The organism is Rhizobium sp. SU303, assembly GCF_021052345.1.
In the GTDB taxonomy this organism is placed as follows: Bacteria; Pseudomonadota; Alphaproteobacteria; order Rhizobiales; family Rhizobiaceae; genus Rhizobium; species Rhizobium laguerreae.
Genome location: NZ_CP088095.1, coordinates 111052 through 168214, shown reverse-complemented (window position 1 = coordinate 168214; position 57163 = coordinate 111052). Strand labels below are relative to the sequence as shown.

Below are 57163 nucleotides of genomic sequence, written 5' to 3'. Positions count from 1 at the left end.
CGGCGCCGTGCCCGAGGTCAATGCGGCCGTCCATTCCTATGGCGGCATCGTGCTGCATGACATTATCAACAACCGCCACGCCCATTCGGCGATCCGCAAGGGCGCCGACGGGCTGATTGCGGTCGCGGCAGGCGCCGGCGGCCATGCCGGCACGCTCTCGCCCTTTGCCCTTGTCCAGGAAATCCGCGAATGGTTCGACGGACCGCTGCTGCTGGCAGGCGCGATCGCCACCGGCGGCGCGATCCTTGCCGCAGAAGCGATGGGCGCCGACATGGCCTATATCGGCTCACCCTTCATCGCCACTGAAGAGGCGCGCGCTGCGGACGCCTACAAGCAGGCGATCGTCGAAGGGGCAGCTGGCGATATCGTCTATTCCAACTATTTCACCGGCGTGCACGGCAACTATCTCAAGCCCTCGATCGTGGCCGCCGGCATGGACCCCGACAACCTGCCGCTTGCCGATGTCTCGAAGATGGACTTCGAACAGGCTGTCGGCGGCGCCAAGGCCTGGAAGGACATATGGGGCAGCGGCCAGGGCATCAGCGCCATCAAGGCCGTCGAGCCGGTGGTAAATCTCGTCGACCGGCTGGAGGCCGAATACAGGGCAGCGCGTGCCCGGCTGGCGCTCTGAGGCGCGCCTTCCCGCCCCTCCCCTCTTTTTTGCCAAAGCCATGACAGGGTGCTTGAAATCTTCCAACAATGGCTGTATCAGCGCCATGCAAATCGCAGGCCGCATGCTTCGGCCGTGAGGGGCCGCTTTAGCTCAGGTGGTAGAGCACATCATTCGTAATGATGGGGTCGCAGGTTCGAGTCCTGCAAGCGGCACCATTTCTTTATAAGCCTCATTTAAAAATCCTTCGTTTACCTTTAGCTGCCTTTGGCCACTCGGCAGGCAAAATTTCAGTAATTAGAGCCTCTTCACTCATGGCGGCTGGACTGCCCTTCATCTACATATGCGCGACCGATATCGATCGAACGAGAGCAGGTTTGCGATTAGGAGGATCTATGAGGACATCGCTGTTAAGTATCGCGCTTTTCACATTTAGCTTGTCCGCTGCGCAGGCAGCAGACTTCCCTCTCGCCTCATGTGCTGGATGGAACGGAACGCTTGTCAGCAGGACCGGCACCGATTCAAGCACCGCAGTTATGAAAGGAAAGGTCACTCAAGCCAATTTCCGGGAATACTGCGAGCGAGACCCAGGAGGTGAGACAACAGCACATGGCGGCAAACTTACTGTAAAGCAGTGCGTGGCAACGTATACAAAAGCGAATGGGAAAGACACCTACCGCTCCACCGCCAATTGCATCGAAGGCACCCTGTCCTTCGTTCCTCCTCGTGGAGAACCGCTGCGTGTCACTTTCCCATTACCAGAGGACGCAGATGTGTCGTGCGCCTCAGGCGGCGCGAGAGTTTCATTTGATGGATGACGAATGACAGGAGGGCCGTCTCAGCACTCCGGTCAACAAAAAGTTGACTACTCGCGGGAGGGTGTTAATTATAGTTCACAGAAATACACGGTTCTCCAGACAGCCGAATTCCAGAAATGGCTGCGCAAGCTGAAGGATCGGAATGCAAGAGACCGAATTGTCACGCGCATCGTTCGTGCGGAGGCTGGCAATTTGGGTGATCACAAATTCTTCGATGGCATCGGGGAATTGAGGCTCGACTACGGTCCTGGGTACCGTTTGTATTTTGCAATGCAGGGCAGCGTTGTCGTTATTCTCCTGTGCGGGGGCGACAAGGGCAGCCAGGATCGGGACATCAAGCGAGCAATCGAAATGTCCAAGGAGATATGAGATGGCGCTTGAAATCATCCCTTTTGACGCAACCGAGTTTCTGGATACCGAAGAATCTCAGGCCCATCTCATTGAAGATGCGTTTGAAAGCGGTGATGCAGGTTATATCGCGCACGCATTGGGCGTTGTTGCGAAAGCTCGTGGTATGTCACAGGTCGCTCGGGATGCCGGCGTTACCCGTGAGGCTCTCTACAAATCGCTCAGTGAAAAAGGCGACCCAAAGCTTTCAACGCTCATCGGTGTAGCCGCAGCTCTCGGATACAAGCTGACAGCGACGCGTGTGGATGATTCAGATACACACGAGGACGCGCGTCGATCTGCTTAGCAAGCACGATCCAACCAATTCGGACGCTGCGGCCGATCTGGCCTTTAAGCAAAGTTTCGAGCCTCGACAGCCCGCTTCTATGCCCATCATGGAGATGCAGGTCCAGTAGTCCCCCCAGGCGCCATTATCTGCCCCAATCAAACGACCGTGAAAACCCCAACCCCGACAGGAACAATGCTCCCGCCCAGCAGGTTTTCTCCCGTGAGACAACAAGCATGGAGAAAATCATGTCCTGCAAGTTCATCGCGATATCACTGCTTTCGATTGGTCTGGCCGGCCCGGCGCTGGCGCAGACGGCTGGGGGCGCGGATGCCAATGGGCGGCTTTCGGTGGCGCCGATTATCGGTGGATCGGGGAGTGCGGGCGCCGGTTCCGCAGGCGCTGGGTCGGCTGGCAGTGGTTCTGTCGGCGGCGGCGCAACGGGCACGGGGTCTATTGGTACCGGCTCGACGGGCACAGGGTCTGTCGGCACCGATTCCGGCACCACCGGCAGCACGACCGGCAATGGCGGCGTCAATCTCAACAGCGGCCGCAGCACGATCAATCCCGGCGGGGTCAATCCCAATCTGCAGCAGACGCCGGGTTGCACCAGTGGAAATGCGGACACCGGCTCGCTTGGCGAGGCATGCCCGCAATGAGGATGAGGTGATTGTTCGCCTTACCTTCTGACAAAACGAAGGCCCGGAGCGGAATGGCACCGGGCCTTCGCTTTCGGCCGCCACTTCGCCGACATCACGCGAAAACAATGGCTGGCGTCAGAAACCGGTCGCGGCCTGCTTTACCGGCCGGGCTTGAGGTCGTAAAAGAGCCACATCACTCCGCAAGCGGCACATCGCCCCACATCTCAGCCAGCCTGCCAATATTTCCGGCATCTGCGGAGCGCCCAAGAGGATCGTCATGTCGAATGCAGCGCAACGCTCGAACCGCGTGCTTATCGTCGCCACCATCATGCTCGCAACCTTTATGGTGGCGATCGAGGCGACGATCGTGGCGACCGCGATGCCGCGCATCGTCGGGGAGCTCGGCGGCTTTTCCTATTACAGCTGGGTGTTTTCGGCCTTCCTGCTGGCACAGTCGACGACGACGGTCATCTACGGCAAGCTTTCCGACATTTTCGGGCGCAAGCCGGTGCTGATCGGCGGCATCCTGATCTTCCTCGTCGGCTCATTGCTCTGCGGGCTTGCCTGGTCGATGATGTCGCTGGTGCTGTTCCGGCTGCTGCAGGGGCTCGGCGCCGGCGCCATCCAGCCGGTGACGATGACGATCATCGGCGATCTCTTCAAGCTCGAGGAACGCGGCCGCGTGCAGGGCGCGATGGCGACCGTCTGGGCGACCTCGGCCGTCGTCGGGCCGCTTGCCGGCGGCATCATCGTCGACAATATCTCCTGGGCCTGGATCTTCTGGATCAACCTGCCGATCGGCGTCATCTCTGTCATCGCCTTCATGATCTTCCTGAAGGAGGACGTGGCGCACAAGCAGGCACAGATCGATTACCTCGGATCGGTGCTGTTTTCGATCTCGATCGTGGCACTTCTCGTCATGCTGACGGAAACCGATGCGAGCGCCTGGATCCTGCTTTCGCTTTTCGCCGTCTTCGTGGTCACGGGCCTGCTCTTTCTCGCCCAGGAGAAGCGGGCGCCGGAGCCGATCATCTCGATCCCGCTGTGGAGCCGAAGGCTGATTGCGACCAGCAATGCGGCGACGCTGCTGGCCGGGATGGCGCTGATCGGGCTTTCGACTATCCTGCCGCTCTATGTGCAGGGCGTGCTCGGCCGCTCGCCTCTTGTCGCCGGCTTCACGCTGACCATGCTCGTCGTCGGCTGGCCTTTGGCGGTGATGCTCTCCAGCCGTTTCTACAAGGCCTTCGGCATCCGCCGCACGCTGCGCGTCGGCAGCCTGATGTTTCCTTTCGGCGCCTGTTTCCTGCTGTTCCTGACCCCTGACAGTTCGCCGGTCGTTGCCGGCGCCGGCTCGTTCTTCATGGGCTTCGGCATGGGTCTCATCAGCCTCACCAGCATCGTCTTGGTGCAGGACAGCGTCGAATGGTCGATGCGCGGCAGCGCCACGGCCTCGATCATCTTTGCCCGCAGCCTCGGCAATACGCTCGGCGCCACCGTGCTCGGCGCCATCCTCAACGCCGGCATCAACCATTATGCGAGCGGCGAGGCGGCGGCGGGCCTGCACGAGGTGCTGAACCAGCCGACCGGGCTTTCGGCGCTCGCCGCCGATCCGGCGATCCGCTCGATCTTCAACGCGGCCTTGCACTGGAGTTTCTGGGGCGTGGTCGTCGTCGCGGTGCTGACCTTCTTCACCACCTGGCTGATCCCGGTCGGGCCAAGCCAGAAGCGCGAGGGGGCGGCTGTCGCCAGCGGGGCGGCCTCGCATTAAGCAGTTCAGCTCGTGGAAGCGCAGAAATGCTGCGTTTCCACACCGATGGATTATGTTGGGAGCGTTGTCGAACGATGAGTGTTTTCGTTTTGCTCTTGGGGTTCCCGGGCGTCGGGAAGCTGACGATCGCCAAAGAACTCGGTTCGCTTATATCCGCAAAGATCGTCGATAATCACTGGTTCAACAACCCGATCTTGCGCCTCCTCGACGAGGATCAGACCGCGCCGCTGCCAAAGGGCGTCTGGGAATATACTGGTAGGGTCCGGCAGGCCGTCCTGGACGCGATAACCGCCTATAGCGGCCCATCGGCGAATTTCATCTTCACCCATGCCGGTGTCGAAGGCGATGAGCGGAGCGCGCGGACGTACCAGCAGTTCGTCGAAGCCGCCAGACAGCGCGCCGCAGTCTTCGTGCCGGTGAGATTGCTGTGTGCCGAAGAAGAATTGGCGCGTCGCGTTTCCTCCCCCGCTCGGCGCGACCATTTGAAGACGACTGATGTCGAGACGTCGAGGAGCCGAAGCCAACAGGCCGTGGTTCTCAATCTCCCGCACAAACACGCGCTGACGTTGGATGTGACCTTCATATCGCCTTTGGAAAGTGCTGCGGCAATACGGGATCATGTTGTGACATGCCTGCCGAACGGGAGCTGATTGTGTGATTGCATGCACAAAGAGGATATTCCGAAGTGTGGTGTCGTCATCGACGCCACTCTCCCGCTCACGGTCGTCGTCGATGAGATTCTCTTGAAATGCGGAGAGGTGGACCAAGGGCAAATTAGGCTCGGCGTCGCGCGACAAATCGCTACGATTCCGATTCAAAGAATTCTGCAGCAGGCTATCGCGTGCCTGTGATGACCGTTGCCGTTGAGCGAAGGCAAACCTTGCCATCGCTGACGGATTGGAGAGCTAGCTCCAGAACCTCGCGACGGATTTTCTCCCGCGTTGCCGCATCTGCCCTGGATAGTCCAGCGACAACCGGCGCGGCGACCTCAGTCATGAAGTCCCAGTAGCGCGCCGGGGTATCGTGCACCATCATCGCCGACACCTCTTCCTCGGCGACATCGAGAAGGCCCGCCTCTCTGAAGGTCTCGATCATCATTCCTTCCCCCGCACAGCGGAACAGGCCCGGAGAGCCGGGTGGTGGCGAGGGCATTTCCACGTGGCGGGCGATCGTGCCCATGATCGTGGTCGCCCATGAATTTTTGGCAGGAGTGCTCCAGACTGCGGCGCAGACGCGCGCACCGGGCTTTGCCACGCGTGCCATCTCCTTGGCGGCGGCAGCGATATCAGGGAAGAACATAAACCCAAACCGGCACAGAACGGCGTCGAAACTGGCATCGGCAAAAGGCAACGCTCCCGCATCGCATCGGCGGGTTTCGAAGTTTTTGAGGCCACGTTTGGCCGCATTTTCTGCGGCAACAGTCAGCATATTTTCCGAGAGATCGGTGACGACAACATGGCCGTCCGGGATTGCCGCCGCCGCCGTCAGGCCGGGTTCGCCAGTGCCAGCGGCTATGTCAAGCACGCTAAAGCCGTTGGAGAGATTTGCGTGCCGTAGCATGGTGTCACCAAACGGCGCAAGCCAGCTGAGAACCAAGCTGTCCCATTTCTTCCAGCCGGCGGAAAACTTGTCCCAGGTCTCACGTTGCCGGTTACGGATATCGTCGAGATTTGCTGACATGCACCGGCTCCCCCTACGTTCAACCGGCAAAGCCGGGAACGTCACTATGCGCCGCTGATGGCGGGATTCAATGGAAATAAACGCCATTGGGCCAATCGCCAGGCATGACCCAACCTGTTGGGACGGAGTGATTGAATTGACCAAGACTATTGGAGCTTTTATACAACAGCTTTTGCGAAACTCCGGATTGGCCAAAAATAATCCTTTTGAATCAATGGGCTTCTCCTGGATGGTGTCAAATCAAGAAAGCGGAACCAGCGGATTGCCGAAGCGATACAGCCCGGCTGTATGCATCAGCCATGGAGAAACAAAATTATAAAGATCATGGTCTTGCTGCACAGCGCCGATGGCATGGCTTGGCAGTCTCCCCCTAAAGGCACCAGCCTGAAGACATTGAACGAAGCCGAAGAGCAAGGCTTCATCCTGATCCGCGGGGAATTTCAGAAACGGCAATTCCGTTTGACGGAGCTGGGCTCCAACTATGTCGAGCGCGACAAGCGGCGTCTCGAAGCGCGCAAGCTCTGAACAGATACCGCCTGCTAAGCGCGAATTGAACGCTCCAGCCGATCCGGCTGACGGTCGCAGCATTCTCGGGCGCAGCTTTAGAAGCACGACTGGGCTTATGAGAGGAAGGCTTATGCACAAAGGATCCTGCCTGTGTGGTGCGGTAACTTTCGAGATCGAAGGTGATCTGCGAGCGCCGGATGCGTGCCATTGCTCCAAATGCCGAAAACAATCCGGCCACTTTTTCGCTTCAACCGACGTGCCAAGGCGTCAGATCGCGATCCAGGGAGGTGAAAGTGTTACCTGGTATCAATCCTCAGAAAAGGTGAGACGCGGATTTTGCGGGGTCTGTGGATCATCGTTGTTTTGGGACCCACCTGATCACGACTGGATTGCTGTCGCGATGGGTGCATTTGATGGCCCGACCGAAACCAAATTGAAAATGCATATCTTTGTCGCTGACAAAGGCGACTACTACGACATCACCGACAACCTGCCCCAGAATGCGCAATAGGCAGCGGTTGCTCGCCCGCAAGCGGACTTCAATTTCCATTCCGGGGCTGCGGCGCGTTATTCGAGGTCGTGCTACCCTTCGGCGAGGAGCGGCGGTTCTCCAAGACGCGTGACAGCAAGTTGCCTTTTCTCCTGCGCGGGATGAGATCGATATCGCTGACAAGCTTTGCGCCGCCCCGGCGGCGCTCCAAGGTGATCTTGCGGCTATGGAAGGTTTCCAGCTCAGCGCGATGCGCGACGCTGATGATGGTGACATCAGGCAATTCATCGATCACCATCTGCATCATCTTGTCCTGGCTCTTCTCGTCGAGTGCCGAGGTTGCTTCATCCAGCACGATGATATCGGGTTTATGCAGCAGGAGACGGGCAAAGGCCAGCCGCTGCTTTTCGCCGCCCGACAAGGTCTGGTCCCATGGCGCGTCTTCCTCGATCTTATCTTTCAGATAATCCAGTCCCACCTTGTCGAGGGCCGACTTGATCTCATCCGGCGGCCAGTTATCGGCGGCGCCGGGATAGGCGACAGCACGGCCAAGCGTCCCCGAAGGAATATAAGATCGTTGCGGCAACATGAACAATCGCCTGTCGGCACGGAAATCGACGCTGCCGCCACCCCACGGCCAAAGGCCGGAGATGGCCCGCACCAGCGTGCTCTTGCCCGAACCGGATTCACCTGACACAAGCACCCGCTCGCCGGGCTGGATCTCGACCCGGGTTTCCTTGACCACCGCGGTGCCATCGTCAAGCGACACGGCGAGATCGTTGAGGCTGAGCATCGCCTCACTTTCGGTTTGGCCATGCTTGATGCGCCCGAGCGAGTCGCTCTGTTCTGCACGCTCCAGCCCGTCGAGCGACATCATCAGCGACGCGACGCGTCGCGCGCATGCGTTCCAATCGGCAAGACGCGGATAGTTGTCGACCAACCAGCCGAAGGCGGTCTGGACGATGGCGAAGGCTGACGCTGCCTGCATGACCTCGCCCAGCGTCATGCTGCCTTCGAGAAATTTGGGGGCGCAAAGGAGGAGCGGCACAACAGGGGCAATCAGCATCGACCCATGCGACACAAACGTCGTGCGCATATGCTGGCGGGCGAGCAAAGCCCATTGCTTCAGCACATTGCCGAAGGTCTTGTCGAGGTCGTTGCGCTCTTCCTCCTCGCCGCCGAGAAGCGCGATGCTCTCGCCGTTTTCCCGCACATGCGTCAGCGTGTAGCGAAATTCGGCCTCTACCTGGTTCTTGACCTCGGAGACCTGCACGAAATGGCGGCCGATCACCGCGATCACGCTGGAGGTGATCACGGCGTAGAGGACCGCGGTGACGACGAGAAAGCCGGGAATGGTGATGGTCCAGCCTCCGATCGGCAGCGTCAAGGCTCCGCCGATCGTCCACAGCACCACGATGAAGGTCGAGGCCGACAGGAACGCCGCGATGACACCGGCGGTAAAATCGACGGGGGCTTCGGTGGCGATCCTCAAATCCTCCGAGATGCGCGCCTCGGGGTTCTTGTGGTCGCCGCCGATGAGGTTCAGCTGATAGTATCGGCCGTTTGCCAGCCAGCGCGCGATGACTGCCGTCGCCAGCCAGGAACGCCAGCGCCGCTGGATCATCATGCGAACAGCGACCTGTGTGGTGACAAGGGCGACGGTTCCAAGCACGAGCGGCACGAACACGCCGCTGAGGTAATAGACGGTGCCGGCATCGTGCCGCTCTATGGCGTCGAAAATCGCGCGGTTCCAGCGATTGATCCCATACTGGAAGCCGACATTCATGCAGATCATGGCAAGCAGCCCGATCGACAACGGCCAGGCGAGCTTGTCACCGCCACGGCCCCAGAAACGGCGCGCGGTGATCCAGAAGCGCTTGAGCAAATACCGCTTGCGCGCATGCTCGGCCTCCTCGGGCGTCAACTCCGGATCGGGTTCAATGATATCTGGCGGCGGCACGACCTCGACAGTCGATGCCTTCTCCTGGCGCGTCTTTTCGGCACCGTGCGGTTCGTCGGTGCCGTCGACCGATGTCGGATTGAGTTTAGCGTCGGCCATAAGCGCGATAACGGCTTACACATCGAAATGTTTCATGAGGCCGGTGACGTACGTGTCATCGAAGGGCTTGTCGAGAAAATGAGGGGAAGACCGCGGCCGTGTTGTCGCTGTTACACCGTATCTGAGCCCATGACATAGCTGTCGTTCGCCGCGTTCTGGATCATTGCGATGGCGACCGGCGGCAATATGAAACTCCAGATGCCGAGCCAGGCAATCGACATCAAACCTCCCCGGCCTCTGTCGCGTGCCCGCTCGTTGAGGAGATCGCCAAGGGTCATCACAAGAACCGGCAATCCGAGCGGTACGAGGATCGCGATCAGCATGGCGGCAAGCGGCGTCAGCAGGCGCTGCGACTGCGCCGCGCCCGCCAGCTCCCCGTGTATGCGATAGACCCAGTAGGCAAGATAGATAAGGGCGGCCACAGCAATGGTGAAGACCAGAAGCGCTAAAAGCAGCGTGATGGGGGAGGAGGCGACGTCGGCATCATTTGCCTGAAACAGATGGACACCGAACGCCATCAGAAAAATCAGGATCGGCGGGGTGATCAGGATGATGGCGACCAGGTGAGGGGATCGCCGGCGCGGTGCAAGCGGCTTGTGTCGCGGACGCGGAGCTTCATCGAAGGCCAGGTTTCCGGCCGGCACCAGCAATATGACAGCGAGGAGCAGGCAGGCCAGCAAACCCGAAACGACAGGTACGGCGCCGAGATCGAGCCCGTATAACCACGAGGCGCCGATCGGAGCAATGGCTGAGAGCAGGATCGTCGTCGACATCAGCGTGAGAGCGCAGCTGAAGTCGATTTTTCCTGGTCGCCCGCCCACCAGGAATATCGCGATCGCGAGAGGGAAAACGGCCCGAACCGTGCCGAACACCACACCAAACAAAAACAGAAACACCGGCGATCCCCACAAAGCAGGCGCCGGCAGAAAAGCGATGGCGAGAATGGCACAGACGAGAAGGGGGGAAATCAAAGCCGACCGGCCATGGCGGCTCGCGACGATAAACGCCAGGAAGGCGCCGGCAACCCAGCCAAGAGTGGAGCCGGAATAGAAGATCCCGATCGTCTGAGCGCTGTTGCCCGTCATTTGCGAGATCACGGGAAAGACCGTGCTGAAACCCTGTCCACCGATTGCCAAAAGAAGCGAGGAAAAAAACACGGCCCAATAGCGATAGGTGCTGAGGAAATCGGCCAGCGTCCATTCGGCATTGCGGGAGGGGGCAGAGGTGTTTTCCATCGGTGAAACTTGCTCTCCATTGATGATCATCGCTCATCGCAGACGGTGGATGCGTCGACCATGCGCATCGAGGAGGTTATTTCAATAGCTTTGACGCGGCATCCGGATCAGCCCAGAGGTTGTGCCGACATATCGTGACGGATTTATAAATCTTGCCTTCGGGCCGAAAGGTGCCGGGTGGACGCAACAAGGGCAATCATTGCGCCTTTTCGTGTCTCATTCTGGTTGAGTTCGGGCAAGGTCGGCCGTAACGCGGCAACAGCGGACGGAAAAACGAAAAATGCCACCGGACATTTGCAGCGACGCTGCATCGGGATGGGCTAATCGTCGTTGATGTCGCCCCTCCGCTTACGCTCCTCACGCGCTCTCCGTCGCGACCTGCGGCAGGGATTGCAGGAGGGTCTGGCGGGCGGAGTGCAGATGCGCTCGGCAGGCGGTTTCGATCGCCGCCTGGTCGCCGGATTCCAAGGCTGCGATATAATTCAGATGTTCGTGGATGGCGCGCTCGTTGCGCTGGCGGGCGGCGGTTTTGTTCCACTGGTAGTGATAGTGGAAGACGATGGCGATGGCGTCGTAGAAATCGGCGATGAAGCGGTTCTTCGAGGCGCGATGGATCAGCAAGTGGAAGCGCTCGTCGAGGACGGAGAAATCCTTGAAGCGCTGGTTGATGTCGGCAAGCATGGCGTGATGTTCGTCGCGCATAGCGGCAAGATCGGCCCAGCTCTGATTATCCCTGGGAAGCCGGCCGAATTCGGCGGCGGAATGCAGTTCGAACATTTCGCGCACATCGGCCAACTCAAGCGCGAATTCGCGGGTGAAGCCTTTGAGCGTCCAGTGGCTGTTCGGGCGTTTCTCGATGAGGCCGAAGCGGGAGAAGCGGATCAGGAATTCGCGGACGCTGGTGGTGCCGGTGCCGATCTCGCGGGCAAGCTCCAATTCGTTGATCTGCATGCCGGGTGCTGCATCATCGGCAAGGATGCGCTGCATGAAGCTGCGCTCGATGATATCATGCAGGGAGTCGGTTTCTTCGGAGGGAAAGAGGTCGTGGTCTGTCGGCTGGCGCAGCACGATCTTCTGGCGCTTGTTCCAGCGGATGATGCCCTCTTCGCTGAGCCGCGTCAGGATGGCGCGCGCCGTCGAACGGCTGACGCCGAGCTGGGCGGCGATCTCCGGTTCCGAAGGCAGCGCGGTATCCGTGCGCAGGGCTACGGCATACCTGTTATAGGCTTCCTTGAAGACCGTATTCTGCCTTGCCACCAGACCCCGCTTTCCGCCCTCGTATCCACCGCCCCGCTTCAAAGCAGGACAGAACAGACCGGGGCTTGTTCAAACGACCTTTAGCTTATTTCCGGTCGCCTGCGGCTCATTGCCTCCCTCGTCCACAGGATCAATATTCCCGTTGACTTGAAAATGTTTATTGTAGATAAAAAACAAAATCAATGCGCATTCGCCGATGCAGCGAGCGTTTCCCAGGGAGAATAAATTGGACAAACTGCCTTGGATCATCCTTTCGGCCGGTGACAATGTCGCGGTCGCAACGGCGGCAATCGCGCCGGGTTCGACGGTTGCCGGCATTCAGACCCGTGAGAAGATCGACCCCGGCCACAAGGTGGCGATAGCGGATATTCCGCTCGGGTCACCCGTGGTCAAATACGGACAGGCGATCGGCCGCACGACGGCCGAGGTCAAGGCCGGCGACCATGTGCACAGCCACAACCTGCATTTCGAAAACGACCGGCTGGCGGCGACCGCCAATTCGGCGCCTGAAACGGCCACTGCCGACGACGTCGGGCGCACCTTCATGGGCTATCGCCGCGCCGACGGGCGGGCGGCGACCCGCAACTATATCGGCATCATTGCCAGCGTGAACTGTTCCACCACGGTCTGCCGGGCGATCGCCGACGAGGCGAACCGGACGATCCTGCCGCATTATGAAGGCATCGACGGTTTCGTGCCGATCGTGCACGACCAGGGCTGCGGCATGAGCTCGACCGGCGACGGCATGAACGTGCTACACCGGACGCTCGCCGGCTACACAAGGCATGTAAATTTCGGCGGCGTGCTGATGATCGGCCTCGGCTGCGAGGTCAATCAGCTGACGCTTTACGGCCAAAGCGGTGCAGGCGCCTCGAAGCGGCATTTCAACATCCAGGATGCCGGCGGTTCGCGCCGTGCTGTCGAGCGCGCCATGGGCATGCTGCGCGAAATCGCCGCCGATGTTGGCAAGGAAAAGCGCGTACCGATGTCGGTCGGGGAGATCATCATCGGGCTGCAATGCGGCGGCTCGGACGGCTTTTCCGGCATCACCGCCAATCCGGCGCTAGGGGTCGCGGCCGACCTGCTGGCGGCAGCCGGCGGCACGGCGATCCTTTCGGAGACCTCGGAAATCTATGGCGCCGAACATCTGCTGCGCAGCCGCGCCGTCAGCGACGAGGTGGCAAAGAAGCTCGACGACAAAATCGCCTGGTGGGAGCAGTACGTCGCCCTGCACGGCGCCTCGCTCGACAACAACCCCTCGCCCGGCAACAAGCGCGGCGGGCTGACGACCATTCTGGAAAAATCGCTCGGCGCCGTCGCCAAGGGCGGGCGCTCGCCGCTGACGGCGGTCTATGGTTATGCCGAGCGGGTCACGGCCCCCGGCCTCGTCTTCATGGACACGCCCGGCTACGACCCGGTCTCGGCGACCGGCCAGGTGGCGGGCGGAGCAAACATGATCGCCTTTACCACAGGCCGCGGCAGCTGCTTCGGCTGTCGGCCGGCGCCGTCGCTGAAGCTTTCCAGCAATTCGGCGCTCTATGCTTCGATGGAAGAGGATATGGACATCGATTGCGGCACGATCGCCACCGGCGACGCGACGATCAGCGGCAAGGGCCGCGAGATCTTCGATCTCATCGTCGATACCGCCTCGGGCAAGAAGACCAAGAGCGAGATCTTCGGCTACGGCGACAATGAATTCGTGCCGTGGCATCTCGGTGCGACGCTGTAATCTTTGTTTTTAGGCGATCCCGGACGGAAAACCACTTCACACTTTTCCTGGGATTGCTCCAGATAGTTCAGCTTCTTCGTGAGGAGGAATGATGAAGACGAGACGGATCGGCAAGACCAAGCTGGAGGTGACCGAAATCAGTTTCGGCGCAGCCGCTCTCGGCGGTCTCTATCGCGCCTGCCCGCGCGAGCAGGCGATGGACACGCTGCAGGCGGCCTGGGACAGCGGCATCCGCTATTTCGACGTGGCGCCCTGGTACGGGCTCGGCCTTGCCGAACGGCGGGTCGGCGATTTCCTGCGCGACCAGCCGGACGGCTCTTATGTGCTTTCCACCAAGGTCGGCCGGCTGCTTCGGCCGGTGCCGACCGGCACGGTGCCTGATTACAGCTACGTCGATCCGCTCTCCTTCGATGCCGATTACGACTATTCCTATGACGGCATCATGCGCTCGGTCGAATTCAGCTATGCGCGGCTCGGCCTCAACCGCATCGATATTCTCTATGTGCACGATCTCGGCGTCTACACGCATGGCGCGGCAAAGAATGCGGTCCACCAGAAGCAGTTTCTCGACTCCGGCGTGAAGGCGCTCGAGCAACTCAAGTCGTCTGGCGCGATCTCCGCCTTCGGCCTTGGCGTCAACGAAGTGCCGGTCTGCCTCGACGTCATGCGCCATTCCGATCTCGACTGCATTCTGCTTGCCGGCCGCTACACGCTGCTCGACCGCTCGGCCGTTGCAGAACTGCTGCCGCTTTGCCGAGAGAAAGGCACCTCGCTTGTCGTTGGTGGCGTTTTCAACTCCGGCATTCTCGCCACCGGCCCGGTTCCGGGTTCGCATTTCGACTATATGCCGGCTGATGACGACGTGCTTGCCAAGGTCGGTGCGATGGAGGCGATCGCCAAAAGCCACGGCGTGCCGCTGGCTGCTCCCGCCCTGCAGTTTCCGCTGCGCGAGACGATCGTCGCATCGGTGCTGATCGGTACAGCCAAGCCTTCGAGCCTGACGCGCAACATGGAAATCGTCGAGCCGCGGCTTGCCGACGAGATCTATGCCGAATTCGAACCCTATACGCTGGTCGCGCCGCCGCTCGGCGCCGAAGCGGTGCGAGTCTGAGGAGACATTATGCTCAAGGGTATTCATCCGCTGCTTGGCCCCGACCTGCTCCATGCGCTGAAGACCATGGGACATGGCGACGACATCGTCATATCGGACGCCAATTTTCCCTCAGGCTCAATGGGCCCGCCGGTCATTCGCGCCGACGGCGTCAGCGCCACTGACATGGCCGAGGCCATCCTGACGCATATGCCGCTCGATACATTTGTGCCGGAAGCGGCGTGGCGGATGGAAGTGGTCGGCGATCCCGATGCGGTGCCGGAGGTCTGCACCGATTTCCAGCAGATCGTTACCAAGCACGCCGGTAATTTCCGCATCGTGCCGGTGGAGCGTTTTGCTTTCTACGCGATGGCCCGCAAGGCCACCTATATCGTCGCGACGACGGAATTCCGGCTGTACGGCAACCTGATTTTGAAAAAGGGCGTCGTCCATCCGCACGAGGTCGACATGGCCTGATCCCTATTTTAGGGTATCGTGGTATTGGAATAAAATCAGTTGCTTGGCTGGAGTTTAGCGAAGAAAAAAAGCCTGTTTGGCGCTCTTGCAATTTGATTGCGCCTCGGCTAGCTTCACCTGGCAAATGTTTTTTATCGATAAAAATCGTCCGCCTGCGTTCAGCGGTCGATTTATTCGGAGGAGAACGCACCCTGAGAGGAGAACCCTTATGAGTTTCGTGAAATCCCTTCTGTCCCGCCGCGCCTTTACCGCGCTTGCGGGCGCCGCAGTTATCGCCACGGCGGTGCCGGCACCGTCGTTTGCAGCCGACGTGACGATCCCGATCATCGTCAAGGACACGACGTCCTTCTACTGGCAGATCGTTCTGGCCGGCGCCCGCAAGGCCGGCAAGGATCTCGGCGTCAACGTGCCGGAACTCGGCGCACAGGCCGAATCCGACGTCAACGGCCAGATCAGCATTCTTGAGAACGCCGTTGCCGGCAAGCCGGCGGCCATCGTCATTTCGCCGACCGAATTCAAGGCGCTCGGCAAGCCGATCGATGAAGCGGCCAAGTCGGTACCGATCATCGGCATCGACTCGGGTGCTGACTCCAAGGCGTTCAAGTCGTTCCTGACGACCGACAACGTTCAGGGCGGCCGCATCGCCGCTGACGGTCTGGCCGCCGCTATCAAGGGCGCCACCGGCAAGGAAGAGGGCGAAGTCGTCATCCTCACCAACCTTCCGGGCGTCGGCTCGCTGGAACAGCGCCGCGAAGGCTTCCTGGATCAGGTGAAGACCAAGTATCCGGGCCTGAAGGTGATCGCCGACAAGTACGGCGACGGCCAGGCAACGACCGGCCTCAACATGATGACCGACCTGATCACGGCAAATCCGAACCTCGTCGGCATCTTCGCCTCGAACCTGATCATGGCGCAGGGTGTCGGCCAGGCGATCGCCGAAAACAAGCTCGGCGACAAGATCAAGGTCATTGGCTTCGACAGCGACGACAAGACAGTCGGCTTCCTCAAGGATGGCGCGATTGCCGGCCTGGTCGTTCAGGATCCCTACCGCATGGGTTATGACGGCGTGAAGACCGCGCTTGCCGTCTCCAAGGGCGAGAAGGTCGAAGAGAATGTCGACACCGGCGCAAACCTCGTCACCAAGGCGAATATGGCCGATCCGAAGATCGACGCGCTGCTGAACCCGAAGATCAAGTAACAAAGACTGACAGGCCGCGCCGGCTTCAAAAACCGGCGCGGCCTTTTCCATCCGTGCTATGTTTTGCAGGGGATGGAGAGCAGACGCGACACAAGGAGGAGAGGTCCCATGATCGGACTGGAAGAGGTCAGTCATCGCCATGATGACAGCGCGACGCTGAAAGAAGCCAATCGAATTCCCGCCGGATCGCCTATCCTCGAACTCAAGGGCCTGCAGAAGAATTACGGTCATGTGCAGGCGCTGAAGCCAGCGACGCTGACCTTTCTTGCCGGCGAAATCCACGCCATCGTCGGCGAAAACGGCGCCGGCAAATCCACCCTCATCAAATTGCTGACCGGCGTCATTACCCGCACCGCCGGCGAAGTGCTGTGGTGCGGCCAATCGGTAGGACTGTCGACGCCGAACGAGGCGATCGCCCGCGGCATCAACGCCGTCCACCAGGAAGTCGTGCTCTGCCGGCACCTGACGGTCGCCGCCAATCTCTTCCTCGGCGACGAGGTCAACCGCTATGGCCTGATGCGCAAGAAGCAGATGGAGAAGATGGCCCAGGCCGTGCTCGACGATCTCGGCTTTGGGCTGCCAGCGGGTGCACTGCTAAGCGAGCTGACCATCGGCCAGCAGCAGCTGGTGGCAACCGCGCGCGCGGCGATGCGCGGCACGCAATTCCTGATCTTCGACGAGCCGACAGCCTATCTGACCCGCCAGGAATCGGCGCAGCTCTTCAAGCTGATCCGCCGCCTGCAGGGCGAAGGCGTCACCATCGTCTATATCAGCCACCGCATGGAGGAAGTCTTCGAGCTTGCCGACCGTGTCTCGGTGCTGCGCGACGGAACGCATGTCGGCACGCGCCTGATCGGCGAGACCAACGATGCCGAACTGATCTCGCTGATGATCAATCGCTCGATTGAACAGATCTACCACAAGGAAGAAATCGCGATCGGCGAGACGATCCTCACGGTCAACGGCCTCTCCGGCCCGGGCTTCGAAGATGTGTCGCTGAGCGTCAAGGCGGGACAGATCGTCGGCCTCTACGGCCTGATCGGCGCGGGGCGCAGCGAATTCGCGCTCGGGCTCTACGGCCGCCAGCCGACGACATCCGGCGATGTCGAATGGATGGGCAAGCGTGTCGACATCCGCAACGAACGCACCGCCATGGAGCTCGGCATTGCGCTGGCGCCGGAAAGCCGGCGCGACCAGGGGCTTTGCCTCAACCTGCCGATCGGCCTCAACATCAACCTGCCGGTGTTCGGGCGGCTGAGCCACGGGCCGGTGATCAATCACGCGCGCGAATCGGCCAATGCCGACCAGCAGATCCGCAATCTAAGCATCAAGACGCCGAGCCGGCGCGTTCCGGCCTCCAGCATGTCGGGCGGCAACCAGCAGAAGATCGTCATCGGCAAGTGGCTGAGCCATGGCGCCCGGCTTTTCATCTTCGACGAGCCGACCGTCGGCGTCGACGTCGGCACCAAGGCGGAAATCTACCGGCTGTTCGCCAAGCTTCTGAAGGACGGCGCCGGTATCATCCTGATCTCCTCCTACCTGCCCGAGGTCTACGAACTGGCCGACCGGCTGCACGTCTTCCGCGCCGGCAAAATCGTCGCGAGCCATGATTATCACGCGGCGACGCATGAAGAAGTGCTCAGCGAAGCGATCGGCGTCTGAGCCAAAAGAATAAGAGGGAGAAAATTCATGACTGTCACCCCCACCGAAATCGTCGCGCCGCCGCCGCGCCGGAAAATGAATATTCTGTTCGGCCTGACGCTGATCGGCCTGCTGATCTTCCTCTGGATCGTGCTTGGCGTTGTCACCCCGAGCTTCTGGACGCCGCTCAATATCTCGAACCTGCTGCGTCAGGGCGCGATGACGGCAATCCTGGCGCTCGGCCAGACCTTCGTCATCATCACCGCCGGCATCGACCTTTCGGTGGGCGCCATCGTCGGCTTCTGCACCGTCATCATCGCCTGGCTGCTCCAGGCGGGCGTGCCGGTCTGGGGTGCGATCGCGTTGACGCTGCTGATGGGTGTGGCGATCGGCGCCTTCCATGGCTTCGGCATCGTGCATATGGGCCTGCCGCCGTTCATCATCACGCTGGCAACCCTGACATCGCTGCGCGGCATCGGTCTGCTGATCACCAACGGCTCGACGATCAACATCACCAATGAGGGCTTCAGCAATTTCGCCCGCGCCGATTTGCTTAGTATTCCCAGCCTGTTCTGGATGGTCATCCTGGTGGCGGTCCCCTCCTTCATCTTCCTGCATCTGAGCCGCTGGGGCCGGTATCTCTTCGCGGTCGGTTCGAACGCCGAGGCGGCGCGCCTTTCCGGCGTCAACGTCAAGGGCATGATCTACCTCGCCTATATCCTGTCTGCCTCCTTCGCCGCCTTCGTCGGCGTGCTGCTCGCCTCGCGCATCGCCATCGGCAATGCGACACAGGCCGACGGCTGGGAACTGCAGGCGATCGCCTCCTCCGTCATCGGCGGCACCAGCCTGTTTGGCGCGGTCGGCTCGGTGCATGGCCCGCTGATCGGCGCCTTCATTCTCGCCACCATCAACAACGGCGCGAACCTTCTAAACGTCAACTCCTTCTGGCAGCGTATTATCACCGGTCTGCTGATCATCGTGATCGTGTTCTTCGACCAGTTGCGCCGCCGCCGGAGCAATTGAGCGACAAGAGACAGCCGGCCGAACAAGCCGGCTTCCTCCATTCCAGGAATGCGAGACCCGTCATGAAAGCAGTTCTTTGCCGGGAGCCCGGCGTGCTCGAGATCGTCGAGCGTCCTTCGCCTGCGGCTCCCGCCGCCGGCTGGGTGCGGCTTGCCGTCAGCCATGTCGGCATCTGCGGCACCGACTACCACATCTTCGAGGGCAAGCATCCCTTCCTCGAATATCCCAGGGTGATGGGGCATGAGATCTCGGCGACGGTGCTGGAAGCGGGCGACGGCGTTGTCATGGCGGTCGGCACGCCCGTCATCGTCAATCCCTATCTCTCCTGCGGACAATGTATCGCCTGCCGTCAGGGCAAGCCGAATTGCTGCACCAATATCAAGGTGCTCGGCGTCCATACGGATGGCGCCTTCTGCGAGGAGATTTCGGTTCCGGCCGAGAACCTCTATGCCGCCAAAGGTGTAAGCCTCGAGGCGGCGGCGACGACCGAGTTTCTGGCGATCGGCGCTCATGCGGTGCGTCGTTCGATGACCGGTGCGGGGGCGCGGGCGCTCGTCATCGGCGCCGGGCCGATCGGGCTCGGGGCGGCGATCTTCTCGCGCATCGCAGGACATGAGGTGACGCTGCTCGATACCAGCACCGAACGGCTGCAGATGGCCTCGGAGCGTTTTGGCTTCACCTCCGGCATCGTTGCAAACGAGGCGACAGCGGAAGCCGTCCGGGAAAAGACCAATGGCGACGGTTTCGACGTGGTCTTCGACGCGACGGGTTACGGCCCGTCGATGGAAAAGGCCTTCTCCTTCGTCGCCCATGGCGGCGCGCTGGTGCTAGTCAGCGTCGTCAAGGACGATATCCGTTTCTCCGATCCCGAATTCCACAAGCGCGAGATGATGGTGATCGGCAGCCGCAACGCCACCCGCGTCGATTTCGAGCATGTGGCGGATTCGATCGCCAAAGGGCTGGTGCCGGTGGACAAGCTCATCACCCACCGCACGACGCTTGCCGATGCGCCGCGCGATCTCGCGCGCTGGGCGCATGAGAAGAATGGGCTGATCAAGGCGGTGATCAGGGTGGGCGCTTAGGGCAATTTCGGGAACAGTCAGAAGCGGCTGAGTTCTGTTCAGGAAGCACGGCTGTCCGATGCGCGCTTGTGGCGGCCTCTCACCCTACCGGGCGTGCCATCCGAGAGCGTGAGGGGAACGGCGAGGGCGCGGCAAATCTCTTCTCCCTCGGGGAGAAGGTGCCGGCAGGCGGATGAGGGGCCACAAGGCACACCCCTCTTGTGATATCCTAACCCGCCACGCCAGCGCGGTCGAAGCCCGTATGGCTGTTGCTAAAAGACCGGCTTCGCCGGCCCCCTCATCCGCCCTACGGGCACCTTTGCCTGGGTTGAGCCGCCGGTCTCAACCCGTCCTTCGGACCCCCGCTGGGGAGAAGAGGGAGTCGAGAGGTCACGGCATGTCCCTTCGCCCCGCAAGCGGGGTGCGAGGGACGGGTCGAGACCTGTGGCTCGACCCAAGCGACAAGTTCTAACCCGCCGCCTCAATCGCCCTGCGCATCTCCCTCACAACAGCGACATCCGTCTTGTTCGTGCTTTTCGCCTCGAAGCCAAATGCGACCGCGCGCGGATCGGCGCTTTCGACCGGTGAACTGCAGGAGCCGTGGACCTCGCGGGCGCCGGTCGCCTTTAATATCTCGCCGACATTGGTGGGGCGGATGCCGCTGCCGGGCATGATGGCGATGCGGCCGGCGGCCTTTGCCGAAATGCGCTTCAGCGTGTCGAGGCCGTCTACCGCCTTCAGCGCGCAGCCTGATGTCAGGATACGTTCGCAGCCGAGCTCGACCGCCTGCTCCAGCGCCTGGTCGGCATCCGGCACCAGATCAAAAGCGCGATGCAGCGTCGAGCCGAGTCCCGCCGCATGCGCCTTCAAACGTTGGATCAGCGGCATGTCGAGCGTACCGTCCGGCCGGTTGGCGCCGATGACCACGCCGGCAAGGCCTGATGTGCGCACGGCATCGATATCGATCATCATCGCTTCCTCATCCGCCCCGTCGAAGATGAAGGGGCCGGCGTGAGGGCGGATCATCGAATAGACCGGAATGGGCGCCCGAGCGGCGATCCGCATCAGGCTCGGCAGCGGCGTCAGGCCACCGAGCTCCAGCGCCGAGCAGAGTTCGATGCGCCCGGCGCCACCCTCGATCGCGGCGGCAAGGCCTTCGGCGCTGTCGACGCACACTTCGAGCAAAATCGTCACGCTGCAGTCTCCCTGGCTCCGGCGTCCGTCGGCGTTATGGTGCGTACGACGGTTTCCGAGGTAATTCTCGCCGCCACCTCGAGGATGACAGTGCAGGCATCGGCGGCGGCTTTGCGATGGTTGAAGGCGACGTGATAGGACATCGGCAGATGCTCGTCGAGATCGACGATACGCACCTTGTCAGCAATCGGCATGGCGCTGACGCGGCCGAGGAAGGAAACGTAGCCATGATTGGCGACGAGGTCGACGATGACAGGCAGCGAATCCGCCGCGGTGATATCCTGGCCACGCAGACGCCGGTCGGGCGCGCGTTCGTAGCTGAAGGCCATGGCCGCATGGCCGAGGCCGGTGCGCGGGCTCGGCATGCAGATCGGATGGCCGGCGACGAGATCGGCAACGCTGGTTCCGGTACTATCCGGCGGCGCGATCACCACCATCTCGGTCTGCAGCAGTTCGCGATGCCGGAAGCTTTCCAGCCCGAAGACCGAATCCAGGATCGCGACATCGATGCGGCCGCTCTTCAGCGCCTCACGCAGATCGTCGGCAGTCATCGAGACCAGCGAGATCGCATTGTTGTTGCGGCGCATATTCCATTCCGACACTAGCGAGCCCAGGCAGCGCGCTACCCAGCTTTCCGATCCGGTCGGAATGATCGAGCCGATGCGCAGCGACCGGGCGGTGCGCCGATAACGCTCGTCGGCCGACGATTTGAGATCGTTCCACGCCTGGCTGATCGCCATGAAAATCTGGTAGGCGCGCCTGCCCTCTTCCGTCAGCACCGAGCCCTGCGCCTGCCGCTCGAACAGGCGATGCCTCAGAAATTTCTCAAGATTGGCAAGCTGAAGCGAAAGCTGCGGCTGACCGAGGCGAAGGCGGCGGGCGGCCCGGTTGATGCTGCCCTGGTCGGCCACTTCGAGAAAACGTTCCATCGTGACGATCTTGACGGGAATGCGGGAAGCCCAAGCCTCGTCGATCTCAGCGCTGGCGCCGCCGTGACCGACCCATTGGCCGAGCTCGCCAATCGCAGCCATGATCGGCTCCAGGCCTTCCAGCACCCTGCCGCTCGCAATCAGCGTCGCAAGCTCGCCGGAGGCGCGTTCCGTCAGCGTCATCGCTAGTTCGGTCTCAAGATTATGAATTGCCGTCGAGACGGTGGAGGGCGACAGCTGGAAGCGCCGCGCGGTCTCGCGGACCGAACCGGAGGTCAGGACATGGCTTGCGATGAACAGGGCACCAAGATGCAAACGGCCGCCTCCGGAAAGCGCTGGAAAAACCGGACGATATGATGTGTTCAGGAAAAAAGATATCCCTGCTTCCGGAGAGGCGGGCTATCGTTCGATCATAGAAAAATCCGGGCGGCGGGAATCCGCAACAGAGCCTGGGAATATCGTGGAAACACGCAAGGGGACAAAAACAAATCGCGCCGGCCTTGGAAAAGGGAATGCGTTTCCGCGCGCGGACGTGCATTCGCCGCCATAATCGTGCCGCGACCGCAAATACTGGAGGGGGCTTGCATCGATTTTTCGGGCATGAACGCTATTTCCATCACGCACGCAATTCCGGCATGATGGCGGCTTGGTCGCCTTCGCCGGCAGATTTCCTATGCGCAGGCCTCCCGCCCGGGGCTTGGGCCACTGCATAATTCCTTAAATCGGTATCGATTTAAGATAAAATTATGCAGCAATTCAAAGTGCTACAACGTCCTTGCACGTCTGAAAGACGTGCGGCGCTGTAGGTCAACGGTTTTTGAAAAAGGGGACTTTCCATGCTGAAGAAACTCGCACTTGCCGTTTCGCTCTCCGCCTTCGCGGCGGGTGCGGCCCATGCGGCCGACGTCGTCGTCTCGTCGAAGATCGACACGGAAGGCACGCTGCTCGGCAACGTCATTGCGCTCGCTCTCGAAGCGAACGGCATCAAGACGCAGGACCGCATCGCGCTTGGCGCGACACCGGTCGTGCGCAAGGCGATCACCGCAGGCGAAATCGACATCTATCCCGAATATACCGGCAATGCCGGCTTCTTCTTCAACAAGGCCGATGACGCCGCCTGGAAGAACATCGACCAGGGCTATGAGCTGGCGAAGAAGCTCGATTACGACGCCAACAAGATCGTCTGGCTGACGCCCTCGCCTGCCAACAACACCTGGGCGCTCGCCGTGCGCAGCGACGTCGCCGGTCCGAACAACTTGAAGAGCCTCACCGACTTCGGCAAATGGGTTGCCGGCGGCGGTGCCGCCAAGCTTGCCGCCTCCGCCGAATTCGTCAATTCGGCCGGCGCGCTTCCCGCCTTCCAGACGACCTACGGCTTTCAGCTGAAGCCCGACCAGATGGTCGTTCTTTCCGGCGGCGACACGGCGGCAACAATTAAGGCGGCCGCCGATCAGACGAACGGCGTCAACACCGCCATGGTCTACGGCACCGACGGCGCGATCGAAGCGGCCGAACTGACCGTTCTCGAAGACGACAAGAACGTGCAGCAGGTCTATGCCCCGACGCCGATCATCCGCGAAGAGGTTTTGAAGGCCAATCCGAAGATCGAGGAAGTGCTCTCGCCGATCTTAAAGAGCCTGACCGCCGACGAGCTGCGCAAGCTCAACGCCAAGATCCAGGTCGACGGCGAGCCGGCAAAATCCGTCGCCGAAGCCTATCTCAAGGAAAAGGGCTTCCTGAAGTAGTCATCGCTCGCTCCGCCCGATTGCGGGCGGAGCCTCCCTTCGCTGACAGGGTTGGCCAGACAGGATTGGGATTCATGGCAGAAACCTTAGCGGTCCGCAGGCTGGACCGGCTCGGCGTGGTTCTGGTGGCCGGCGGCATCGCGGCGACAGCACTGATGCCCTTCATCTACGTGAAGGCGAACCGCATCGCCGCCGGCAAGCCGATGCTGCTGATGCAGCTTCCTCCCCAACCTTCCGTCGTCATCCTGACCGTGCTTCTCCTTCTCACCGCCTTCGCCACGCTGTTCCTCACAAATGCAATAGCGCGGCTTTTCATCGCCACACTCTGCCTTGCGGCGCTGATCGTTGCGATCGGCTTCGTCTCGACGGCGGCAACGCCACCCGGCAGCACGGTGGCGCGCATGACACCCGGCGGCGGCTTCTGGGTGCTCTTTGCCGTGATCGGCCTCGTCATATCCGATGCGCTGGTGAAGATTCGGCTGGCGCCCTGGATGCGGGTCGCTGCCCTTGCAGCCTATACGGCGCTGCTCTTCATCTCGCTCTCCTCCGGCCTGCTCGACAGCCTTTCGATCATGAAGGAATTTTCGACACGGGCCCCGCAGTTCGAGACCGAAGCGATCTCGCATCTATTGCTGGCGTTCGGCTCACTTGCCATCGCCATTGTTATCGGCCTGCCGCTCGGCATCCTCTGCTTCTGGGTGCCGAAGCTGCGGGCCGTCGTACTGCAGGGGCTGAGCCTCATTCAGACGATCCCGAGTCTGGCACTCTTCGGCCTGTTGATGCTGCCGCTCGGCTACCTCGCCACCCATGTGCCGCTCGCCGCCGCGATCGGCATTCGCGGCATCGGCACGGCCCCTGCCTTGATTGCGCTGGTGCTCTATTCGCTGCTGCCGATCGTCGCCAACACCGTCGTCGGCCTGCAGGGCGTCGATCCTTCCGTGCGGGACGCTGCGGCCGGCATGGGGCTGACACGCTTACAGATCCTTGTTGGAATCGACATGCCGCTCGCCTTTCCCGTCATCCTCACCGGCATCCGCATCGTGCTGGTGCAGGCGATCGGCATGGTGACGATCGCCGCGCTGATCGGCGGCGGCGGCTTCGGCATCTTCATCTTCCAGGGGCTCGGCCAGACGGCCATGGACCTCGTCCTGCTCGGCGCCGTGCCGACCGTCTTCTTCGCCTTCTCATCGGCCGTCATCCTCGATGCGGTCATCGAAAGCATCCGGGGATCTGCCGCATGACTATGATCGAGATCAGGAACGTCACCAAGCGCTATGGCGCGGCCACCGTCGTCGACGACGTCTCGATGCGTGTCGAGAAGGGCGAGATTACCGTCATCGTCGGCACGTCTGGCTCCGGCAAATCGACGCTGATGCGGATGATCAACCGGCTGGTGCCGATCACCGAGGGCGAGATCTTCGTCGGCGGACAGAATGTAATGGACGTTCCGGTGACCGAGCTTCGCCGCAAGATCGGCTATGCCATCCAGGGGCACGGCCTCTTTCCGCACCGGACCGTGGCGCAGAATATCGCCACCGTGCCGCAGCTTCTCGATTGGGATTCCGCCCGCATCGCCAAGCGGGTCGAGGAATTGCTCGGGCTTTTCAACCTCGATCCGGCAAGCTTTGCGGACAAATATCCGCATCAGCTCTCCGGCGGCCAGCAGCAGCGCGTCGGTGTCGCCCGGGCACTGGCGGCCGAGCCGGAGCTGCTTTTGATGGACGAACCCTTCGGCGCGCTCGATCCCGTCATCCGCGGCAAGGCGCAGGACGACCTCTTGGCGATCCAGAAGCAGTTCGGCACGACGGTTATTCTCGTCACCCACGACATGGACGAGGCCTTCCATCTCGGCAACCAGATCGCGGTGATGAGCGAGGGCAGATTGCTGCAATGCTCGACGCCGGAAAAGATCCTCACCGAACCCGCCGATCCCTTCGTGCAGCAATTGACCGGCACCTCCGACCGGGCGCTGAAGCTGATGTCGCTGCTGCCGCTGAAGGAAAGCATGGAGCCGGCCAAGAATGGTCTCGCTTATGCCCTGCCGCAGTCGCTCAGCCTGCGTGATGCACTGGCCGAAATGATCTGGCAGGGGGTTGATGAGGCGGTGGTGCAGGACGGCGAAAAGGCGCCAGTTGGATCGATCTCGATGACGCGGCTTCTCGAACTGGGCCGGAAGGCATGAAGCTCGTCGTCGCCAATCTCTTCCGCCTGGCGGCGCTGGCTTTGCTGCTCATCCTGCTGTTCAGGACGGAGTGGCTTTCCTTCATGCTGGTGCCGCTGACCAGCAACAATGCGCCTGCCGTCTATACGCAGAACAGCCTTGCTTCGCTGGCTAGCGGCCATCTGCAGCTGGTGATCGGCTCGATCGTCTGCAGCGCCGTGCTTGCCGTTATCGGCGGCATCTTCGTGACGCGGGAAAGTGGGACTGACTTCCTGCCGCTGTCGCGCGCCATCGCCAATGCGGGGCAGACTTTTCCGCCGGTCGCGGTGCTGGCGCTCGCCGTTCCCGCGACCGGCTTCGGCGCCATGCCGACGTTGATCGCGCTCTTTCTCTACGGCCTGCTGCCGATCTTCGAAAACACCGTCGCCGGGCTGAAGCAGGTTTCGCCGCAGGTGCTCGATGCCGCCGACGGCATGGGCATGAACGGCACGCAGCGGCTGTGGCGCGTCGAGCTGCCGCTTGCCCTGCCGCTGATCCTCGAGGGGCTGAAGGTGGCGACCGTGATCAATATCGGCACGGCGACAATCGGCTCGACGGTTGCGGCCAAGGGCCTCGGCGAGGTCATCATCGCCGGGCTGATTTCCGACAACACCGCCTTCATCCTGCAGGGCGGACTGATCGTCGGCCTGATGGCGGTGCTGATCTATGACGCCATGGGCTTGATCGAAGGAGCGATTACCCGAAGAATCGGCTTGCGCGCGGAGTAAGAGGACGGGTACCAAGACTGCGGCGCTGTAGGGCAATGGGAGGCAGACTTGGCGAAGATGATCCACTCCATGATCCGCGTTCTCGATGAGGGGCGCTCCGTCGAATTCTACGAGAAGGCATTCGGCCTTTCGGTCGCCGACCGCGTCGATTTCGAAACCTTCACGCTGATTTACATGAGCAATGCCGAGACCGGCTTCGAGCTGGAACTGACCGTCAACAAGGGCCGGACCGCGCCCTACGATCAGGGCAATGCCTATGGCCATCTCGCCGTTTCTGTCGACGAGGTGGCGGTCGAGCGCGAGCGGCTGTCGAAGCTCGGGCTGAAGCCCGGTGAACTGGTGGAGCTCAACCGCGACGGCAAGCTCTTCGGCCTGTTCTTCTTCATCAGCGACCCCGATGGCTACAAGATCGAGGTGCTGCAGCGCCACGGCCGTTTTCTCTGAGGCATCCGACGCCGAACCACCGATACGTTCCAAGCCACAGATAATCCCACAGCTTCAAGCGGCATGCATGAGGAGCCCGCCATGATCGAAAAGACTGCGCTCAATTCCGGCTGGACGCTCTCCTGTAACGATACAGGCAGGCCCGGCCTGCCGGCTGCAATACCCGCGACGGTGCCGGGCTGCGTGCATCTCGACCTTCTCGCCAACCGGCTGATCCCCGATCCCTATATCGACGTCAACGAAATCACCAATGACTGGATCGGCAAGACCGACTGGAGCTATCGCTGCAGCTTCGAGGCGATGTCTGGCGATGGCCGGGTGCAGGAATTGGTCTTCGACGGGCTCGATACGGTCGCGGTGATATCACTCAACGGCGAAGAGATCGGCCGTACCTTCAACATGCACCGCACCTATCGTTTCGATGTTTCGGCACTGCTGAAGGCCGGCGCCAACGAACTTTCTGTCACCTTCCGCTCCGCCTACGCCTATGGCGCGGAGATGGAGAAACATTACGGCTACCGTCCCAACAACTATCCGGGACCGGGCAATCTGATGCGCAAGATGGCCTGCAATTTCGGCTGGGACTGGGGGCCGACGCTGGTGACGGCAGGCCTCTGGAAGCCGGTACGGCTGGAAAGCTGGGATCGGTCGCGGCTTGCCGAAACACGGGTATCGGCAACACGTGCCGGCGGCGACGGCCTGGTGAAGGTCCATGCCCGGCTGGCGCGGCAGGGCGACAAGACGCCGTTGAGGCTCGTTGCCGAAATCGGCGGCGTGACCACGACGGTGGCGATTGGGCCTGACGAAGACGCGGTTTCCTTCGAGCTTACCCTCCCCTCGCCGCAGCTCTGGTGGCCGCACCATCTCGGCGCGCAGCCGCTCTACCCGATGACCGTCAGGCTGATCGACGATTTCAGCGACGATCTGCTCGATGGCTTTGAAAGGGAGCTGGGTTTCCGCTCGCTGCGGCTCGATACCGCAGCCGACGAACACGGCTCGGCCTTTACCTTCGTCATCAACGACGTGCCGCTCTTCATCTGCGGGGCGAACTGGATTCCGGACGATTGTTTTCCATCGCGGGTGACGGCCGAGCATTATGCCGCGCGGATCGAGGAGGCAAAAAGCGCCAATATTCACATGCTGCGCGTCTGGGGCGGCGGCATCTTCGAGGCAGACGAGTTCTATGAGGCCTGCGACCGCGCCGGCATGCTGGTCTGGCAGGATTTCCTCTTTGCCTGCGCCGCCTATCCCGAGGAGGAGCCGCTCAGAAGCGAGGTCGAGGCGGAGGTGCGCGACAATGTCGTGCGGCTGATGTCGCATGCCTCGCTCGTCCTCTGGAACGGCAATAACGAAAACATCTGGGGCTTCGACGAATGGGGCTGGCGGCCGATCATCAAGGCAGGCGAAAGCTGGGGGCTCGGCTACTATCTCGACCTGCTGCCGAAACTCTGCGCCGAACTGGATCCGGACCGGCCCTACTATCCCGGCAGTCCCTATTCCGGCTCGATGGAGATCGAACCCAATGCCGACGCACATGGCTGCAAACATATCTGGGACGTCTGGAACGATGTCGGCTACGAGGTCTATCGCAACTATATCCCGCGCTTCTGCTCCGAATTCGGCTGGCAGGCGCCGGCCGCCTGGGCGACGATCGAAGAAAGCGTGCACGACGCGCCGCTGACGCCGCAATCGAACGGCGTCTTCCACCATCAGAAGGCAACTGATGGCAATGACAAGCTGATCCGCGGCCTGTCCGGCCATCTGCCGGAGCCAAGGACAATGGACGACTGGCACTTCGCCACCCAGCTCAATCAGGCGCGCGCCATCCGCTTCGGCGTCGAGCACATGCGCTCGCATCGCAATATCTGCAAGGGTGCGGTGGTCTGGCAGTTCAACGATTGCTGGCCGGTGACCTCGTGGGCGGCACTCGATTCGGCCGGGCGCCGCAAGCCGCTCTGGTATGCGCTGAAGGCCGCCTATGATCCGCGCCTGCTGACGATCCAGCCGCGCGGCGGCGGACTTGCGGCGGTTGCGGTCAATGAACGAACGCTGTTCTGGCGGGCGAAGATCAGCGGCAAACGCATGAAGCTCGACGGCACCGTGCTTGCCGAATTCGAATTCTGGCGGCTGCTGTGCGACCGTTTCGAGGCAAAGGAGTTTCCGTTGCCCGAGGATATCGTCACCCCCGGCTTACCGAAGGACGAACTCATCGTCGTGCAGATGCTGGACCGGCGGGCCTTCCATTATTTCGTCGAGGATATCGAGCTTACCCTGCCGGTACCGCGGCTGACGGTCGATGTCGTCGGGATCGATGGCGGGTATCAGGTCAAGGTGACGGCGCGAAATTTCCTCAAGGATCTCTGCCTGATGGCGGATCGACTGGATCCGGATGCCGTTGTCGACACGATGCTGGTGACCCTGCTGCCGGGCGAGAGCCATGTGTTTGCGGTCAGGACGGCAAGGACGATTGAAGCAGGTGACATCACCGTCGGCGCCGTGCTGCGCTCGGCCAACGATCTCGTCGCGGGGGACTAAAGAGGTCTCGCATCCCTGTGCTCGTCACAGGAATCCAGCCACCGCGCGTCCGCGCGGTGAATTGACCCGATACCTCAAGCGAAAAGTCTTCCGCGCCCAAGGACTTGGACGCACTGGATTCCTGTGACAAGCACAGGAATGAGGGTGAGCAAGCATCTGCCGGATCGAGTGCTCAATGACCTCGGGTAAGAGCGAAGCTCATCGCCAAACACCAAAAAGGCCCCGCATCCGCGGGGCCCTTCCAGCTCGGCCTATCGGACGACGTTACATCCAGTAGGGCGGCACGCCGTAGTAATCATAGACCCGGCGGCCATTGTCGTTGTACCAGGTGTCGTCATCGTCCGAATAGCTCGGGGCGCCTTCGATCTGCTCCTTGGTCAGGTCGATGCGATAGCCGTCCAGCTGGGTGTCGTAGTTCAGCTTTTCCCAGGGAAGCGGATAGTGATCGTGACCGATGCCCAGGAAGCCGCCGAAGCTCAGCACGGCATAGGCGACGCGGCCGTCGCGCTTTCCGATGATCAGGCGTTCGATCGAGCCGATATGCCTGCCATCCGGACCATAGACGCGGGTGCCCTCGACCCGGTCGCTGGCGATCAGCGAATGCGTGTCCTTGACATTGGGGTCACGGCGGGTGGCGTCAGTATCCTCGTTCAACATTGTGCACCTCCTTTTGGTGTTTCCTCATGATGGGTATGCAAGATCAACGTCATGGCGGACTCAAAGTTCCCATCCTTCCAACGGGCGAATGTTGACGTTTACGTTAAGGTTAGTATAGCTTCATTCGGCTTGAACCGTTCAGGCAATGGCATAAGCTGCTGGACTGGAAGATGGAGGACTCTTCCAGTCAATTGTGGGCCAGCCGATTACCGGCGCGGCTGGCGCGGCGGCCGCAAGGGAGAGAGGATACGATGAACAGCATTTCCGTCCATCCGAACGGAGCCAAGCCCGGCAAGCCCTGGCTTGCCGCCTATCCCGATATCGTTCCGGCAGAGATTCCGCCGCTGGAATATGCCTCGCTTACAGAACTGCTCGAAAAATCCTGCGCCCGTTACGCCGACCGGATCGCCTTTTCCAGCATGGGCAAGGGGATGCGCTACCGCGAGCTGGAGAGCCAGACGCGCAAACTCGCCGCCTGGCTGCAAAGCATCGGCCTTCAAAAGGGCGACCGCGTCGCCGTGATGATGCCGAACGTGCTGCAGAACCCGATCGCGACCTACGCCATCCTGCGCGCCGGCCTCGTGGTGGTGAACGTCAACCCGCTCTATACGCCGCGCGAGCTCGAACACCAGTTGCGGGATTCCGGCGCCAAGGCGATTTTCGTGCTGGAGAATTTTGCCCGCACGGTGGAGCAGGTCCTCAACAAGACCGATCTGCGCCACGTCGTCGTCACCTCGCTCGGGGAAATGCTGGGGCCGAAGGGGCTGATCGTCAATTTCGTCGTGCGCAAGGTGAAGAAGCTCGTTCCCTCCTGGTCGATCCCTCAGCACAAAGGCTTCGGCCAGGTGCTGCGTGAAGGTGCGGGAAAAAAGCTCCAGCCCGTCACGCTGACGGGCAGCGATATCGCCTTCCTGCAATATACCGGCGGCACGACGGGCGTTGCCAAGGGCGCGGTGCTGACGCATCAGAACCTGCTTGCCAACAAGGCGCAGCTGTCGCTCTGGCTTCGATCGGCCTTCGAGCGCAAGAAGGAGCCGGAGGTGCTGAATTTCCTCTGCGCCCTGCCGCTCTACCACATCTTCGCGCTGACGGTGAATTCGCTGATGGGCATGTCGCTTGGCGCCCACAATATCCTGATCGCCAATCCGCGCGACATTCCCGGTCTCGTCAAGGAATTCGAAAAATCGAAGGTGCATATCTTCCCCGGCCTCAACACGCTGTTCAATGCGCTGATGAACAATGCCGATTTTGCCAAGCTCGACTTCTCCTCGCTGATCATGTCGCTGGGTGGCGGCATGGCCGTCCAGCGCCCGGTCGCCGAACGCTGGCTGAAGATGACGGGCACGGCAGTGACGGAAGGCTACGGCCTTTCCGAGACATCGCCTGTTGCCACTGCCAACCGCTTCGATTCGCCTGAGTTCACCGGCACGATCGGCCTGCCGCTTCCCTCCACCGACCTCGACATCCGCGACGAGGCAGGCAATTCGCTGCCGCTCGGCGACGTCGGCGAGATCTGCATCCGCGGGCCGCAGGTGATGGCCGGCTATTGGCAGAAGCCGGAAGAGACGGCGCGGGCGATGACCGACGACGGCTACTTCCGCTCGGGCGATATGGGTTTCATGGACGAACGCGGCTACACCAAGATCGTCGACCGCAAGAAGGACATGATCCTGGTCTCGGGCTTCAATGTCTATCCGAACGAGATAGAGGAAGTCGCCGCCATGCATGCCGGCATCCTCGAAGCCGCGGCCATCGGCGTGCCGGACGGACACTCGGGCGAGGCGGTGAAGCTCTTCGTGGTCAGGAAGGATCCGAACCTGACGGAAGCCGAGGTGAAGGCCCATTGCATCGCCAACCTCACCAACTACAAACGCCCGCGCTTCATCGAATTCCGCACCGAGCTGCCGAAGTCGCCGGTCGGCAAGATTCTGCGCAAGGACCTGCGCGGCTGAATTTGACGAATTCAAAGTTTTACAGCGTCCTTTGCGCGTCTTTCGGAAGCGCGGCGCTGTCATGAGATTGACGGCCATCCGCTTGCCGCGGGTGGCTTTTTTCTATTTCGAGCCGTGGCTGAACTTGATTTGCGGGTGAGAAAGCGAATAGTTTCCGCAACCTTTCCGCCTCCAAAGGAGCCTCCCATGAACGCCATCGTCGAACAGCTGAAAAGCACCGCTGATGCCACCAAGGCAACCGATATCCGTGCCGCCTTCGCCGCCGATTCGCAGCGCTTTTCGCGCTTTTCCGTCGCGCTTGACGACCTGCTGATGGATTTTTCCAAGACGGCGGTAAATGACGACATCCTCAAGCTCCTGGTAAAGCTCGCCGAAGAAGGCGGCGTCGAGGCAAAGCGCGAGGAAATGTTCTCCGGCAAGGCGATCAACTTCACCGAGGATCGCGCCGTTCTGCATACCGCGCTGCGCAACCGTTCCAACACGCCGGTTCTGGTCGACGGCAAGGATGTCATGCCCGACGTCAATGCGGTGCTTGCCGCCATGGGCAAGTTTGCCGACGATGTCCGCTCCGGCACGCTGAAGGGCGCGACCGGCAAGGCGATCACCGACGTCATCAATATCGGCATCGGCGGCTCGGATCTCGGGCCTGTCATGGCGACGCTGGCGCTTGCCCCCTTCCATGACGGCCCGCGCGCGCATTTCGTCTCCAACATCGACGGCGCCCATATCGCCGACATCCTGAAGCTAGTGCAGCCGGAAACGACGCTGTTCATCGTCGCCTCGAAGACCTTCACCACTGTGGAGACGATGACCAATGCGCAGACGGCGCGCAATTTCATCGCCAAGGCGCTCGGCGAAGCGGCCGTGCAGCACCACTTCGCCGCCGTCTCGACGGCGCTCGACAAGGTCGCCGCCTTCGGCATCGACAGCGCCCGTGTCTTCGGCTTCTGGGACTGGGTCGGTGGCCGTTATTCGATCTGGTCGGCGATCGGCCTGCCGCTGATGATCGCCGTCGGCCCTGAGAATTTCGGCAAGTTCCTCGACGGCGCCCATGCCGTCGACAATCATTTCCGTAAGGCACCGTTTACCGAAAACCTGCCGATGCTGCTCGGCCTGATCGGCTTCTACCATCGCAACGTACTCGGCTACCCCACCCGCGCCATCCTGCCCTACGACCAGCGCCTGTCTCGCTTCCCGGCCTATCTGCAGCAGCTCGACATGGAATCGAACGGCAAGGGCGTCACCATCGACGGCACGCCGGTCGAAGGCAATTCCGGCCCGGTCGTCTGGGGCGAACCCGGCACCAACGGCCAGCATGCCTTCTACCAGCTCATCCATCAGGGTACGAGCATCATCCCGGCCGAGTTCATGATCGCCGCCAACGCCTTCGAGCCGGAGCTGCGCCACCAGCACCAGCTGCTGATCTCCAACGTTCTCGCCCAGTCGGAAGCGCTGATGAAGGGGCGGACCTTCGCAGAAGCCAAGAAGCAGCTGACCGACAAGGGCATGGACGACAAGAAGGCCGATTTCATCGCGCCGCACCGCGTCTTTACCGGCAACCGTCCGTCGATCACCTTCGTCTACGACAAGCTGACGCCTTATGCGCTCGGCCGACTGATCGCGCTCTACGAACACCGCGTCTTCGTCGAAGGCGTGCTCTTCCGCATCAATTCCTTCGACCAGTGGGGCGTCGAGCTCGGCAAGGAACTGGCGACGGGCCTGCTACCGGTCGTCGAAGGCAAGGAAAGTGCGGCATCGCACGACTCCTCGACACAGGGCCTGGTTGCGGCGTTGGCGAAGCTTGCGAAGTAAGCGCTCGAGATGCCCCTCACCCTAGCCCCTGCGAGAGGAGAGTGAGGAACGGAGAGGTCACGGCATATTCCCTTCTCCCCGTCAGAACGGGGAGAGGTGCCGGTAGGCGGATGAGGGGTGGACGCTGGCTCCAACCTTACAAACCAATCTCACGCGCCGGGGCGGATTGCCGCCAACATCGTCATTGCGGCCGCAAATATAATGAGCTGATATCGGCGGGCTTGGTGCATCCGCACGATGGGCTTCGTCATGCAAAACCGGATTGAACGTTCTTCTAATCAAAAATTGTAGAATGAATTCTTTCAATTCGTTGGAATCGCCCTAGATTCAAGCAAAATCTGTGCGGGAAATGCTCCGTTCGTTGTTCTTGTTGGCATCTGCACCGGGCCGCTCGCGTCCGGGTCGGCTCTGTCGATGTCGGCGCCTTCACCGCATGGGGTCCCTGCCCAAGTTCGGGAGATGCCTCAAAACGCTCGTCACACAGCGTTTTCATGGCCCATCTTCACCAAAGGAAGCTCATGAGCCGTCTTGTTGTCGTTTCCAATCGTGTTCCCATGCCGGCCAAAGATGGGAGCGCCGCTGCCGGCGGCCTGGCCGTCGCGCTGCAGGCAGCCCTGCAGGAACGTGGCGGCATCTGGATGGGATGGTCGGGAGAATCGAGCGGGGACAGGGAACCTGGCCCGTTGTCGCAACTGCAGAAGGGCAACATCACCTATGCGCTGACCGATCTCACCGACACCGACGTCGAGGAGTATTATCGCGGCTTCGCAAACCGCGTTCTCTGGCCCATCTGCCATTATCGCCTGGACCTCGCCGAATATGGCCGTAAGGAAATGGCCGGCTATTTCCGCGTCAACCGCTTCTTCGCACACAGGTTGGCGCCGATGATCGAGCCGGACGACATCATCTGGGTTCATGATTACCACCTCATTCCGCTGGCGGCCGAACTCCGCCAAATGGGGCTGAAGAACCGGATCGGCTTCTTCCTGCACATTCCCTGGCCGCCGGCCGACATTCTGGTCACGATGCCCGTCCATGAGGAAATCATGCGCGGCCTCTCGCATTACGATCTCGTCGGCTTCCAGACCGATTACGACCTCCAGAACTTTGCCGGGTATCTCAGAAGGGAGGGAATTGGCGACGACCTCGGAAATGGATTGTTCGATTCCCATGGGCGGATATTCAAGGCCGGCGCCTATCCGATCGGGATCGAAACTGCTGGTTTCGCCGAATTCGCCGAGAGAGCCGCAAACAATATCATGGTACAGAAGACCCGGCGCAGCGTTGAAGGCCGGGACATGATCATCGGGGTCGACCGCCTCGATTATTCGAAGGGCATCATTCAACGGCTGGAAGCGTTCGAAACCTTCCTCACCAGCAATCCTGCCTACCAGAACAAGGTCACCTATCTGCAGGTCACGCCGAAATCGCGATCGGAAGTTCCCGAATACGAGCATATGCAGAAGATGGTCGCCGAACAGGCAGGCCGCGTCAACGGCGCCATCGGAACGGTCGACTGGGTGCCGATCCGCTATGTCAACCGATCGATCAGCCGCAACGTGCTTGCCGGCCTCTACCGGCTGGCGACGATCGGGTTGGTCACGCCATTGCGCGACGGCATGAATCTCGTCGCCAAGGAATATGTCGCCGCCCAGGATCCCGATCGCCCGGGCGTATTGGTGCTATCGCGCTTCGCCGGCGCGGCTCGAGAGTTGAAGGGTGCGCTGCTGGTCAATCCTTACGATGTCGAAGGCACTGCCAATGCCATCGCCAAGGGCCTTTCCATGTCGCTGGAGGAGCGCCGCGACCGCTGGAGCATGATGATGGAGCATCTGCTAACCCACGACGTCTCACTTTGGTGCGAAAACTTCTTGGGGGACTTGGTACTTGCTCCCGAGCTTCGACTGGAGCGTGACCCCGGATAGTCTCCTGATCGATCGACGTCGACCCGTCCTTCGGACCCGAGGGGAGAAGAGGGAATCGAGACGTTGCTGCAAGGAGGAGGAATTCACGGGCGAGATTCCGCGTGACCTGCTGCGTGATGCGGCGGATGACCGTCACCCGCCGTTTCAGTTGCGTTGACGCGTCTCAACCCTCGCCTTTGCACGACCGTGTGTGGGAGCTTGATCGCCGAAGCCAGACCGAGCCTTGCCAGCAGCCGGATGAAATACCAACCGAGATCCAGCTGCCCCGGCTCGATGCCGAGCCGCGCCGAATCCGGAAAGGCGTGATGGTTGCCATGGAAGCTCTCGCCAAAGGTCACCAGCCCGAAACGCGGCAGGTTATAGCCCTGCACCGCGACATCATCGACACTCCAGCCCTGATGGCCGGCTCGATGCGCGAAATGACCGACCAGCCAGTGTCCGGTCAGCGACACGGATATCCGCACGGCAATACCCCAAACCACCCATGGCAGTCCGCCGAGCGCAAAGAGCGCGAGTCCCAAGGGGATCTGCTGCGCCATCCATGTCGCCTCCAGGAAGCGATAGAAGCGGTCGCGCCGCTCGCGCTCCTCCGGGACGAAACGCGGCGGATGGTCCAGCGCCACGATGCAATGCATCTGCCAGAAGGCATCGATGAAGAAAGGCCGCCGATGGGCATAGAGGTCATGGCAGTCTCGCTGCCGTTGCGCCCAGTCGCGAATGTCGTGCGCGTAGATCATGCCGAAGGGGCCGGCCATGCCGACCAGCGTACCGAGATAGACGAGAAAGTGCTCGATCCAGATATGAGTGCTGAATGAGCGATGGATCAGCAGCCGGTGCATACCGACCGAATGACCAAGGCAGATCGTGATGGCGGTCAGGAGGATAAAGACGGCAAAGGCGCTCCAGGTGAAGGTCAGCGGGCCACCAATGACGGCAATCAAGGTCATGGCGATGATCCAGATCGACTTTGCGGGCATCCAGACCACTCTCCCCTTCACCGGATCGCTCCCATTGTCGATCATTCGTCCAGTGGAAATACTGCTCATGACAAACTCCTTCCCATCGGGCGCATTCTCTACTTGAACATCGCCTACCAATTCGTCCACTATTCCCTGATCGAGAACAATCTCGTCAACACGCTCAACGGCTTCGTGCAGGAGGTCTGCCCGGTCAGTCGGCCGATCAAGAAGGAAAGCCAGGCGCGCACCCGCGCGAAAGAGTAAGCTTGAGCAAGGGCAAATCCCTGGCTGGCGTGGCGTCAGAACATGATGTCAAGCCGATGCCGGCGTGAATCGAAGCTCGCATGGGTATTGTTGGAAAGACCGGCTTCGCCGGCCCCCTCATCCGCCCTACGGGCACCTTTGCCGGGGTTGAGCCATCGGTCTCAACCCGTCCTTCGGACCCCCGCTGGGGAGAAGAGGGAATCGAGAGGTCGCGGCTTAAGCCTTAAAGCCCGATCTCGCGCGCCCAGGGTGGATTGGCGCCGGCGCGGGAGACGGTGACAGCGGCGGCTTTGGCGCCGAGGGTCAGGGCGTTGCGCAGCGCCTTTTCGTCCAGCGAAGCGACCTGCGCCTTGGTCAGCAGATTATCCATCTTCAGCGACGCCAGGATGCCGGCATCGAAGGTATCGCCGGCGCCGACCGTGTCGACGACGGTGACGCGCTCACTCGGCACCGTGACCTTGCGTTCCCTGGTATAACCGGAAGCGCCTTCCGCGCCCTTGGTGATGACGACGAGCTTGGCGCCGTGGTTCAGCCAGTGGGCGGCGAGCGCATCATGGTCGCCCTGAAGGCCGAACCAGTCGAGATCCTCGTCGGAGAATTTGACGATGTCGGATTTCGCAGCCATCCGCTTGATGCGGGCCATGTGCGACGGCTTGTCCTTGATGAAACCGGGACGGATATTCGGATCGAGCGAGATGACGCGGCTTGCAGCTTCGCGGTCGAGCAGGGCTTCGTAAGTTTCGCCGCAGGGGCTGGGGATCAGGCTGATCGCGCCGAAATGCAGCGCCTCGCAATCATCGCCGAGATCCGGCAGGTCGGCCGTGGTGATCATCCGGCCGGCCGTGCCCTCGTCGTAGAAGGCATAGGTCGCCTGGCCGTTCACCAGCTTGACGAAGGCGATGGTCGAGGGACGCGGCGTGATGGCGCATGGGCTGTAATCGACGTTGCTCGCCTTCAGCGTTTCGAGCAGGATTTCGCCCATCATGTCATCGGCAATGCCGGTGAAAAAGGCGGTGGGGATGCCGAGCCGGCCGAGCGCGATCGCGGTGTTGAAGATCGCGCCGCCGGCATAGGGGGCAAAGCCCTTTTCGCCGAGGGTCGTCTCCCTCGGCAGCATGTCGATCAAGGCTTCGCCGCAGCACAAAATCATCGTATTCCTCCCAACAGGACTTGCACGTTCATCAACCGATTAAGCGAGCTTTTGTCAACCGGCTAGAGCGAAAGCTCACTCACCCCGCCATTCCTTCCCGACCAGGCCAGCGGCGCATCGAGGAAGGCCTCGACTTCCGACAGCGTCGTGTCGTCGAAGAGCTTCTGCTCCCTGGCGACGGCCAGAACATTACGCCAGGTGGCGATGTGATGCAGCCTGACCTTGCCATCGGCAAAGCGCTCCTCGCCGAATATGCCGTAGAAGAAAAGCGCTATGCCGTGATCGACGATGCCGCCGGCGGCACGGATGGCATCGATGAACTTGAACATGCTGCCGCCTGCTGTCGTCAGGTCTTCAATGACCAGCACCCTCGACCCTTCCGGCATGTTGCCTTCGATCTGGGCATTGCGTCCGTGGCCCTTCGGCTGCTTGCGGACATAGATCATCGGCAGGCCGAGGCGGTCGGCCAGCAGGGCGGCGAAGGGAATGCCGGCAGTCTCGCCGCCGGCGATGCAATCGAACTGCTCGAAGCCGGCATCGCGCAGCAGGGTGCTGGCGGCGAAATCCATCACCGTTGAGCGGATGCGCGGGAAGGAGAGCAGCTTGCGGCAATCGATATAGACCGGGCTCGCCATGCCGGAAGAGAGTTTGTAGGGCTGACCGGCATTAAAATGCACCGCCTTGATCTCCCAGAGCATCTTGGCCAGCAATTCGGCCATCACGGCGCGGTCGGGAAATGTGGTCTGGATCATGCGGCTCTCCTTCGGCTTGGATCCTTGCGGGAATAGCAGCAAGAGCCCGCCGTTTCCAGACGAAAGGCGGGCTATTGCTGCAGCAGGCGGCCGATATCAACGATCTGCATCTTCTTGAACAGAGCGACTGCCTGAGCACCCTCCTCCGCATCCAGCGAAACGGCATAACGCACGGCGGCGGCAAGCAGCTGCATCGTCAGCCGGGCGATGGCGAGCAGTTCCTTGCGGTCGCGATCCGGCCATAGGCGGATAAGCACCGCGAGAAATGCCTGGGCATGAAATTCCATGTCCTCGGCATCGACCTGTTGCAGAAGCTTGTCGGTATGGGTCGCATGCCAGATGTCGCGCATGACAGGCTCTCGGCGGAAGAAGGCGTAATATTCGTCGACGATAGTGGCAAGCGCGCCCTGCAGGGCCGCAGCGTCGGCCACCTTCGCCAGTTCCTCTTCGACGCACCGCCGGCCCTCTTCATTGAAGCGCTCGGCCAATGTGCGGATGATCGACGTCTTGTCCGGGAAATACTGGTAGAGGGCGCCGAAGGAGAGACCGGCTTTCTCGACAATCTCGCTCATCTTCAGGCCGTCGCTGCCATGGCTCTCGATCAACTGCGCGGCAACGGCGAGGATCTTTTCGAAGCGCTCGCGGCCGCGCTGCTGGCTGGGGATGCGGCGCAGCTGGCCGGTGGACTCCTGCTGGCGCCTGCGCGTCGCGACCGGCTGTTCCGACATGCTCTCTCCTTTTCCACGTTGACAAACAAAATAAGAGAGATTATCTCATTTTGCAAATAAGAGAGTTTCTCTTGTTTCAAAGTTTGGGAGGAATTTTGACATGCAGACTTCCGAAATCGTCCTCGTCGGTGGATCGGGAAAGACCGGCGGCCGCATCATCAAACGCCTTGAAGCGCGCGGCCTCACCGTTCGCGCGGCATCACGCTCCAGCGCACGGCCCTTCGACTGGGAGGACAGGTCGACTTGGCGCGGTGCGCTTGAGGGCGCATCGAGCGCCTATGTCGCCTTCCAGCCGGACCTTGCCGTCGCCTGGGCAGCGGAAGCGATCGAAGCGCTCGCCAAGGTCGCCTGGGAATGCGGCCTGGAGCATATCGTGCTGCTCTCCGGCCGGGGCGAAGAGGGCGCGCAGCGGAGCGAGGCGGCGCTGAAAGCGTCCGGCATTAACACCACCATCCTGCGTGCCTCCTGGTTCTGCCAGAATTTCAGCGAGGGCGCCTTTGTCGAGCAGATCATTGGCGGCCGGCTGCAATTGCCGGCGGGCGAGATCGGGGAACCTTTCATCGATGCCGACGACATTGCCGATGCGGCGGTCGCCGCTTTGACCGATCCCGGCCACCGCAACAAGATTTACGAACTGACCGGCCCGCGAGCGCTGACCTTCCGCCAGGCAGTCGCCGAAATCGCCGCGGCCACTGGGCGGCCGATCGAATATGAGCAGGTGTCGATGGCGGATTTCACCGGCGGGCTTGCGGCCGCCGGCCTGCCGCAGGGCTTGATCGATCTTCTGGAGGAGCTTTTCGGCCAGGTGCTCGATGGGCGCAATTCCAGCGTGATCGGCGGTGTCGCCGAAATTCTTGCCCGTCCCGCCACCGATTTCAGCGAATATGCCCGCCGGACCGCGGCAACCGGAATATGGAGCGTCTGACCATGCAGATCATTCTCATCATCTCCCTCGTGGCCGCGGCGATCGGCAGCGGCCTCGTCGCCGGCATCTTCTTCGCCTTCTCGACCTTCATCATGACCGCCTTCTCGCGGATTCCGGCGGAACAAGGCATCGCGGCGATGAACTCGATCAACGTGACGATCGTCCGCTCGCCCTTCATGGGCCTCTTCGTGCCGACGGCGATCCTCTGCCTTGTCATCGCCGTGCTCGCCCTGATCGACTGGCGCGGCGGGGCATCCTTTCTGATGCTGGCGGGTGCAGCCCTCTACATTTTCGCCTCCTTCCTCTCGACCATCATCTTCAACGTGCCGATGAACGATTCGCTGGCAAAGGTCGGCGGCAACGGCCCGGAAGCGGTTCAGCTCTGGACCACCTATGTCAGGGACTGGACGTGGTGGAACCATGTGCGGACCATCGCCTCGCTGCTCGCCTCGGTCGCCTTCGTGCGGGCGCTGATGATAGTTTGAGAAGCAAGCGGAAGAGCTGGCCGCTCCAGCTTATTTGCCAGCATCCCGGCTTCGGAAAGAGCGCCAGGCTGAGATCACAGCGAGCAACAAGAACAGCCCTGCCAAACCAGCCCACAGAGAGCCGCCTTGCGTTAGATTGTCACCGTCGGGAGTGAGGCAACTGGATAGGGCCTGCGATATGCAATCTCGGAACTTCCAGTACCTTTCATAGAATAACCATCCGAAGACAATCGACAGAAGCGTTAGGACGAAGGCTGGAAGGTATTTCATTTTGTTCCTCTCGGCAGGCATGCCCGCGACCCCATAGCGCCGGCGTTGCGCCCTTTTAGACCGGACAGCTGGAGGAAGCAGCTAGCAACTTTTCGCCCAATATATCTTGCTCTGGCTAAGAAGAAACGGCACGGCGTTGCTACACATCTCTTCTCCCCAGCGGGGAGAAGGTGCCGGCAGGCGGTTGAGGGGGTGAACGGCAAAGCCGCGAATGCACGGAGCGTAAGCGAAGGGCAACTTATAGGATGTGCCGTGCAGGCCCCTCATCCGACCCTTCAGGCCACCTTCTCCCCGCTGGGGAGAAGGTGGAGCCAAGCGGTGACCTTAGTCATCCCATAGGACTATGTCTGCTCGCAAAAGGCGATGCGGTTGCTGAAGGGGTCAGTGACGGTCATCTCCAGTCCCCACGGTGCTTCCTCGACGCCCGGCTTCATGTAGCGGTAGTCCTTGCCTGAGAGTTCGGCGTGATAAGCCCGCACATTGGCGACGCGGACGAAGGCCTTGGCGCCAGGGCTGGCGTCGCCGGAATGTTCGCTCAGATGCAGCGCCATGCCGTCGCGCGACACCTGGCAATAGAGCGGGAAGTTTTCGCCGAAGCGGTGCTCCCAATCGAGATGGAAGCCGAGGAAGCCGCAATAGAATTCCATGGCCTTTTCGACCGAGAAGATGCGGAAGATCGGCATCGGCGGCTCGATGCCGATCGCGGAGCGGGAGGTGCCTGCCTCCTCTATCTTTGCCGAGAGGATATTCCATTGGTCGAGCCCGAACTGCCGGGCGACGATTTCGAGCGTCTCGCTGTGGGTCAGCGAAATGTCGCGGTCGGCAAGCGCCTGCCGCAATGTCTTTGCCATGAGCTTGGCATCGCGAAAATCGCGCATGATGTCATCCTTCCGTTGGCGGCAAACAGGAAGATCAGTGCCCGCGTCTGCTGACCCGTTCGCCATCGATCGCCAAACGGCAAGGGATGTGAAGGATGATTGTCTGGATGCATTCACCATAACGCAGAAGCGTCGCGGGGCGGCTGGCCGCATCCGGCCGAGGGCGATAATATGAGAGGGTCGGTCAGGAATCAAGACGCGGTGCGAGTTGCCTCGACGGGAACCGCCTTGAGGTAGCTGGCAAGCTCGACCCGGTTGCGGCCGGCGCGTTTGGCGACATAGAGCGCCTTGTCGGCGGCACTCAGCATGGTGTCGAAATCCAAGCTCTTCGACCGGCCGGGGGCGACACCGACGCTGACCGTGCATGTCAGCACCTCGTCGTCGATATGGATCTCGCGGGCCTCGAACGCCCGGCGGATGCGCTCGGCTGTCAGTTCTGCCCGGCCGGGCATGATCTCCTTTAGCACCAGCACGAATTCCTCGCCGCCGAGCCGGGCAGCGGTATCGCCGCTGCGGCAATGGGCCGAAAGTTCGCCGGCGAAGACATTGATGACGCGGTCGCCGGCGGCATGGCCGAAGCGGTCGTTGACGGATTTGAAATGGTCGATATCGAAGACGATGACGGCGGTGGTCGTTCCCATCGGGCGTGTGCCGTATTGGTCGAAGAGGGCGCGGCGGTTGAGCAGACCGGTCAGCGGATCGGTGATCGCATCGAGACGGTGGCGGGCGGCAAGCCGCCATTGATGCAGCGCCAGCGACAGCGCACCGATCCCGGTCATGCCGGCGATGCAGACGGCAAGGCTCAGATCTTCGGCCCAGTTGCTGGGGGCGTGACCCAGCACCAGCTTACCGTCTGCTATCAGCACGGTGGCGCAAAGCACGAAAGAGATCGCCGTCAGCGTATAGAGCGCGGTAATGCCGAGGAGCGGCGCGGGCGCTTCCGCCCGAGCGAGCCAGTATTGCCGCGCGGTGGCGAAGAGCAGCAAAGCGATGGCGAGGTTGTCGGCGATGAAAGCCAGGCCGTCATATCCCGATAACATCGGCACCACGGAAAAGATCATCGCCGCGAGCGCGCGGACCGCAATGGCTCGGATGGACAGGTGGCCAGTGAGGAACTGTCTGCCCGCACCCCATATGGTGGCAAAACCGGCATGAAACAGCACGAAGTTGCCGACGCCAAACCATTTCTCAGGTGTCGTCACATAGGCGCTGTAGACGAAAATGCCGCTGACGACGAGGACCAGGCCGACGGTGGCGGTGAGCAGCACGGTTTCCGCCCGGCGGACAAGCCAACTGCCCATCAGCGTCACCGCGAGGCAGGCCGCCGAAACGCCGAGCGCCAGCAAGAGGGAGTTATAGTCAAGCATCATGCTTTTCAGCCTCCGCGACTGCAGCCGCGCCGGATGATGTCGGCAGCTCATGGGGTCGGTGCTGAGGAATGTCTTATGCATCCGTTAACAAATGATGCACCGCACAATACAAATGTTACGCGTTTAACGTTACACCGGGATTTAGGATAAAAAATCTATTTAAAATTGAATTCTGCGAGCTTACGCCTGCTGAACCACCTGCCAGTGCAGGGGAAACATCGGATCGAACACCGTCACCGGGCCTGCGCCGGTTTCTATCTTGGCGGGAAAGATGATCGGGTCGGCCTGCCGTGACAGGGTGATCCGGTCTTCGTTCGGCTGAAGCCCGTACCAAGCCGGACCGTTCAGCGACACGAAGGCTTCGAGCCGCTCCAGGGCGCCCTCCTCCTCGAAGACATGGGCGAGACAGCTCATCGTATTGACCGAGGTGTAGATGCCGGCGCAGCCGCAGGCGCATTCCTTCAGCGGGTCGACATGCGGGGCCGAATCCGTACCGAGGAAGAAGCGCGGATCGCCGCTGACGGCCGCGGCACGCAAGGCCAGCCGGTGGTTTTCGCGCTTGGCGACGGGCAGGCAATAATAATGCGGCCGGATGCCGCCGACGAGGATGGCGTTGCGGTTGATGATCAGATGGTGGGTGGTGATCGAGCCGGCGAGATTGCCCCTGGCCGCCTTGATGTAATCGATGCCATCGGACGTCGTCACATGCTCCATCGTCACCTTCAGTTCCGGCAGGCGCTGCCGCAGCGGATCGAGCACGGTCTCGATGAAGACGGCCTCGCGGTCGAAGATATCGACCTCCGACGTCGTCACCTCGCCATGAACGCAGAGCGGCAGGCCGATCTTTGCCATGCGCTCCAGCACCGGCATCGCCTTTTCCATGTCGCGGACGCCGCCATGCGAATTGGTCGTGGCGCCGGCGGGATAAAGCTTAACGGCGGTGATGAGGCAGCTGTTCTTCCCCTCCTCGACGTCATCGGGGCTGGTATGTTCGGTCAGATAAAGCGTCATCAGCGGCTCGAAGCGATGGCCTTCCGGCAAGGCCTTGAGGATGCGCTCGCGATAGGCCTTGGCGTCGGCTGACGTGACGACCGGCGGCACGAGATTGGGCATGATGATGGCGCGGGCGAAGGTGCGGCTCGTATCGGCGATCACGCCCTCCAGCATGGCGCCGTCGCGCAGATGCAGGTGCCAGTCATCAGGACGGCGGATGGTGATCGATTGCATGGCAGGCCTCCGAAGCGATGCGTCTGCGGCCTCGATAGCACTATCTTTTACATGAAAACAATCGCTGCCGCATCACGCCAGCGCGATCTCCAGCGTCACATCGGCCGGGCGGCGGTTTTCGAGGATCAGCCGGCCGTTCGGCAGGTCGTTGCCGTAGACCTTGGCGCTGGCGGCCTCCTCGGTCAGGTTATAACCGCGCCAGCGTGCCCAGAGCCGCTCCTCCAGCACCTCGATCGGCGGCGCCAGCATGATTGAAAAGTCGAAGACGCCTTCGAGTTCGGCCCATTTGCCGAGCGAAAAGAGCAGATAATTGCCCTCGACGATGATGAAGCGATGATCGGGGGAAACAGGGCGGGCAGACGCAATGGCGAGTTCGCGTGAGCGGTCGAAGACCGGCACCAGAACCTCCTGATCGGCCAACCGGACGGCGCGGATGATATCGAGGAAACCTCGGACATCGAAGGTCTCCGGGATCCCCTTGCGCGCCAGCAGGCCGCGTTCGATCAGGATGGCGTTGTCCATGTGGAAGCCATCCATCGGCAGGACTTCGGCGCTTTCGCCCTTGGCCTTCAGCGCTTCCGCCAGATTGTCGGCCATGGTCGATTTGCCGGCACCCGGCGGTCCGGCAATGGCGACCAGAAAACGTTTGGAATGACCGGCGCGGTTAAGAACTGCGCCGGCGATTTCATCGATGCGTGCATTCATGCGGCGACCGGCTCCGCCGGCACCGCCTTGGCGCCGGTCATGAAGGCGACGGCGTCGGACATGGTGTATTCCTTCGGATCGATCACCGTCAGCCGCCGGCCGAGGCGGTGGATATGGATCCGGTCGGCGACTTCGAAGACATGCGGCATGTTGTGGGAGATCAGCACGATCGGCAGGCCGCGGGCGCGCACGTCGAGGATCAGTTCCAGCACGCGGCGGCTTTCCTTGACGCCGAGCGCTGCCGTCGGTTCGTCCATGATGATGACCTTCGAGCCGAAGGCGGCGGCACGGGCGACCGCGACACCCTGGCGCTGACCGCCGGAGAGCGTTTCCACCGCCTGGTTGATGTTCTGGATGGTCATCAGGCCGAGTTCGGTGAGCTTGTTGCGCGCCACCTTTTCCATGGCCGGCCGGTCGAGCATGCGGAACATGGAACCGAGCACGCCCGGTTTGCGGATCTCGCGGCCGAGGAACATGTTGTCGGCGATCGACAGCGCCGGCGACAAAGCGAGATTCTGATAGACGGTCTCGATGCCGGCCTCGCGCGCTTCCATCGGCGAGCGGAACTGCACCTGCCGGCCTTCCAGCGTGATCACCCCCTCGTCCGGGGTGACGGCGCCCGATATCGCCTTGATGAGCGAGGACTTGCCGGCGCCGTTATCGCCGATGACGGCGAGGATTTCACCCGGATAGAGGTCGAAATCGGCATTGTCGAGCGCGGTCACGCGGCCATAACGCTTGACGAGACCGCGGGCGGTGAGAAGGGGTTCGCGAGCCATGATTACACCGAAACCTTTCTGATCCACTGATCGATGGCGACGGCGGCGATGATCAGCACGCCTGTCAAAAGGACTTTCCATTGCGGGTCGGCGCCGAGCATGTTGAGGCCCATCGAGACGACGCCGACGATCATGGCACCGAAGAGCGTGCCGAGAATGGATCCGCGACCGCCGAACAGCGAGATGCCACCGATCACAGTCGCAGTGATCGCCTGGAGGTTAAAATCGGTGACGGCCGAGGACGGCGAGATCGAGCCGTTGCGGCCGATCGAGACCCAGGCGGCCAATCCGGCAATGACGCCCGATATGGCGTAAACGGTCAGCAGCACCTTCTTGGTCTGGATGCCGGAGAGCTTGGCCGCCTCCGGATCGTCGCCGACGGCATAGACATGCCGGCCCCAGGCGGTGTGATTGAGGACATACCAGAGCACCAGGACGAGCAGCACCATGGCGATGACGCCGAGGGTCAGCACGGCGCTGCCGAGCTTGAAGCTCACGGCGAAAAGATGAAGCAGCGGCGCCTTTTCGTCGACGTCGGTGTCGCGAATCGTCTCATTGGCGGAATAGATGAAATTCGTCGCCATGACGATGTTCCAGGTGCCGAGCGTGACTATGAAGGGCGGCAGCTTCATGTAGGCGACGAGGAAGCCGTTCAGCAATCCGCAAAGGCCGCCGACGACAAGCCCGGCGACCACTGCAATCGGCGTCGGTATGCCGTAAGTGATGGCGACATTGCCCATGATAACCGCCGAGATCACCATGATGACGCCGATCGAAAGATCGATGCCGGCGGTCAGGATGACCAGCGTCTGGGCGGCGCCGAGAATACCGACGATGGCGATCTGCTGCAGGATCAGCGTCAGCGTATAGGACGAGAAGAACCGTCCGCCGATGGTGAGCCCGAAGATGATAATCGCCAGCACCAGCACGATCAGCGGCACGGCGGCCGGCGTCGAGTGGAGAAAATGCTGCGCGCGCTTGATCAGCGAGACTTTCTCGTGCTCGAAGGAGGCAACGCTCTTGTCGCTGCCGTCGAGGACACGTTCGAATTCCTGTGTTCCGGTCATGGTTCCTCCTCCGCATCCGCGCGCCGAACTCGCGCGGGGGCCGTCACCGATATCCATCCGGTCTTTGATTAGCCGGTTCGTGAGGCGACGGAACATCGTCCGTCGAAAACGGCCGGGGATCAAGCCCCGGCCGGTCTGCTTTCAACAATCGGGGCTCAGCCCCAGCACTTGTCCGTGCCTTCCTTGGTGTCGATCGACTTGACGCCGGAAACCGGCTTGTCGGTGACGAGCGAGACGCCGGTGTCGTAGAAGGACTTGCCTTCGGTCGGCTTCGGCTTTTCACCATTGTCGGCGAACTTCTTGATCGCTTCGACGCCAAGGGCTGCCATCATCAGCGGATATTGCTGCGAGGTGGCGCCGATGACGCCTTCCTTGACCGACTTCACGCCCGGGCAACCGCCGTCGACCGAGACGATCAGCACGTTCTTTTCCATGCCGACGGCCTTCAGCGCCTGATAGGCGCCGACCGCGGCCGGCTCGTTGATCGTGTGGATGACGTTGATGCTCGGATCCTTCTGCAGAAGGTTTTCCATGGCCTTGCGGCCACCTTCTTCATTGCCGTTGGTCACGTCATGACCGACGATACGAGCATCGTCCTCGTCGCCGATCTTGTTCGGGTCCTTCGGATCGATGCCGAAGCCCATCATGAAGCCCTGGTCGCGCAGAACGTCGACCGTCGGCTGCGACGGGGTCAGGTCGAGGAAGCCGACCTTGGCATCCTTGGCCTTGTCGCCCATCGTTTCCTTGGCCCACTGGCCGATCAGCTTGCCGGCGAGCAGGTTGTCGGTGGCGAAGGTGGCGTCGGCGGCATCGGCCGGCTCGAGCGGCGTGTCGAGAGCGATGACCAGCAGGCCGGCTTCACGGGCCTTCTTGACCGAAGACACGATGCCCTTGGTGTCGGAAGCAGCAATCAGGATGCCCTTTGCGCCGTCGGCAATGCAGCTTTCGATCGCGGCCACCTGGCTTTCGCTGTCACCGTCGACCTTGCCGGCATAGGACTTCAGCGAGACGCCGAGTTCCTTGGCCTTGGCCGTCGCACCTTCCTTCATCTTGACGAAGAAGGGGTTGGTGTCGGTCTTGGTGATGAGGCAGGCAGCAACGTCAGCCGCCATGACAGGAGCGGAAAAGGTGACACCAAGCGCGAGCGCGCCGAAAGCGAGAACAGATTTCTTCATGGAACTCCTCCCAGAGTTTGCCGGCGCCGCCCCTGCGGGGCCGGAAGCTTAAGATATGACACTTCGCCGTGGATCGCTAATGCCTCCCAGCGGTCCCGTGCCCTTGACGACGGCAATTAAGAGCGAAAAGAAATTGGCTTGTCAATAAATAAATCCAATTGAATTATTAATTCGATGTGGCATGCTCGATCGAATTCGGGCATAGGCCAACAATCGGGAGGAGCGGCCATGTCGTCCTTGGATGGACCGGAACACACGCCGGTCCCGCCACCAATTCTGAATCCGGCCGGAGGTGCGAACCAGGTCAGGGTGCGAGCCTATAACGAACGGCTCGTGCTGTCGCTGGTGCGTCTCTACGGCGCACTGTCGAAGGCCGATATCGCGCGTCGCAGCGGGCTATCGGCGCAGACCGTCTCCGTCATCATGCGGGTGCTGGAAAAGGAAGGGCTGCTGTCGCGCGGGGAACCGGTGCGCGGCCGTGTCGGCCAGCCGTCGATCCCAATGCATATCAATCCCGATGCCGTCTATTCCTTCGGCCTGAAGATGGGCCGGCGCAGCGCCGATCTGGTGCTGATGGATTTCGTCGGCCGCATCCGCATGCAGCTGCATAAGACCTATGCCTATCCGCTGCCGGATGAAATCCTCGCCTTCGTCACCTCGGGCATCCGGGAGCTGGAAGACCGGCTCGACGACAAGCAGCGCGGCCGTATCGCCGGCCTCGGCATCGCCGCGCCTTTCGAGCTCTGGAACTGGGCCGAAGAGGTGGGCGCGCCGGCCGGCGCCATGGAGGTCTGGCGCGACGTCGACCTGCAGGCCGACATCGCCGCCCGCGTCTCCCATCCGGTCTTCATGCAGAATGATGCGACCAGCGCCTGCGGCGCCGAACTGGTCTTCGGCGTCGGACCGTCCTACCCGGATTTCGTCTATTTCTTCATCGGCTCCTTCATCGGTGGCGGCATCGTGCTCAATTCGGCGATCTTTTCCGGCCGCACCGGCACGGCAGGCGCGATCGGGCCGCTGCCCGTGCGCGGCAAGAACGGCGAGACGAAGCAGCTGCTCGAAATCGCCTCGATCTTCGTGCTCGAAAACATGCTGCGCGAGCGCGGCATCGATCCCGAGCCGCTCTGGTATTCGGCCGACGACTGGGTGGATTTCGGCGAACCGATGGAAGCCTGGATCCAGGATAGCGCCAAGGCGCTGGCGCAGGCGATCGTCGCGGCCGCCTCGATCGTCGATTTCAGCGCAGCTGTGATCGATGGCGGCTTTCCCAGCTGGGTGCGCAGCCGCGTGGTGCAGGCCACCATCGACGAAGCCGCCAAGCTCGACCTGCAGGGCGTCGTCATGCCCGAAATCATCGAGGGCGCGGTCGGCGCCCAGGCGCGCGCCATCGGCGGCGCCAGCCTGCCGATCTTTGCGCGTTACCTCACCGACCAGAACGTACTCTTCAAGGAGGTAGACCATGCTGAAAGGACTTGATCCGCTGTTGAGCCCGGAGCTGCTTTTGACGCTTCGCGCCATGGGCCACGGCGACGAGATCGCCATCGTCGACGGCAATTATCCGGGCGTCGAACATGCCCGCCGGCTGATCCGGCTCGACGGCCACCACCTCATCCCGGTTCTCAACGCCGTGCTCAGCGTGCTGCCGATCGACGATTTCGTGGCGGAGGCGATCTTCCGCTCGACCGTCAAGGCCGAGCGCGACAAGCTCGACCCCGTGCATGAGGAGATGATCGACTGCTGTGCCCGCCACGAACCGCACCGGCAGGTGGTGCCGCTGATCGGCCAAGATTTCTACGGAAGGGTGAAGGCTGCCCATGCGGTGATCCAGACCGGCGAGCCCAGGCTCTATGCCAATATCATCCTGCGCAAGGGTGTGATCTATCCGAAGGAGGCGGGGGCGCAGGCCGAGGTTGATCCCTTCGTTTACTAGAGCAGGATGCCGAAAAGTGTGAGCGGTTATCGGACGACATCATGCTCTGACGATCTGACGTAGAACGGGATGATTTTAGGCCAAACTGGCCTAAAATCATCCTGTTCCGGCGGTCACCCGTCTATTTCGACTTCCGCTTCACAGTTTACGGGCGCATTTAAAGGGATGGCCATGCCGATGGACGAGCGGGCGTGGGCGCCAACGTTGGGGCCGTACAGCTCCAGTATCAGATCGGAATAGCCGTTTGTGACCAGCGGCGTCTCATCGAAACCCGGAGCAACATTCACCATGGCGAAAACGCGCAGCCAAGCCGTGACCCGATCAAGGTCTCCGACAGCACGTTTGAGACTGGCGAGATGGGCCAGGGCAACGAGCCGGGCTGACGCGTAACCCTGCTCTGCCGAAACATCCGCTCCGACCTTGCCAAGGGGGTCTGCCAATGTCCCGTCGCGGTTGCACGCGACGTGACCCGAGATATAAGCGCGGGTGCCGCGCACCCGAACCCAGGCGAAGGGCATATGCAGCCCCTCGCGAACTTTCAACGGTTCGGGCAATTCCAGACCCATTTCGGCCAGACGTTGTTCGATGATGGCCATGGTGCACCTCCCGGTGTGGTTAAGGTACGATGTTGTCGAGCTCCGGCATCAGAACGACGCTCTCGTTGGCTGCGGGGTCGTTGCGGGCACCGAGGAACTCGGCGCTTTCGGTGCTGCGATTGACGGCCACGTGGGGAACGCCGGCCGGAATGAACAGATAGTCACCGGCGCGAACCATTTCGCACTGCTCGAGCTCCGGCCCCGACCAGATCTCGATTTCTTGGCCCGCAGTCATCAGAAGGGCGGTCTCGTGTCCCTCATGGCGATGGGCCTTGGTTCGTCTGCCTGCCGGTAGCGAAATCATCCCCAGCCACAGCACGCTTGATCCGACGCTTTGTGCCGAGACGCCCGAGCGATAGACCGACCCTTGCTCGGCGACATGGCTGCCGCTCCCGCGTACGACTTTCGCGGTGAATCCATGAGGATTTTTCGGTTGCGTTGCTTCGTTCTCCATCTCTCTTACCACTTCAGCCGTTGCACTGGAGCAGACTCTGCGCGCTCAGCCGGCGCAAGTCCTGAAGCGGGGCCGAAAAGTTCCGAAAAGTTGCGAAATCGGCGTATCATTCCCGGCCATGAACACCCAGCACCTTGCCTTCGGCCACTTCGAGTTCATTGCAGAGAACGGATGCCTGTTTCGCGACAACAGGCCTGTCGCTATCGGCGCCCGAGGTGCTTCCCTGCTTGCCGCTCTGCTTTCGGCACAGGGAGGTGTCGTCTCCAAGTCGGCCCTGATGGATGCGGTTTGGCCGGGATTGACTGTTGAGGAAAGCAATCTTTCCGTTCAGATTGCCGCCCTTCGCAAGCTGCTCGGCCCTGCATCAGACGGCAGCGAATGGATCGTCACGGTCCCGCGGGTCGGATACAGATTTTCCGGTCCGGTGGAGAGCCGGACCGACGCAGCCGAAAGCGGATGGCACGCGCAGACCAGTTCGATGCCGGCGATTGCGGTACTGCCATTCGAAAATCTCGGCGGTGATGCAGAAAGACAGTATCTGGCCGACGGTATCACCGACGACCTGATCATGTCGCTCGTTCGGTTCAGATGGTTCCGCGTCGCCTCACGTGGGGCGAGTTTCACAAGGAAGGATGGCTCGAGGGATCCGCAATCTATCGCGCGCGAACTTGGCGTCGATTTTCTGGTGGATGGAGCTATCCGGTATACCCGCGATCAAATCCGGATATCGGTGCACCTCGCCGACGCAGTGAAAGGCGCCACCGTCTGGTCCGAACATTACGACCTTCAGGTGGCCGAGGTATTTGCAGTGCAAGACGCCATCGCCGAGCGGATCGCAGCGGCGGTGGAGCCCGAGCTGCTGTTGCGTCATGGGCTTCAGATAGCTCCGCACACCGGCAACATCACTGCCTGGAACCTTGTAAGGCAAGGTACATTCAATTTCCACAAGGTCACGCAGCCCACCCACCTTGTCGCACGGCGATTCTTCCGCGAGGCTGCGGAGCTCGATCCCATGCTTCCAGAGGCGCAGATCTGGCGGGCGCGGGTCAATGCGGGCCTCATTGGCTACGGCTGGACTGATAACCCCGCCGCGGACGGGAAGGAAGGATTGGATGCGGCCCTTCGAGCGATCTATCTCGATGCGCGGAACCCGTACTCGCACTATGCGCTGGCGATTGTGTCGGCCTACACAGGCAGGGCTGACCAGGCGATCCTCGCAGCGGAACGGTCCATCGAACTCGGTTCGAGTTTCGCCTTGGGGTATCTCGTCTTCGGCATGGCCCGTCTCTTTTCGGGGGATGCGGCCGGCGCGCGGCAACCCCTGGCTCGCGGCCTCGAACTCAACCCCCATGACCCGCAGAATGGGGTTTGGTTCAGCCTCCTGATGCTTGCATTGTTCTTTTCGGGCGACGTCGAGGGCGCACTCGAAACGGGACGTACGGCGCTAAAGGCGCGGCCTGACTGGCCGGCGCTTCTGCGCATTCAGGCGTGCTGCCATATGGCCGCGGGACATCGTGAACAGGCCCGCCGCTTTGCTGCGGTTGCCAGCGACCTTTCCGAATCCGCCGGCGATGCGCTTGGTCCGTTCAGGGATGGCAACAAGGAATGGGCCACCCGCCTGAACGAGCTGCTGCGAGAGGCGGAATTTTAAAACGACCGGTTGGCAAAACCCATTCAGGATCGGCGCCGAAGAAGCCTGAAGCTTTACCATAAGGAGGCCTGCCGCTCGTCAAGTGCGCAGCGGTTTGGTCGTCGGTAGGCTTTGGCTTTCGGACCGGCTGAAGGTGAGTCTTTCGTCACTCGTTCGATAGATGTTATGGTGCGGCCGGTGCGTTGGCGTACTGTCCGCCGGGCCGGCAAACCGCTCGTTAAGCCAAGTGCTGCGAACGGCGCCTCACCACCAGGAGCGGACGTCGAGCGGCTGCATGGGCACGTGCGGGATTAGGCCGGTGAAGCGATGAGGACACGGATCTCACATGCCACCTGACATGAGCACGACTCCTCGTCGCAGTACCACCGGTCTGCGCAAGTTTCTGGATCCTGAGCAGCAGCGCGGTTGGATAGAAGGCAAGGCGGAGTTGATCGACGCCGAAGAGCGCTTGGAGTCCCTGGAACAGCGGTTCAAGTACGTCGCACGGTTCGAAAAGCTGCTTCGTCGCCCGCAGACGCAAGACGTTCTGGAAATTCTCAGGGTATACGGGCAAAGCTGCATCCCCATCCCGCGCAAGACCGAGCGTCATTACTGGTCGGTTTCGTGCCTGCCCTCGACCTCCGACAAGCCGCTCGTTCGCGTCAATGCGAGCTGGATGGAGCTTTTCACGCTCTACGCCGACGGCGAGGGCCTCCGTGCACGATTCCTGGTGCATCTTTCTGACTTCACCACGGACCATTCACCCACGCAGGGCGATGTGGACGAGGCTTTTCTCGAGGGCTGCGTCACGACGCCCGAAGACGTCGGTTACTTTTTTCCGCGCGGCGACGACATTTTCGGCATCACTGTGCGGGGCTCCGCCTCGATCCGTAAATTCCTGGCGGAGCGCCGCATCTTGCGCGCCATTCGGACTTTCAATGTGACGCACATGAACCGAGGTCGGAACGCCTATCAGGCAAGCCACTGCTACAGCCTGGGGGATAACATGCTGGCGGGTTGATCGGCTCTGAGATGCGCCCTACCCTGGCGAAGCGGTTGGGTATCAGACGCTCAACGCCGTAAAACATGTGGAATCCGGGAGCGTCGATTGATCGATCATTTCTCTGCGTCGAACTGGTTTGAGAAAGTCAAATGAAAGAGCGCCTGCTGATAGCTTGCGTGCTCGCCGCCGCCGCCTACATGGCATTCAAGACAGAAACTCGATTGTCTACCCCTATCAAGCCAGACGGCATCCCACAGGCGCGCGAAACGCCGCCTTCCAGGATCTACAGGGATGCTTCGGGACGCGAGGTGCATATTGCGACGCCCTTGCTGGACAAATTCTCCTATGCCGGAGATACCGATCTCTGCATCGAACTACGGGAAATGACAAAATCCAATGCGGAGGCCGCAGAAGAGCTTCTGGACGCATGCGACGACATTTCAACGGGCAGCGCGGTTGAGATAAGCCAAAAGCGTATCTGGCTGGCCACGATGCTTGGCGACGGAGACGAGGAATATACTTATTCCCTTTCCGACAACGAAATCGATCGGAACAAGCGCGTTGTCCTGGCGATTTCGATGCTGAGAGCCGCACTGGATGCTGCTGCGCCGGATGCTGCAAAAGAGGCCTTCTCTGCTCTCGATAGCCTTTGGATCGCAAACGATGCGAGCGGTGTCTTTGCTGGTTACAATCCGCCCTTCCTATTTCGCTCCGCCATGAAAGCTGAAGCCGGTGAAGCTCTGCTGACCCTGTGCCCACTTGCCGGTCTGAGCGACTGCGATAGCTTCGTACCAAGCGGAATGCCAAAGGCTCTGGAAGAGCTTGGGCGCTGGAAATCCGATGAGGCCTTTCTGGTGCGTTCTGCAGAACTGTTGGAACGCGAATACAGGGCGATCAAAGATCCAAGCAAGAGCAAGGAGCTTGATTTTGCTCAGGATTTTTCCGCAACGCTGGGTTATGCCAATGAACTCAATCCAGGAAACGGAAGCGCTCACGCCAGGCGTGGCGTGAAGCCGTTGGAGGAGTGGCTGGGCAAATATGAAAACAGCACCGATGAACGTGCGTTGCGATACATCTATAGCACGGTTGGCGCAGCATATGGACGTATCGCATCGGATAGCCAGCAAGGCGCCGATGCTGAAAAGGCCGTAAAATTCAATAGTCTGACCTTTGAAATAGCCAGGAAATTGGACAAGGACGGCCCGAGCTGGGAAAACATGGCGAATCTGGGCGATGACACGCTGCTATTGGCCGAACTGAACCGAGAGGAAGCAGGTTTCCAAAAAGCGTTGAAACTTCACCGCGACGCATACGCGATAACGGAAAAGCTCAATTTGCCAGACGCTACCGCCTATATGAATATGAAACTTGCGCGGACCCTGCAGCACTATGCAAAGGCAGAGCTTCCTTCGGTTACGAAAAACGAGAGGATCGCCATGTTGGAAGAGGCGATCAATTTGGCTGAAGGCGTCAAGCCGCTCTTCGAACAGACCGGCACGGCACTCTACCTGCGAATGACGAATGGCGTCCTGGGTGAGGCAAACGCCCAACTCATCTCGCTTCGCCAATCGAATTAGCCTTGATAATCCGGTCCATCTTTAGTGCGCTCCTGTCTTGTTCGGCGACTGGTAGACACCATGGTACCGAATCCTCATCCGATTTACGGCAAAGATATCCATTGTGCGCAGCGAAACTCCCGTGCCTTCGTAAAGGCAACCCACCATTAACCTACCAAGCGCACAGATGATCTTTGGGATTGTCGGTGCTGCGCGGCTTCATCAGCCACTGCGATACCGGCCCTCTTATTCCGCCCGAATGAATTGAGGCGGTCTTCGATCACGGCGTGGGACCGCCGATGCCGCGAAGTTGCGCCATCTGTCGTCGGCATTCGGTGATACGAGCGTACCAAACTGGCCATGACGGCTCTTCACACAACAGGAGCCTGTCCATATGCCTCGCATCCAACCAACCAGACCGCAGATGGAGATCGTTGCCTGGCTCGCGGTCTTTCTGCTTCTCTTCTGCCTATCTTGGTTCCTCCAATGGCATGAAGGGCTGGATCGGTTCATCGAGAAGCATCATGACTATCCGCTGGACCACGCGCTCCTCGCCCTCAATATCTCCGGGTTTCTCGGGCTCATTTATTCCGCGCTGAGAATCCGGGATCTTTCGAGGGAGGTCAATCGCCGGCTGCAGGCCGAAAAGAACGTAGACTGGATTGCCTGCCACGACACGCTGACCGAACTGCCTAACCGCAGGTTTCTGGATTCCGTATGCGCGCAGGCGATGACCGATCAAAGGGAAGAAACCTACGCCGTGTTCAGTATCGATCTCGACGGCTTCAAGAAGGTCAATGACCTCCTGGGGCACGATCACGGTGATGCGGTGCTGAAGACTGTTGCTCAGCGGCTCTCTTCCCTCTTTCCCCGTGAACACGTTTTCCGCCTTGGTGGAGACGAATTCGTTGTTCTGGCGCGGCGCACCGGAAATCCCGATCTTGTCGCGTTGGCGAACCGCATAGTGACCGTGATCGGCAAGCCGTTCACATTCAATGGTGTCGCCGTTGACCTCGGCGCCAGTGTCGGCTTCGCGCTTTTTCCGGAGAACGGCGATGACCTCGGTCAAGTCATTCGACATTCCGACTGTGCGATGTATGTCGCCAAAAAGCAGGGGCGCAATCTGGTGAAGCCCTTCGTGCCTTCGATGCAGGACGAGTTGGCGAAGCGGATCCGGCTGGA

52 protein-coding genes, 1 tRNA gene and 1 pseudogene (2 of these 54 running past the window's edge) are annotated in these 57163 nt (G+C 61.2%); 34 read left to right on the top strand and 20 right to left on the bottom strand.

All coding sequences use genetic code 11. The features are described 5' to 3' along the window. From RlegSU303_RS00850 to RlegSU303_RS00820, 7 genes are all read left to right on the top strand, one after another. Positions 1-631 carry the 3' portion of an NAD(P)H-dependent flavin oxidoreductase gene (locus RlegSU303_RS00850; protein WP_131718630.1) on the top strand. 329 nt of this gene lie to the left of the window's left edge, so the window shows 631 of its 960 coding nt (coding positions 330-960); its start codon lies beyond the left edge, outside the window; the stop codon is at positions 629-631. A gap of 121 nt (positions 632-752) precedes the next feature. Beyond that, a tRNA-Thr gene (locus RlegSU303_RS00845) sits at positions 753-828 on the top strand. 603 nt (positions 829-1431) lie between these two features. Continuing rightward, positions 1432-1797, top strand: a complete 366-nt coding sequence (locus RlegSU303_RS00840; RefSeq protein WP_131718629.1) for a type II toxin-antitoxin system RelE/ParE family toxin — start codon at positions 1432-1434, stop codon at positions 1795-1797. A 1-nt stretch (position 1798) separates the two neighbouring features. Further along, entirely contained in the window at positions 1799-2122 is a 324-nt protein-coding gene (locus tag RlegSU303_RS00835; protein ID WP_131718628.1) for an addiction module antidote protein, read from the top strand. A gap of 227 nt (positions 2123-2349) precedes the next feature. Then, a complete protein-coding gene (locus tag RlegSU303_RS00830) occupies positions 2350-2760 on the top strand; it encodes a hypothetical protein (RefSeq protein ID WP_131718627.1) in 411 nt (136 codons plus the stop codon). A gap of 259 nt (positions 2761-3019) precedes the next feature. Then, the gene (locus tag RlegSU303_RS00825; protein ID WP_131718626.1) at positions 3020-4510 is read left to right on the top strand and encodes an MDR family MFS transporter; all 1491 of its coding nucleotides are present in this window, start codon (positions 3020-3022) and stop codon (positions 4508-4510) included. Between the two features lie 74 nt (positions 4511-4584). Continuing rightward, complete coding sequence (locus RlegSU303_RS00820; protein WP_131644328.1) at positions 4585-5160, top strand: AAA family ATPase; 576 nt, start codon at positions 4585-4587, stop codon at positions 5158-5160. A gap of 184 nt (positions 5161-5344) precedes the next feature. Here RlegSU303_RS00820 and RlegSU303_RS00815 read toward each other — a convergent pair whose 3' ends face one another. After that, positions 5345-6190, bottom strand: coding sequence for a class I SAM-dependent methyltransferase (locus RlegSU303_RS00815; RefSeq protein WP_131718764.1), 846 nt, complete (start codon positions 6188-6190; stop codon positions 5345-5347). Between the two features lie 324 nt (positions 6191-6514). Between RlegSU303_RS00815 and RlegSU303_RS00810 the strand changes: the two genes are divergently transcribed. Continuing rightward, the gene (locus RlegSU303_RS00810) at positions 6515-6715 is read left to right on the top strand and encodes a hypothetical protein (RefSeq protein ID WP_038613687.1); all 201 of its coding nucleotides are present in this window, start codon (positions 6515-6517) and stop codon (positions 6713-6715) included. Between the two features lie 112 nt (positions 6716-6827). Beyond that, the gene (locus tag RlegSU303_RS00805) at positions 6828-7208 is read left to right on the top strand and encodes a GFA family protein (protein ID WP_131718625.1); all 381 of its coding nucleotides are present in this window, start codon (positions 6828-6830) and stop codon (positions 7206-7208) included. Between the two features lie 28 nt (positions 7209-7236). Here the strand turns inward: RlegSU303_RS00805 and RlegSU303_RS00800 are convergent, their stop codons facing one another. From RlegSU303_RS00800 to RlegSU303_RS00790, 3 genes are all read right to left on the bottom strand, one after another. After that, on the bottom strand, positions 7237-9246 hold the full coding sequence (locus tag RlegSU303_RS00800; RefSeq protein WP_131718624.1) for an ABC transporter ATP-binding protein/permease: 2010 nt from the start codon (positions 9244-9246) through the stop codon (positions 7237-7239). Between the two features lie 110 nt (positions 9247-9356). Then, complete coding sequence (locus tag RlegSU303_RS00795; protein ID WP_231283365.1) at positions 9357-10481, bottom strand: hypothetical protein; 1125 nt, start codon at positions 10479-10481, stop codon at positions 9357-9359. A gap of 357 nt (positions 10482-10838) precedes the next feature. Further along, on the bottom strand, positions 10839-11738 hold the full coding sequence (locus RlegSU303_RS00790) for a GntR family transcriptional regulator (RefSeq protein ID WP_131627951.1): 900 nt from the start codon (positions 11736-11738) through the stop codon (positions 10839-10841). Positions 11739-11964: 226 nt separating this feature from the next. Between RlegSU303_RS00790 and RlegSU303_RS00785 the strand changes: the two genes are divergently transcribed. From RlegSU303_RS00785 to RlegSU303_RS00755, 7 genes are all read left to right on the top strand, one after another. Continuing rightward, positions 11965-13467 carry a UxaA family hydrolase gene (locus RlegSU303_RS00785; protein WP_131627949.1) on the top strand — a complete coding sequence of 501 codons (1503 nt, stop codon included), beginning with the start codon at positions 11965-11967 and terminating at the stop codon, positions 13465-13467. A gap of 91 nt (positions 13468-13558) precedes the next feature. Beyond that, complete coding sequence (locus RlegSU303_RS00780) at positions 13559-14578, top strand: aldo/keto reductase (RefSeq protein ID WP_026158499.1); 1020 nt, start codon at positions 13559-13561, stop codon at positions 14576-14578. Between the two features lie 9 nt (positions 14579-14587). Next, the gene (locus RlegSU303_RS00775) at positions 14588-15034 is read left to right on the top strand and encodes an RbsD/FucU family protein (protein ID WP_231283364.1); all 447 of its coding nucleotides are present in this window, start codon (positions 14588-14590) and stop codon (positions 15032-15034) included. A gap of 208 nt (positions 15035-15242) precedes the next feature. Next, positions 15243-16232 (top strand): ABC transporter substrate-binding protein, encoded by a 990-nt coding sequence (locus RlegSU303_RS00770; protein ID WP_131627945.1) that lies wholly within the window; start codon positions 15243-15245, stop codon positions 16230-16232. A 108-nt stretch (positions 16233-16340) separates the two neighbouring features. After that, positions 16341-17894: a sugar ABC transporter ATP-binding protein gene (locus RlegSU303_RS00765; RefSeq protein WP_017958825.1), complete on the top strand. Its 1554-nt coding sequence runs from the start codon at positions 16341-16343 to the stop codon at positions 17892-17894. Positions 17895-17921: 27 nt separating this feature from the next. Next, the gene (locus RlegSU303_RS00760; RefSeq protein WP_025393012.1) at positions 17922-18896 is read left to right on the top strand and encodes an ABC transporter permease; all 975 of its coding nucleotides are present in this window, start codon (positions 17922-17924) and stop codon (positions 18894-18896) included. A gap of 62 nt (positions 18897-18958) precedes the next feature. Continuing rightward, complete coding sequence (locus RlegSU303_RS00755; RefSeq protein WP_017958823.1) at positions 18959-19978, top strand: zinc-binding alcohol dehydrogenase family protein; 1020 nt, start codon at positions 18959-18961, stop codon at positions 19976-19978. A 447-nt stretch (positions 19979-20425) separates the two neighbouring features. Here RlegSU303_RS00755 and RlegSU303_RS00750 read toward each other — a convergent pair whose 3' ends face one another. Further along, positions 20426-21151: a copper homeostasis protein CutC gene (locus RlegSU303_RS00750; protein ID WP_231283363.1), complete on the bottom strand. Its 726-nt coding sequence runs from the start codon at positions 21149-21151 to the stop codon at positions 20426-20428. Next, complete coding sequence (locus RlegSU303_RS00745; protein ID WP_231283362.1) at positions 21148-22395, bottom strand: LysR family transcriptional regulator; 1248 nt, start codon at positions 22393-22395, stop codon at positions 21148-21150. Before RlegSU303_RS00745 ends, RlegSU303_RS00750 begins: the two co-directional genes overlap by 4 nt. Positions 22396-22916: 521 nt before the next feature. On the opposite strand from RlegSU303_RS00745, the gene osmF reads away from it, so the two are divergent. The 6 genes from osmF (at position 22917) to RlegSU303_RS00715 (ending at position 29732) form a co-directional block, all read left to right on the top strand. Then, a complete protein-coding gene (gene osmF / locus RlegSU303_RS00740) occupies positions 22917-23825 on the top strand; it encodes a glycine betaine ABC transporter substrate-binding protein OsmF (RefSeq protein WP_231283361.1) in 909 nt (302 codons plus the stop codon). Positions 23826-23899: 74 nt separating this feature from the next. Then, positions 23900-25066 (top strand): ABC transporter permease, encoded by a 1167-nt coding sequence (locus tag RlegSU303_RS00735; RefSeq protein WP_231283360.1) that lies wholly within the window; start codon positions 23900-23902, stop codon positions 25064-25066. Continuing rightward, on the top strand, positions 25063-26007 hold the full coding sequence (locus tag RlegSU303_RS00730) for an ABC transporter ATP-binding protein (RefSeq protein WP_131707893.1): 945 nt from the start codon (positions 25063-25065) through the stop codon (positions 26005-26007). Before RlegSU303_RS00735 ends, RlegSU303_RS00730 begins: the two co-directional genes overlap by 4 nt. Continuing rightward, a complete protein-coding gene (locus RlegSU303_RS00725) occupies positions 26004-26753 on the top strand; it encodes an ABC transporter permease (protein ID WP_222402374.1) in 750 nt (249 codons plus the stop codon). Before RlegSU303_RS00730 ends, RlegSU303_RS00725 begins: the two co-directional genes overlap by 4 nt. A 48-nt stretch (positions 26754-26801) precedes the next feature. Then, positions 26802-27197: a VOC family protein gene (locus tag RlegSU303_RS00720; RefSeq protein WP_017958816.1), complete on the top strand. Its 396-nt coding sequence runs from the start codon at positions 26802-26804 to the stop codon at positions 27195-27197. A gap of 81 nt (positions 27198-27278) precedes the next feature. Continuing rightward, positions 27279-29732, top strand: a complete 2454-nt coding sequence (locus tag RlegSU303_RS00715; RefSeq protein ID WP_131707890.1) for a glycoside hydrolase family 2 protein — start codon at positions 27279-27281, stop codon at positions 29730-29732. 264 nt (positions 29733-29996) lie between these two features. On the opposite strand, the gene RlegSU303_RS00710 is transcribed toward RlegSU303_RS00715, so the two are convergent. Then, positions 29997-30389: a PRC-barrel domain-containing protein gene (locus RlegSU303_RS00710; protein ID WP_017958814.1), complete on the bottom strand. Its 393-nt coding sequence runs from the start codon at positions 30387-30389 to the stop codon at positions 29997-29999. A gap of 251 nt (positions 30390-30640) precedes the next feature. Between RlegSU303_RS00710 and RlegSU303_RS00705 the strand changes: the two genes are divergently transcribed. From RlegSU303_RS00705 to otsA, 3 genes are all read left to right on the top strand, one after another. After that, the gene (locus RlegSU303_RS00705; RefSeq protein WP_222402373.1) at positions 30641-32341 is read left to right on the top strand and encodes a long-chain fatty acid--CoA ligase; all 1701 of its coding nucleotides are present in this window, start codon (positions 30641-30643) and stop codon (positions 32339-32341) included. 186 nt (positions 32342-32527) lie between these two features. Continuing rightward, positions 32528-34153, top strand: a complete 1626-nt coding sequence (gene pgi / locus RlegSU303_RS00700; RefSeq protein ID WP_222402372.1) for a glucose-6-phosphate isomerase — start codon at positions 32528-32530, stop codon at positions 34151-34153. 518 nt (positions 34154-34671) lie between these two features. Next, entirely contained in the window at positions 34672-36078 is a 1407-nt protein-coding gene (gene otsA, locus RlegSU303_RS00695; protein ID WP_222402371.1) for an alpha,alpha-trehalose-phosphate synthase (UDP-forming), read from the top strand. Between the two features lie 83 nt (positions 36079-36161). Here otsA and RlegSU303_RS00690 read toward each other — a convergent pair whose 3' ends face one another. Further along, positions 36162-37124, bottom strand: a complete 963-nt coding sequence (locus RlegSU303_RS00690; protein WP_131627931.1) for an acyl-CoA desaturase — start codon at positions 37122-37124, stop codon at positions 36162-36164. A 48-nt stretch (positions 37125-37172) separates the two neighbouring features. Here RlegSU303_RS00690 and RlegSU303_RS00685 point away from each other — a divergent pair. Then, positions 37173-37301, top strand: a pseudogene (locus tag RlegSU303_RS00685) (metalloregulator ArsR/SmtB family transcription factor); the annotation flags it as partial. A gap of 223 nt (positions 37302-37524) precedes the next feature. Here RlegSU303_RS00685 and RlegSU303_RS00680 read toward each other — a convergent pair. From RlegSU303_RS00680 to RlegSU303_RS00670, 3 genes are all read right to left on the bottom strand, one after another. Then, entirely contained in the window at positions 37525-38451 is a 927-nt protein-coding gene (locus RlegSU303_RS00680) for a carbohydrate kinase family protein (RefSeq protein WP_222402370.1), read from the bottom strand. A 62-nt stretch (positions 38452-38513) separates the two neighbouring features. After that, entirely contained in the window at positions 38514-39203 is a 690-nt protein-coding gene (locus RlegSU303_RS00675; protein ID WP_131720636.1) for an orotate phosphoribosyltransferase, read from the bottom strand. A gap of 71 nt (positions 39204-39274) precedes the next feature. Next, positions 39275-39931, bottom strand: coding sequence for a TetR/AcrR family transcriptional regulator (locus RlegSU303_RS00670; RefSeq protein ID WP_131627925.1), 657 nt, complete (start codon positions 39929-39931; stop codon positions 39275-39277). A gap of 100 nt (positions 39932-40031) precedes the next feature. On the opposite strand from RlegSU303_RS00670, the gene RlegSU303_RS00665 reads away from it, so the two are divergent. After that, entirely contained in the window at positions 40032-40856 is an 825-nt protein-coding gene (locus RlegSU303_RS00665) for an NmrA family NAD(P)-binding protein (protein ID WP_222402369.1), read from the top strand. Next, positions 40844-41341, top strand: coding sequence for an anthrone oxygenase family protein (locus RlegSU303_RS00660; RefSeq protein WP_181018226.1), 498 nt, complete (start codon positions 40844-40846; stop codon positions 41339-41341). The genes RlegSU303_RS00665 and RlegSU303_RS00660 overlap by 13 nt, the downstream gene beginning before the upstream one ends. Before the next feature lie 611 nt (positions 41342-41952). Here RlegSU303_RS00660 and RlegSU303_RS00655 read toward each other — a convergent pair. The 7 genes from RlegSU303_RS00655 to RlegSU303_RS00625 form a co-directional block, all read right to left on the bottom strand. Then, positions 41953-42489, bottom strand: coding sequence for a glyoxalase superfamily protein (locus RlegSU303_RS00655; RefSeq protein WP_017958804.1), 537 nt, complete (start codon positions 42487-42489; stop codon positions 41953-41955). A gap of 191 nt (positions 42490-42680) precedes the next feature. After that, on the bottom strand, positions 42681-43859 hold the full coding sequence (locus RlegSU303_RS00650; protein ID WP_222402368.1) for a GGDEF domain-containing protein: 1179 nt from the start codon (positions 43857-43859) through the stop codon (positions 42681-42683). A gap of 180 nt (positions 43860-44039) precedes the next feature. Continuing rightward, on the bottom strand, positions 44040-45086 hold the full coding sequence (gene pyrC, locus RlegSU303_RS00645; protein WP_231283359.1) for a dihydroorotase: 1047 nt from the start codon (positions 45084-45086) through the stop codon (positions 44040-44042). 72 nt (positions 45087-45158) lie between these two features. Further along, positions 45159-45791 carry a nucleoside triphosphate hydrolase gene (locus tag RlegSU303_RS00640; protein WP_231283358.1) on the bottom strand — a complete coding sequence of 211 codons (633 nt, stop codon included), beginning with the start codon at positions 45789-45791 and terminating at the stop codon, positions 45159-45161. Further along, on the bottom strand, positions 45788-46570 hold the full coding sequence (locus RlegSU303_RS00635; protein ID WP_027666221.1) for an ATP-binding cassette domain-containing protein: 783 nt from the start codon (positions 46568-46570) through the stop codon (positions 45788-45790). Before RlegSU303_RS00635 ends, RlegSU303_RS00640 begins: the two co-directional genes overlap by 4 nt. 2 nt (positions 46571-46572) lie before the next feature. Further along, a complete protein-coding gene (locus tag RlegSU303_RS00630) occupies positions 46573-47637 on the bottom strand; it encodes an ABC transporter permease (protein ID WP_026158494.1) in 1065 nt (354 codons plus the stop codon). A 155-nt stretch (positions 47638-47792) separates the two neighbouring features. After that, entirely contained in the window at positions 47793-48812 is a 1020-nt protein-coding gene (locus RlegSU303_RS00625) for a sugar ABC transporter substrate-binding protein (protein WP_017958798.1), read from the bottom strand. Between the two features lie 228 nt (positions 48813-49040). Between RlegSU303_RS00625 and RlegSU303_RS00620 the strand changes: the two genes are divergently transcribed. Together RlegSU303_RS00620 and RlegSU303_RS00615 are read left to right on the top strand one after the other, a co-directional pair. After that, entirely contained in the window at positions 49041-50288 is a 1248-nt protein-coding gene (locus tag RlegSU303_RS00620) for an ROK family transcriptional regulator (protein ID WP_027666219.1), read from the top strand. Further along, the gene (locus tag RlegSU303_RS00615; RefSeq protein WP_231283357.1) at positions 50272-50742 is read left to right on the top strand and encodes an RbsD/FucU family protein; all 471 of its coding nucleotides are present in this window, start codon (positions 50272-50274) and stop codon (positions 50740-50742) included. Before RlegSU303_RS00620 ends, RlegSU303_RS00615 begins: the two co-directional genes overlap by 17 nt. Before the next feature lie 113 nt (positions 50743-50855). Here RlegSU303_RS00615 and RlegSU303_RS00610 read toward each other — a convergent pair whose 3' ends face one another. Beyond that, the gene (locus RlegSU303_RS00610; protein WP_131720641.1) at positions 50856-51338 is read right to left on the bottom strand and encodes a RidA family protein; all 483 of its coding nucleotides are present in this window, start codon (positions 51336-51338) and stop codon (positions 50856-50858) included. Between the two features lie 19 nt (positions 51339-51357). After that, on the bottom strand, positions 51358-51792 hold the full coding sequence (locus RlegSU303_RS00605; RefSeq protein ID WP_151518815.1) for a cupin domain-containing protein: 435 nt from the start codon (positions 51790-51792) through the stop codon (positions 51358-51360). A gap of 118 nt (positions 51793-51910) precedes the next feature. Between RlegSU303_RS00605 and RlegSU303_RS00600 the strand changes: the two genes are divergently transcribed. The 4 genes from RlegSU303_RS00600 to RlegSU303_RS00585 form a co-directional block, all read left to right on the top strand. Next, on the top strand, positions 51911-53443 hold the full coding sequence (locus tag RlegSU303_RS00600; protein ID WP_151518816.1) for a winged helix-turn-helix domain-containing protein: 1533 nt from the start codon (positions 51911-51913) through the stop codon (positions 53441-53443). Positions 53444-53768: 325 nt separating this feature from the next. Further along, positions 53769-54443, top strand: a complete 675-nt coding sequence (locus RlegSU303_RS00595) for a hypothetical protein (protein ID WP_151518817.1) — start codon at positions 53769-53771, stop codon at positions 54441-54443. A 131-nt stretch (positions 54444-54574) separates the two neighbouring features. Beyond that, a complete protein-coding gene (locus RlegSU303_RS00590; RefSeq protein ID WP_231283356.1) occupies positions 54575-56002 on the top strand; it encodes a hypothetical protein in 1428 nt (475 codons plus the stop codon). Positions 56003-56375: 373 nt separating this feature from the next. Next, positions 56376-57163 carry the 5' portion of a putative bifunctional diguanylate cyclase/phosphodiesterase gene (locus RlegSU303_RS00585; RefSeq protein ID WP_231283355.1) on the top strand. The gene runs 757 nt beyond the window's last position, so only the first 788 of its 1545 coding nucleotides appear in the window; its start codon is at positions 56376-56378; the stop codon falls past the right edge of the window.

Excerpts from the sequence above, each read along its gene's own strand:
- RlegSU303_RS00840 (WP_131718629.1), top strand. The coding sequence starts at position 1,432 with ATGACAGGAGGGCCGTCTCAGCACTCCGGTCAACAAAAAGTTGACTAC.
- RlegSU303_RS00835 (WP_131718628.1), top strand. The coding sequence starts at position 1,799 with ATGGCGCTTGAAATCATCCCTTTTGACGCAACCGAGTTTCTGGATACC.
- RlegSU303_RS00830 (WP_131718627.1), top strand. The coding sequence starts at position 2,350 with ATGTCCTGCAAGTTCATCGCGATATCACTGCTTTCGATTGGTCTGGCC.
- RlegSU303_RS00825 (WP_131718626.1), top strand. The coding sequence starts at position 3,020 with ATGTCGAATGCAGCGCAACGCTCGAACCGCGTGCTTATCGTCGCCACC.
- RlegSU303_RS00820 (WP_131644328.1), top strand. The coding sequence starts at position 4,585 with ATGAGTGTTTTCGTTTTGCTCTTGGGGTTCCCGGGCGTCGGGAAGCTG.
- RlegSU303_RS00815 (WP_131718764.1), bottom strand. The coding sequence starts at position 6,190 with ATGTCAGCAAATCTCGACGATATCCGTAACCGGCAACGTGAGACCTGG.
- RlegSU303_RS00810 (WP_038613687.1), top strand. The coding sequence starts at position 6,515 with ATGGTCTTGCTGCACAGCGCCGATGGCATGGCTTGGCAGTCTCCCCCT.
- RlegSU303_RS00805 (WP_131718625.1), top strand. The coding sequence starts at position 6,828 with ATGCACAAAGGATCCTGCCTGTGTGGTGCGGTAACTTTCGAGATCGAA.
- RlegSU303_RS00800 (WP_131718624.1), bottom strand. The coding sequence starts at position 9,246 with ATGGCCGACGCTAAACTCAATCCGACATCGGTCGACGGCACCGACGAA.
- RlegSU303_RS00795 (WP_231283365.1), bottom strand. The coding sequence starts at position 10,481 with ATGGAAAACACCTCTGCCCCCTCCCGCAATGCCGAATGGACGCTGGCC.
- RlegSU303_RS00780 (WP_026158499.1), top strand. The coding sequence starts at position 13,559 with ATGAAGACGAGACGGATCGGCAAGACCAAGCTGGAGGTGACCGAAATC.
- RlegSU303_RS00775 (WP_231283364.1), top strand. The coding sequence starts at position 14,588 with ATGCTCAAGGGTATTCATCCGCTGCTTGGCCCCGACCTGCTCCATGCG.
- RlegSU303_RS00770 (WP_131627945.1), top strand. The coding sequence starts at position 15,243 with ATGAGTTTCGTGAAATCCCTTCTGTCCCGCCGCGCCTTTACCGCGCTT.
- RlegSU303_RS00765 (WP_017958825.1), top strand. The coding sequence starts at position 16,341 with ATGATCGGACTGGAAGAGGTCAGTCATCGCCATGATGACAGCGCGACG.
- RlegSU303_RS00760 (WP_025393012.1), top strand. The coding sequence starts at position 17,922 with ATGACTGTCACCCCCACCGAAATCGTCGCGCCGCCGCCGCGCCGGAAA.
- RlegSU303_RS00755 (WP_017958823.1), top strand. The coding sequence starts at position 18,959 with ATGAAAGCAGTTCTTTGCCGGGAGCCCGGCGTGCTCGAGATCGTCGAG.
- osmF (WP_231283361.1), top strand. The coding sequence starts at position 22,917 with ATGCTGAAGAAACTCGCACTTGCCGTTTCGCTCTCCGCCTTCGCGGCG.
- RlegSU303_RS00735 (WP_231283360.1), top strand. The coding sequence starts at position 23,900 with ATGGCAGAAACCTTAGCGGTCCGCAGGCTGGACCGGCTCGGCGTGGTT.
- RlegSU303_RS00730 (WP_131707893.1), top strand. The coding sequence starts at position 25,063 with ATGACTATGATCGAGATCAGGAACGTCACCAAGCGCTATGGCGCGGCC.
- RlegSU303_RS00725 (WP_222402374.1), top strand. The coding sequence starts at position 26,004 with ATGAAGCTCGTCGTCGCCAATCTCTTCCGCCTGGCGGCGCTGGCTTTG.
- RlegSU303_RS00715 (WP_131707890.1), top strand. The coding sequence starts at position 27,279 with ATGATCGAAAAGACTGCGCTCAATTCCGGCTGGACGCTCTCCTGTAAC.
- RlegSU303_RS00710 (WP_017958814.1), bottom strand. The coding sequence starts at position 30,389 with ATGTTGAACGAGGATACTGACGCCACCCGCCGTGACCCCAATGTCAAG.
- RlegSU303_RS00705 (WP_222402373.1), top strand. The coding sequence starts at position 30,641 with ATGAACAGCATTTCCGTCCATCCGAACGGAGCCAAGCCCGGCAAGCCC.
- pgi (WP_222402372.1), top strand. The coding sequence starts at position 32,528 with ATGAACGCCATCGTCGAACAGCTGAAAAGCACCGCTGATGCCACCAAG.
- otsA (WP_222402371.1), top strand. The coding sequence starts at position 34,672 with ATGAGCCGTCTTGTTGTCGTTTCCAATCGTGTTCCCATGCCGGCCAAA.
- RlegSU303_RS00690 (WP_131627931.1), bottom strand. The coding sequence starts at position 37,124 with ATGAGCAGTATTTCCACTGGACGAATGATCGACAATGGGAGCGATCCG.
- RlegSU303_RS00680 (WP_222402370.1), bottom strand. The coding sequence starts at position 38,451 with ATGATTTTGTGCTGCGGCGAAGCCTTGATCGACATGCTGCCGAGGGAG.
- RlegSU303_RS00675 (WP_131720636.1), bottom strand. The coding sequence starts at position 39,203 with ATGATCCAGACCACATTTCCCGACCGCGCCGTGATGGCCGAATTGCTG.
- RlegSU303_RS00670 (WP_131627925.1), bottom strand. The coding sequence starts at position 39,931 with ATGTCGGAACAGCCGGTCGCGACGCGCAGGCGCCAGCAGGAGTCCACC.
- RlegSU303_RS00665 (WP_222402369.1), top strand. The coding sequence starts at position 40,032 with ATGCAGACTTCCGAAATCGTCCTCGTCGGTGGATCGGGAAAGACCGGC.
- RlegSU303_RS00660 (WP_181018226.1), top strand. The coding sequence starts at position 40,844 with ATGGAGCGTCTGACCATGCAGATCATTCTCATCATCTCCCTCGTGGCC.
- RlegSU303_RS00655 (WP_017958804.1), bottom strand. The coding sequence starts at position 42,489 with ATGCGCGATTTTCGCGATGCCAAGCTCATGGCAAAGACATTGCGGCAG.
- RlegSU303_RS00650 (WP_222402368.1), bottom strand. The coding sequence starts at position 43,859 with ATGATGCTTGACTATAACTCCCTCTTGCTGGCGCTCGGCGTTTCGGCG.
- pyrC (WP_231283359.1), bottom strand. The coding sequence starts at position 45,086 with ATGCAATCGATCACCATCCGCCGTCCTGATGACTGGCACCTGCATCTG.
- RlegSU303_RS00640 (WP_231283358.1), bottom strand. The coding sequence starts at position 45,791 with ATGAATGCACGCATCGATGAAATCGCCGGCGCAGTTCTTAACCGCGCC.
- RlegSU303_RS00635 (WP_027666221.1), bottom strand. The coding sequence starts at position 46,570 with ATGGCTCGCGAACCCCTTCTCACCGCCCGCGGTCTCGTCAAGCGTTAT.
- RlegSU303_RS00630 (WP_026158494.1), bottom strand. The coding sequence starts at position 47,637 with ATGACCGGAACACAGGAATTCGAACGTGTCCTCGACGGCAGCGACAAG.
- RlegSU303_RS00625 (WP_017958798.1), bottom strand. The coding sequence starts at position 48,812 with ATGAAGAAATCTGTTCTCGCTTTCGGCGCGCTCGCGCTTGGTGTCACC.
- RlegSU303_RS00620 (WP_027666219.1), top strand. The coding sequence starts at position 49,041 with ATGTCGTCCTTGGATGGACCGGAACACACGCCGGTCCCGCCACCAATT.
- RlegSU303_RS00615 (WP_231283357.1), top strand. The coding sequence starts at position 50,272 with ATGCTGAAAGGACTTGATCCGCTGTTGAGCCCGGAGCTGCTTTTGACG.
- RlegSU303_RS00610 (WP_131720641.1), bottom strand. The coding sequence starts at position 51,338 with ATGGCCATCATCGAACAACGTCTGGCCGAAATGGGTCTGGAATTGCCC.
- RlegSU303_RS00605 (WP_151518815.1), bottom strand. The coding sequence starts at position 51,792 with ATGGAGAACGAAGCAACGCAACCGAAAAATCCTCATGGATTCACCGCG.
- RlegSU303_RS00600 (WP_151518816.1), top strand. The coding sequence starts at position 51,911 with ATGAACACCCAGCACCTTGCCTTCGGCCACTTCGAGTTCATTGCAGAG.
- RlegSU303_RS00595 (WP_151518817.1), top strand. The coding sequence starts at position 53,769 with ATGCCACCTGACATGAGCACGACTCCTCGTCGCAGTACCACCGGTCTG.
- RlegSU303_RS00590 (WP_231283356.1), top strand. The coding sequence starts at position 54,575 with ATGAAAGAGCGCCTGCTGATAGCTTGCGTGCTCGCCGCCGCCGCCTAC.